The sequence below is a fragment of the Microbulbifer mixtoriginis (SeqCode) genome (assembly GCF_052466865.1).
The window spans coordinates 2,509,474-2,567,144 of the sequence record NZ_CP174293.1; the positions used below are offsets into that span (position 1 = coordinate 2,509,474).

The 57,671-nt window shown below is 48.0% G+C and carries 45 protein-coding genes and 3 tRNA genes (1 of these 48 running past the window's edge); 21 read left to right on the top strand and 27 right to left on the bottom strand.

The features are described from left to right. The 12 genes from ACJJJA_RS11450 to ACJJJA_RS11505 all read right to left on the bottom strand — a co-directional run. Nucleotides 1–2,382, bottom strand: partial view of an alpha-2-macroglobulin family protein gene (locus ACJJJA_RS11450; RefSeq protein WP_444904669.1) — the start only. The gene continues 2,745 nt to the left of window position 1, outside the view; the window shows 2,382 of its 5,127 coding nt (coding positions 1–2,382); the start codon lies at nucleotides 2,380–2,382; its stop codon lies off the left edge, out of view. A gap of 269 nt (nucleotides 2,383–2,651) precedes the next feature. Beyond that, nucleotides 2,652–2,810, bottom strand: a complete 159-nt coding sequence (locus tag ACJJJA_RS11455; RefSeq protein WP_444885062.1) for a hypothetical protein — start codon at nucleotides 2,808–2,810, stop codon at nucleotides 2,652–2,654. A 581-nt stretch (nucleotides 2,811–3,391) separates the two neighbouring features. After that, nucleotides 3,392–3,850 carry a nuclear transport factor 2 family protein gene (locus ACJJJA_RS11460; RefSeq protein WP_444904670.1) on the bottom strand — a complete coding sequence of 153 codons (459 nt, stop codon included), beginning with the start codon at nucleotides 3,848–3,850 and terminating at the stop codon, nucleotides 3,392–3,394. A gap of 47 nt (nucleotides 3,851–3,897) precedes the next feature. Beyond that, the gene (locus ACJJJA_RS11465) at nucleotides 3,898–4,776 is read right to left on the bottom strand and encodes a S1 family peptidase (RefSeq protein ID WP_444904671.1); all 879 of its coding nucleotides are present in this window, start codon (nucleotides 4,774–4,776) and stop codon (nucleotides 3,898–3,900) included. 243 nt (nucleotides 4,777–5,019) lie between these two features. Then, entirely contained in the window at nucleotides 5,020–5,337 is a 318-nt protein-coding gene (locus ACJJJA_RS11470) for a heavy metal-binding domain-containing protein (protein WP_444904672.1), read from the bottom strand. A gap of 190 nt (nucleotides 5,338–5,527) precedes the next feature. Then, a complete protein-coding gene (locus tag ACJJJA_RS11475; protein WP_444904673.1) occupies nucleotides 5,528–6,424 on the bottom strand; it encodes an alpha/beta fold hydrolase in 897 nt (298 codons plus the stop codon). Nucleotides 6,425–6,513: 89 nt separating this feature from the next. After that, nucleotides 6,514–8,949: an ABC transporter permease gene (locus tag ACJJJA_RS11480; RefSeq protein WP_444904674.1), complete on the bottom strand. Its 2,436-nt coding sequence runs from the start codon at nucleotides 8,947–8,949 to the stop codon at nucleotides 6,514–6,516. After that, a complete protein-coding gene (locus ACJJJA_RS11485; RefSeq protein ID WP_444900848.1) occupies nucleotides 8,946–9,662 on the bottom strand; it encodes an ABC transporter ATP-binding protein in 717 nt (238 codons plus the stop codon). The genes ACJJJA_RS11480 and ACJJJA_RS11485 overlap by 4 nt, the downstream gene beginning before the upstream one ends. A gap of 35 nt (nucleotides 9,663–9,697) precedes the next feature. Further along, nucleotides 9,698–10,948 (bottom strand): efflux RND transporter periplasmic adaptor subunit, encoded by a 1,251-nt coding sequence (locus ACJJJA_RS11490; protein ID WP_444904675.1) that lies wholly within the window; start codon nucleotides 10,946–10,948, stop codon nucleotides 9,698–9,700. A gap of 499 nt (nucleotides 10,949–11,447) precedes the next feature. After that, a complete protein-coding gene (gene trhP, locus ACJJJA_RS11495; RefSeq protein ID WP_444904676.1) occupies nucleotides 11,448–12,746 on the bottom strand; it encodes a prephenate-dependent tRNA uridine(34) hydroxylase TrhP in 1,299 nt (432 codons plus the stop codon). 239 nt (nucleotides 12,747–12,985) lie between these two features. Next, nucleotides 12,986–13,546: a cytochrome P460 family protein gene (locus tag ACJJJA_RS11500; protein ID WP_444904677.1), complete on the bottom strand. Its 561-nt coding sequence runs from the start codon at nucleotides 13,544–13,546 to the stop codon at nucleotides 12,986–12,988. A gap of 117 nt (nucleotides 13,547–13,663) precedes the next feature. Continuing rightward, nucleotides 13,664–14,281: a Crp/Fnr family transcriptional regulator gene (locus ACJJJA_RS11505; RefSeq protein WP_444886101.1), complete on the bottom strand. Its 618-nt coding sequence runs from the start codon at nucleotides 14,279–14,281 to the stop codon at nucleotides 13,664–13,666. Between the two features lie 230 nt (nucleotides 14,282–14,511). Between ACJJJA_RS11505 and ACJJJA_RS11510 the strand changes: the two genes are divergently transcribed. Then, nucleotides 14,512–15,996 (top strand): bifunctional 2-methylcitrate dehydratase/aconitate hydratase, encoded by a 1,485-nt coding sequence (locus ACJJJA_RS11510; RefSeq protein WP_444904678.1) that lies wholly within the window; start codon nucleotides 14,512–14,514, stop codon nucleotides 15,994–15,996. Nucleotides 15,997–16,126: 130 nt separating this feature from the next. Here the strand turns inward: ACJJJA_RS11510 and ACJJJA_RS11515 are convergent, their stop codons facing one another. Next, complete coding sequence (locus tag ACJJJA_RS11515) at nucleotides 16,127–17,104, bottom strand: porin (protein ID WP_444885053.1); 978 nt, start codon at nucleotides 17,102–17,104, stop codon at nucleotides 16,127–16,129. A 285-nt stretch (nucleotides 17,105–17,389) separates the two neighbouring features. Here ACJJJA_RS11515 and ACJJJA_RS11520 point away from each other — a divergent pair, with 285 nt between their 5' ends. The 12 genes from ACJJJA_RS11520 (at nucleotide 17,390) to ACJJJA_RS11575 (ending at nucleotide 32,506) form a co-directional block, all read left to right on the top strand. Continuing rightward, nucleotides 17,390–19,966, top strand: coding sequence for a DNA internalization-related competence protein ComEC/Rec2 (locus ACJJJA_RS11520; RefSeq protein WP_444904679.1), 2,577 nt, complete (start codon nucleotides 17,390–17,392; stop codon nucleotides 19,964–19,966). Nucleotides 19,967–20,039: 73 nt separating this feature from the next. Beyond that, on the top strand, nucleotides 20,040–20,663 hold the full coding sequence (locus ACJJJA_RS11525) for a MotA/TolQ/ExbB proton channel family protein (RefSeq protein ID WP_252085810.1): 624 nt from the start codon (nucleotides 20,040–20,042) through the stop codon (nucleotides 20,661–20,663). Nucleotides 20,664–20,678: 15 nt separating this feature from the next. Next, nucleotides 20,679–21,098 (top strand): ExbD/TolR family protein, encoded by a 420-nt coding sequence (locus ACJJJA_RS11530; protein WP_252085811.1) that lies wholly within the window; start codon nucleotides 20,679–20,681, stop codon nucleotides 21,096–21,098. A 116-nt stretch (nucleotides 21,099–21,214) separates the two neighbouring features. Further along, nucleotides 21,215–23,029, top strand: coding sequence for a lipid A export permease/ATP-binding protein MsbA (gene msbA, locus ACJJJA_RS11535; RefSeq protein ID WP_252085812.1), 1,815 nt, complete (start codon nucleotides 21,215–21,217; stop codon nucleotides 23,027–23,029). Between the two features lie 8 nt (nucleotides 23,030–23,037). Further along, on the top strand, nucleotides 23,038–24,072 hold the full coding sequence (lpxK, locus tag ACJJJA_RS11540) for a tetraacyldisaccharide 4'-kinase (RefSeq protein ID WP_444886104.1): 1,035 nt from the start codon (nucleotides 23,038–23,040) through the stop codon (nucleotides 24,070–24,072). Then, nucleotides 24,062–24,829, top strand: a complete 768-nt coding sequence (gene kdsB, locus ACJJJA_RS11545) for a 3-deoxy-manno-octulosonate cytidylyltransferase (protein ID WP_444904680.1) — start codon at nucleotides 24,062–24,064, stop codon at nucleotides 24,827–24,829. The genes lpxK and kdsB overlap by 11 nt, the downstream gene beginning before the upstream one ends. 10 nt (nucleotides 24,830–24,839) lie before the next feature. Further along, nucleotides 24,840–25,856 (top strand): UDP-N-acetylmuramate dehydrogenase, encoded by a 1,017-nt coding sequence (murB, locus tag ACJJJA_RS11550; protein ID WP_444885048.1) that lies wholly within the window; start codon nucleotides 24,840–24,842, stop codon nucleotides 25,854–25,856. A gap of 482 nt (nucleotides 25,857–26,338) precedes the next feature. Further along, on the top strand, nucleotides 26,339–26,992 hold the full coding sequence (locus tag ACJJJA_RS11555; RefSeq protein WP_252085817.1) for a response regulator: 654 nt from the start codon (nucleotides 26,339–26,341) through the stop codon (nucleotides 26,990–26,992). A 39-nt stretch (nucleotides 26,993–27,031) separates the two neighbouring features. Beyond that, a complete protein-coding gene (gene uvrC, locus ACJJJA_RS11560; RefSeq protein WP_444904681.1) occupies nucleotides 27,032–28,846 on the top strand; it encodes an excinuclease ABC subunit UvrC in 1,815 nt (604 codons plus the stop codon). Nucleotides 28,847–28,952: 106 nt separating this feature from the next. Next, the gene (pgsA, locus tag ACJJJA_RS11565) at nucleotides 28,953–29,519 is read left to right on the top strand and encodes a CDP-diacylglycerol--glycerol-3-phosphate 3-phosphatidyltransferase (protein ID WP_252085819.1); all 567 of its coding nucleotides are present in this window, start codon (nucleotides 28,953–28,955) and stop codon (nucleotides 29,517–29,519) included. Nucleotides 29,520–29,783: 264 nt separating this feature from the next. Then, nucleotides 29,784–31,493 (top strand): sulfatase-like hydrolase/transferase, encoded by a 1,710-nt coding sequence (locus ACJJJA_RS11570; RefSeq protein WP_444904682.1) that lies wholly within the window; start codon nucleotides 29,784–29,786, stop codon nucleotides 31,491–31,493. Nucleotides 31,494–31,549: 56 nt separating this feature from the next. Next, nucleotides 31,550–32,506: a lipid A-modifier LpxR family protein gene (locus ACJJJA_RS11575; RefSeq protein ID WP_444904683.1), complete on the top strand. Its 957-nt coding sequence runs from the start codon at nucleotides 31,550–31,552 to the stop codon at nucleotides 32,504–32,506. Between the two features lie 71 nt (nucleotides 32,507–32,577). Here the strand turns inward: ACJJJA_RS11575 and ACJJJA_RS11580 are convergent, their stop codons facing one another. After that, on the bottom strand, nucleotides 32,578–33,051 hold the full coding sequence (locus tag ACJJJA_RS11580) for an LEA/WHy family protein (RefSeq protein ID WP_444904684.1): 474 nt from the start codon (nucleotides 33,049–33,051) through the stop codon (nucleotides 32,578–32,580). A 189-nt stretch (nucleotides 33,052–33,240) separates the two neighbouring features. Here ACJJJA_RS11580 and ACJJJA_RS11585 point away from each other — a divergent pair, with 189 nt between their 5' ends. Then, entirely contained in the window at nucleotides 33,241–34,413 is a 1,173-nt protein-coding gene (locus ACJJJA_RS11585) for a dipeptidase (protein ID WP_444885043.1), read from the top strand. Between the two features lie 393 nt (nucleotides 34,414–34,806). Here the strand turns inward: ACJJJA_RS11585 and ACJJJA_RS11590 are convergent, their stop codons facing one another. From ACJJJA_RS11590 to ACJJJA_RS11600, 3 genes are all read right to left on the bottom strand, one after another. Beyond that, nucleotides 34,807–35,508, bottom strand: coding sequence for a glutathione S-transferase family protein (locus tag ACJJJA_RS11590; protein WP_444885042.1), 702 nt, complete (start codon nucleotides 35,506–35,508; stop codon nucleotides 34,807–34,809). A gap of 63 nt (nucleotides 35,509–35,571) precedes the next feature. Then, entirely contained in the window at nucleotides 35,572–36,117 is a 546-nt protein-coding gene (sigZ, locus tag ACJJJA_RS11595) for an RNA polymerase sigma factor SigZ (protein ID WP_444904685.1), read from the bottom strand. A gap of 367 nt (nucleotides 36,118–36,484) precedes the next feature. After that, a complete protein-coding gene (locus ACJJJA_RS11600; protein ID WP_444885040.1) occupies nucleotides 36,485–37,315 on the bottom strand; it encodes a TauD/TfdA dioxygenase family protein in 831 nt (276 codons plus the stop codon). A 691-nt stretch (nucleotides 37,316–38,006) separates the two neighbouring features. Between ACJJJA_RS11600 and ACJJJA_RS11605 the strand changes: the two genes are divergently transcribed. After that, entirely contained in the window at nucleotides 38,007–38,066 is a 60-nt protein-coding gene (locus ACJJJA_RS11605; protein ID WP_444885913.1) for a hypothetical protein, read from the top strand. A gap of 93 nt (nucleotides 38,067–38,159) precedes the next feature. On the opposite strand, the gene ACJJJA_RS11610 is transcribed toward ACJJJA_RS11605, so the two are convergent. The 8 genes from ACJJJA_RS11610 to ACJJJA_RS11645 all read right to left on the bottom strand — a co-directional run bounded on the left by ACJJJA_RS11610 (nucleotide 38,160) and on the right by ACJJJA_RS11645 (nucleotide 46,440). Then, the gene (locus ACJJJA_RS11610; protein ID WP_444885039.1) at nucleotides 38,160–38,762 is read right to left on the bottom strand and encodes a hypothetical protein; all 603 of its coding nucleotides are present in this window, start codon (nucleotides 38,760–38,762) and stop codon (nucleotides 38,160–38,162) included. A 476-nt stretch (nucleotides 38,763–39,238) separates the two neighbouring features. Further along, on the bottom strand, nucleotides 39,239–39,778 hold the full coding sequence (locus ACJJJA_RS11615) for a cysteine hydrolase family protein (RefSeq protein ID WP_444885038.1): 540 nt from the start codon (nucleotides 39,776–39,778) through the stop codon (nucleotides 39,239–39,241). A gap of 1,164 nt (nucleotides 39,779–40,942) precedes the next feature. Next, nucleotides 40,943–41,029, bottom strand: a tRNA-Leu gene (locus ACJJJA_RS11620). Nucleotides 41,030–41,123: 94 nt separating this feature from the next. After that, nucleotides 41,124–41,197 (bottom strand) — tRNA-Cys (locus ACJJJA_RS11625). A 423-nt stretch (nucleotides 41,198–41,620) separates the two neighbouring features. Beyond that, a complete protein-coding gene (locus tag ACJJJA_RS11630) occupies nucleotides 41,621–42,985 on the bottom strand; it encodes a hypothetical protein (RefSeq protein WP_444904686.1) in 1,365 nt (454 codons plus the stop codon). Nucleotides 42,986–43,300: 315 nt separating this feature from the next. After that, on the bottom strand, nucleotides 43,301–45,205 hold the full coding sequence (locus tag ACJJJA_RS11635; RefSeq protein WP_444904687.1) for a S8 family serine peptidase: 1,905 nt from the start codon (nucleotides 45,203–45,205) through the stop codon (nucleotides 43,301–43,303). An 86-nt stretch (nucleotides 45,206–45,291) separates the two neighbouring features. After that, a complete protein-coding gene (locus ACJJJA_RS11640) occupies nucleotides 45,292–45,525 on the bottom strand; it encodes a hypothetical protein (protein WP_444900827.1) in 234 nt (77 codons plus the stop codon). Between the two features lie 93 nt (nucleotides 45,526–45,618). Next, nucleotides 45,619–46,440 (bottom strand): hypothetical protein, encoded by an 822-nt coding sequence (locus tag ACJJJA_RS11645; protein WP_444904688.1) that lies wholly within the window; start codon nucleotides 46,438–46,440, stop codon nucleotides 45,619–45,621. A 797-nt stretch (nucleotides 46,441–47,237) separates the two neighbouring features. Between ACJJJA_RS11645 and ACJJJA_RS11650 the strand changes: the two genes are divergently transcribed. Both ACJJJA_RS11650 and ACJJJA_RS11655 read left to right on the top strand, forming a co-directional pair. Beyond that, on the top strand, nucleotides 47,238–47,378 hold the full coding sequence (locus ACJJJA_RS11650) for a hypothetical protein (protein WP_444904689.1): 141 nt from the start codon (nucleotides 47,238–47,240) through the stop codon (nucleotides 47,376–47,378). 241 nt (nucleotides 47,379–47,619) lie between these two features. Next, nucleotides 47,620–47,696, top strand: a tRNA-Pro gene (locus ACJJJA_RS11655). 496 nt (nucleotides 47,697–48,192) lie between these two features. Here the strand turns inward: ACJJJA_RS11655 and ACJJJA_RS11660 are convergent. Next, the gene (locus tag ACJJJA_RS11660) at nucleotides 48,193–49,041 is read right to left on the bottom strand and encodes an acyl-CoA thioesterase (protein WP_252085833.1); all 849 of its coding nucleotides are present in this window, start codon (nucleotides 49,039–49,041) and stop codon (nucleotides 48,193–48,195) included. A 385-nt stretch (nucleotides 49,042–49,426) separates the two neighbouring features. On the opposite strand from ACJJJA_RS11660, the gene ACJJJA_RS11665 reads away from it, so the two are divergent. The 4 genes from ACJJJA_RS11665 to ACJJJA_RS11680 all read left to right on the top strand — a co-directional run bounded on the left by ACJJJA_RS11665 (nucleotide 49,427) and on the right by ACJJJA_RS11680 (nucleotide 55,628). After that, the gene (locus ACJJJA_RS11665) at nucleotides 49,427–50,104 is read left to right on the top strand and encodes a TetR/AcrR family transcriptional regulator (RefSeq protein ID WP_252085834.1); all 678 of its coding nucleotides are present in this window, start codon (nucleotides 49,427–49,429) and stop codon (nucleotides 50,102–50,104) included. Further along, a complete protein-coding gene (locus ACJJJA_RS11670; protein WP_444886117.1) occupies nucleotides 50,097–50,660 on the top strand; it encodes a DUF1285 domain-containing protein in 564 nt (187 codons plus the stop codon). Before ACJJJA_RS11665 ends, ACJJJA_RS11670 begins: the two co-directional genes overlap by 8 nt. A 467-nt stretch (nucleotides 50,661–51,127) precedes the next feature. Beyond that, on the top strand, nucleotides 51,128–52,777 hold the full coding sequence (locus ACJJJA_RS11675; protein ID WP_444904690.1) for a beta-helix domain-containing protein: 1,650 nt from the start codon (nucleotides 51,128–51,130) through the stop codon (nucleotides 52,775–52,777). Nucleotides 52,778–52,898: 121 nt separating this feature from the next. After that, complete coding sequence (locus ACJJJA_RS11680; RefSeq protein WP_444904691.1) at nucleotides 52,899–55,628, top strand: TonB-dependent receptor domain-containing protein; 2,730 nt, start codon at nucleotides 52,899–52,901, stop codon at nucleotides 55,626–55,628. A gap of 130 nt (nucleotides 55,629–55,758) precedes the next feature. Here ACJJJA_RS11680 and ACJJJA_RS11685 read toward each other — a convergent pair whose 3' ends face one another. Continuing rightward, nucleotides 55,759–57,396, bottom strand: coding sequence for an electron transfer flavoprotein-ubiquinone oxidoreductase (locus ACJJJA_RS11685; RefSeq protein WP_444884977.1), 1,638 nt, complete (start codon nucleotides 57,394–57,396; stop codon nucleotides 55,759–55,761). Between the last annotated feature and the right edge of the window lie 275 nt (nucleotides 57,397–57,671).

A 57,671-nucleotide genomic window follows, 5' to 3' on the forward strand; every position in this document is an offset into this window, starting at 1 on the left:
GTCCTTACGCCACCAGTAATACCAGTCGCGCCCAGCATGGAAGCGCAGGCTGCTGGTGGCTCCGCTATTAGTATCGGTAATTTCCAGACGGTAGTGGCCATATTCCACTGGTACCGTGAGCTTTAGGGGAGTCTCTTCATTAAAATGCAGTTGGCGGCTGAAAGATTCGAACTCGGCAGTGGAGTATTCATAGTGCCAACCCTGGTTAGCGGAGTACTCCCAAAAATATTGACGATCCTCTGAGATTAATACCGCATTGAGGTTGCGACCTATGACGGGTTCACCCAGTGCATCGGCTACAACAATTTCGAATTCCGGTCGGCTATTGGCCGAGGGATTCTCCTTGCCAAAGTTAGGGCGAATGCCGACTACTGGATGCTCGGGCCAAACCAGAACGGGATGTTGCCGAGTTACGGGGCGGCCGCCGGACTCGAACAGGCTCGAAACCAGATTAATTTTCAGCGGGCTCTTCGCGTGATTCCAACGGGATCGCAGCGGTAATTTGCCAAGCCCTTCAGCATCCAGCTCAATGGTGGATGCATTAAACTGGCGCGCGGGCAATCGCTCAGTGGCGTCCCCAAACAAAAACCCTTCCCATTGAGGGAAGGGTTCCCGGTAGTGGCTGACTTGTACCAGAGTTTCCAAGCGGTTGTTGGCGGCCGGAGCACCGTACAGATAGCTACCTTCAACTTCCAGTTCCAAGGCTTTATCGTGCCCCTGAACCAGGCTGCGCTCTTCACCATCCTGTAGTACCAGCTTCATACGTTCCGGTAGAAACTCCTCCACCTTGAACGGGTAGCGCACTTTGCGTCCATCAGCCAACTCGGCTTCCAGGCGCCAGTCACCCGTCGGAGCATTTTGAGGTAGGGGAAGCAGCTTCTCGTAGTATCCCGGCGCGCTGGCGTGCCAGGTGAATGAGCGGGCACTGGTGTTATCGGGTTTAATCAATTGCGCCTTGATTGGCAGGTCTTTTAAATAGCGCCCATCGTAATTGCGTAGCAGGCCGCTAACCTGGATAGATTCTGTGGGACGATACAAGTCCCGGGAACCATAGATAAAGAATTCCATCGGCCGGGAAGGGCGTTGGCCTAATTGAAAGTCCGACAGGTCCAGCGCCGGTTCGCGCAAGTCCAACAGAGAGAAATGGCCTGTATCTGGGTCTCGCGCAACAAAGAAGCGCTGGGAGTCCTCCTGCTCCTGGCTGAGCATAAAACGAACATGCCCTTCTTTGGAGGTCGTCTGCTGCTTGATCAGTCCTCCTTTGTTATCCAGTAGCTCCACCTGGATGCCTTTCAATGCTTGACCCTCATCCAGAGAGGAAACATAGAGGTCAATGTTTTCCGGGTAGTAACGGGCATGTAAGCCCAAGTTGGAAATAGAAAAGTGGGTGACATCGAAAAGATTGGTGTTGTATACACCGGCCGGCTGCATGACAGCAACATAAATGCCTGGCTGCTTTAATGGTTCAATATGGCCTATGGAGAGATCGAAGTCTCGCTGAACATATTTTTCTTGGGTTAGATCAAAATGTGCACTGTAGACTAACTCAGCAACATTGTTCAGAGCCCTTAACTGGTAGTAGTACTTCAGAGACTGATTGTTGACCAGACTAAGGAAGGCGGAATAGTGTTCAGGCTTCACTCTGTGAAAATGGATTTGCACCGCTTCAATGCTGACGGCAGTCACTGGCAAGCCAGGTGTTACCGTAACTGGAAATATACTGCCGTTACTGGAGAAGCTGATACTGGGTTCGATACGCCGGGTGTGAACAGTTTCCTTCTTTAACTTTCGTAACTCGAATCCATCCTTACTGGGCAGGCCGGGGTGTATCGCTACACTGTAGCGTGTATTCGGCTCGATATTGGTGAAGTAAAGGATCTTCTGGTTGTCAGATAAAACCCAGCCCCCATCGACATCTTCACCATTTTCCTGGGTGAGGGTTAGGTAAGAACCAAAATGGGCATTCCCCAGCAGTGGCTCAGAAAAGATCACCGCAATAGCTCGCGCATCTTTGTAGACCCGCTCACCTATATGGAGCACCGTAAGAGCACTTTCCGTTGAATCCGCAACCAGCGGCATCGTGTCGTTGTTGGAAGTAGAAGCCTGCGAAGGAGCTTCTTCACTGGACTTGCTTAGGGGTTTGGTATCGGAAGTTGTTGATCCAGTCTCACTACTAGCCTCTTTAACACTAGCCTTTGGGGCAGAGACTAATGGGGGTGTTTCTTCCTTTGAATTTTCATCACCGCTTTTGAGTGCCCCATGGGTAGATGCCTTTTTAGTAGAGGGCTCGCTCAGCTTTTCTGGCTTCTCAGGCGTGCAGGCTATAGCAACAAGACAGAGAAGAATGACCGCAATCCAACGCGGTAAGCGGTGAGGGAACATGGATATTTCCTAGTTGGTAAAGAAAGTGGCGGACAATTTAGTTGGTCTTGAACGTTGTCTCAAGCTTTCGTATTGCTCAATGTGAGTTAGTAAGGGTATTGAGCTTGGTAATGAGTATTAGCGAAGGTGGGATAAGGAGCCAAGGAGATATCGGCAATAGGAGAATATGGTTCGTTATTGCTAAAAGAAGTCGCGCAAGTAGGGTCGCTTAGGCTCGACTAAACTGTGAACACGTCTTTGACTAGGTAGAAATAACAAGATATTAATTATTAGGCTGACTTTCTCTTGCGTTTGAACAGTTTTACCCAAAAGATCCCCTCAAAAACAACACCCAAAGCGAGAAAAAAGGCCCCGCCAACAGGCACACCAAATACATAGCAGGCAATGGCTGCTAGTAAGAATAGTAGGGCGACGGTGATCCTCTTCAATTTGGTGCTCCTTTTTGTGTTGTGTGTGGGCACAGGCTCAAGCTTGGCACACTTCAAAGACTATACTGAATGCCAGACCGAAACCCAACATAAATAATGCTTAGGCATAGAACTACAGAGCAGAATGCTAAAGGTAGATAGAGTTTGTAGGAACCATGTTTGATTCTATTAACCGTGGCCAATACAAATGAGCCTAAGGCCAGGAGAGTCGATAGACACAGCGCCATGAAGATGACTCGAACTTCTGTAATACCGCCATTGCCAGCAACCAAAGTCGGCTCTGGATAAATTAGGTTGCTCTGCCCGACAGATACCATAGCTGAAACACTTCTGGCTAGAAACAACTCGCTACCATCTAGGCCTAGCCAGTATTCCATAGTGGCAATAAGAATTGATATTGAGCTTGCTATAAGACAAAGACAGATTTTTGAAATAGTCATCATTTTTTATGGTATTCGCTGCTACTTTTTCTAGCACTTATCCATATTAAACTTATGGGGATATTTTTTTATGAATAAGAACTTCTTAAGAAGTATTATCTATTTGTGTGGGAAGCCTACAAAGTATTTTTAATATCTAGTTCATTTCTTGTTAATATGTCTTTTCGTATCATGGTACTGCCAGAGAACGTTAATAATCTTCCAGTCATTTTTTTCATTCTTATATAAGTGCATATAATCAATCCAATCATCGACTGTAAGCTTTACCGAGGCTACACGGTTATCAATATCAAGTATGTTGATATCAACCCTGGGGGACTCTGTAAATTTATCGCCTTCCTTATTGTAGTTTTCGGCCAACCAAACCATGATTTCATAGTCTGTCTCCATGATGAATTCTGAGCCGTCCTTGGATTTCCAGTAGGTTCGCTTGGCTAGTTTCGTATCTAAACCTCTTTCCATTAGGCTTGGTTCAACTTTTTGTTGTGATTCAATGTAATCGAGTACGGCCCTGCGTATTTTGGTGTTGTCCTCGGCGGAATTGGCATATACATATGAAGTTAAAAAAGTTAATAGGATTAAAGGTATAAATTTGTACATAATATTTTCTTGGGTAACTTTTATTGTGGGGTTTGTAGAATAACGGTTTATTGGTTAGTTGATGAGCTTTCAGATTCTGCTTTGACAGATTGCTGAGTAGATGAATCATTAGAAATCATTGCGTCAATCCAGCTTGCATAATGACTTAAGCGAATGGAATAGGAAGTCTGGCCATAGGTGCCAGGGCGGAAGGTTCGTATATCAACGTTTTCCGCGTGCTTCCAGGATGTGAGTCCTGCGAGTAACCACTGGCCATCAATTTCAATTAGTACTGGGCCGCCACTGTCGCCATTTGTAGACATACCTTCAAGTGGCAACGCACTTGGGGCCTGATCAAAGTCATAGCCAAGCCAACGATTTTGAGTTGATGAGATTATGTTAAATGCTCTACGGAGTTCTGTTCGATTGGGGCCTTTGGGGTCATGGCCGAGGTCAGCTGTACCCGTTGCTCCTTTTCCGATCAGCTTTACTATTTTTCCTTGCTCATCACTTTCACGGTAAATTCCTACCGGATTAACATCAATGATAGGCTGAGAGAGTTTAATTAAGGCAATATCATCGGATGTGGCCAATAATGCTTCAATTTCACTGGCATCTCCCGTTTCTAGTGCCTCATCAATCATCCTTTGAGGTATCTTCTTGTAGCCGGGGTGTATCACCAGCTTATCGATACTTCTGGAAGTGCCTTTAATGATGACCTCTTCAATACAGTGTTGCCAAGTAACGGCATGCGCAGCTGTCGCAATCCACTCTGGGGAGATAAGTACACCGTGTCCTTCTCCCGGTAAATCTACAAGTGCGGGGAGTTCAGAGGCATCGATACGGTATCTTGATTCACTCACATCATCGCGAATGGTTATTGCTGTTACCACAGGTGTTAATACTAATTGGAAGGAAAGAAAAAGATATTTAGTTGTGCGTATCATGAGCGATCTTTCTGTAAGTAATTGGTTATATAGATCATTGATGTCTGAAAAAATTAGATCTGACGTAGAGGCCTTAGCCTAGTTGCCACTAGTGAATCCTATCGCCAGATATTGGGCTGTAAATTAGAGGCTCCATTGAATTTAATTTCGGAACCTCGTATCCCTGAATTGAAGCTAACTAGCAGTAAAAGCTATATTTTACGGAATCTTTCAAAATAGGCACTAATTGTAGGTTAGGGGATGTCACTTCCTTAGTTTGACGGCAGTCCCAAAGACCATCATTTCACAAGACCCTTCCATAATGGCACTTGTTGAAAATCGGATACCTACTACGGCATCGGCTCCTTTCTGCTGGGCACTATCAATCAACCGTTGAAGGGCCTTATTTCTGGCTTCGGATAGCATTTCTGTATAGCCTCTTATCTCACCGCCAACGATACTCTTTAAGCCCGCCATAACATCACGACCAATATGCTTGGATTGAACAACGTTACCGGTAACCACTCCGAGTATCTCTTTAATTTCATGTCCTGGTACGATTTCAGTGGTTGAGTAGATCATAATACGTTCTTAATGTTGCTTGGTATGGTTCTTACTATGATTGCATGGGACATGCCTTGAAAAGAAGAAAGTATTACATTTTGATGAAACTAAAAATACGCCTTATTATTGGGGATGCTTGGAATTAGACTTGGATTTTGATATCCAGCTTCTTGCCATCGTGATCGCAATAGAGAACTATCTAGGATATTCAAGAAAGCATTAAATGCTCTTTTTTCTCCGTCTCTACGAAATTTAAGTACGCGCTTACCACATGATCAGGCGCCTCCCATTGCGGATAGTGCCCAATTTTTTCCAGTTCAATAATGTCTGCTGCCCGATCTATCAATTGACGAAATCGATCCACCATATGTTTCCCTGAAACTGGGTCCAATGAGCCATTGATTAGCAGTAGGGGGCCAGGGTATTGGTTTAGCGCGTCGATCCAACGCTGACGATGTTTGCGCCTGTCGTACATGTAGGTGATCAGTTTATAGAGGAGCCGGTTGCCATTCTTATATTGGAGAATTTGCCACAAGTCTCGCAATTCTCTGTCGGAGGGTTTTGTCTCTGGTCCGAAAATGGCACTGAAGCTGCGGCAAAACTGCTGGTAGCGCATTAGTTTATTGATTAGAGAGCCAATAGGAGAAAGCAGGAGTTTCTGCACGAGGCGAGCTTGATGAGTTTCTGGGAATAGACCGCCATTCAGCAGGCATACCGAGATATACCCTGTAGTGCCGCCGTTGTTGGCTCTGGCGAGTAACTCCTGTGCTACGGAATCCCCATAGTCATGCGCCAACAGGTGGACCTTGTTGATGTTTAAATGTTGCAGAAGAGCTTCATGTAAATCAGCTTGCTGGTGGATACTGTAGTTATGTTGTTTGGGTTTGTCTGAATAGCCAAAGCCCAGCATATCCATAGCAATACAGCGATAGTGCTCTGTCAGTTGGGTCCATACCTTTTGCCAGTCATAACTACTGGTTGGAAAACCGTGAATCAAAAGCAGTACTGGTTTATGTCGACAGCTTGGGTTGCTATCGACATAGAAGAGTTGGTGGTTTTGATAATCAAATATCTTTCCATTTGATAACCATTGCTGAGGTTGCATTGGCTGCTCCATTTCTTATTGTTGTACTTGCTGTAAAGATTGCACGATGAGCGCGCAACCTCAAGCAGCGGCTATCAGATGGAAAGTATTTATCTTGTTCCTTGCAATGCGTAAATCGCGGGCTTGTTGATTATTTTCCATACAGAAAGCAGGGTAACCGAGGCGGTCAGGCCGATAATAAGCAGTGGTGGCAGCAGCCAGCCCCAGAGGCTGGTTTCAATGCTGAACTCGCTTTGCTCAAGCCAAAGTGCCAGTGGGACCACTACCAAAGTCGTTACAGCGATACCGATAACTACGGGAATCAGGCTATCGATCAGGGTGTGATAGAAAATCGTCGCTGGGCGGGCGCCGATTGCCATGCGCACGCCAAGCTCAGTGCGCCGCAGTTGTACACTGTAACTGAGCACTCCAAAGATACCGATGGCAGCGAGGCTGAGTGCCAGTAATGTTAGGGCGGTGGTTACCCAAACTGAGACTCGGTCATTGCTTAGGAGTAGGTCTCGCGCCTGCTCCAGGGAGAATAGCTCGGAAACTTTGTACTGCCTGTTTACTACGGCAAATTCCCGATTGATTTCTGTGGTGCTGAGCGGTTGGTGAGGCTTATGTCTGAGTACGAGTAGGGGATAGCTCACGTTGATACCGCGCACAAATAAGCGGGCGGGTTCCTTTTTGCCTGGCAGGCTTGCGTTACGCACTACACCGACCACTTGGTAGGGCAAATCACCTCGCCAGTAGTAGCGCTTGCCTAATACTTCTCCATCGGGTTCCAGCTGCTGGGCCAGGGTTTCGTTAACGAGCATCATGCGATTGTTATCGGAAAACTCAGCCGCATTGATATGGCGGCCAGCTACCAGTGGCATACGCAAAATGGAAAGGTAGTTTTCGTCGACTACTGTGGTCTTGGCCATCACCGGGTTTTGTCGGCTGGCATCATGACTCAGGGATGTGGTCCAGAGTGGCCGGCTGATAGAGATAGGAGTGTTTAAGCTCAGGCTGGCATTTTGTACTTTAGGGTGCTCCAGCAATCTCTGCCTGATGGCCTTCAGGTAACTCTCTCGTTCGGTAGTGGGGGCGCTCCTAAGATTGCCGATATTCAGAGTCATCACTTGAACGTTGTCCAAGGGGAAGCCAAAGGGCTGGTTAATCAGTCGGTTAGCTTGCAGGAAAATCTGCAAGCTGGCGACGATAAGTAAGCTAGTCATCGCCACTTGGCTGCTGATGAGGACTTTGCGGATCAGTGGTGAAATTTGTACACCGGAGCCTTTGCCGCTGCTCTGCAGCATTTGATTCAGTGCGCGGTAATTAACCTGGCGACTGACTATGGCTGAGAAGAATAGGGCGAGCAGTAAGGCACACAACAGTGCAAAAACCAGTGTCTGCCAGTTTAAGGTGAGCTCTTGAATGCGAGGAATTTGTTCCGTAGCCATCACCTTTAATACTTCCGTCGATCCCAGGGCTAAAAGTAGAGAAAGTAATGCTGCCCCTAACATTAGTAGGCCGATTTCACACAGCAGGGCCAAAAAGATATGTTTTTTGTGTGCGCCCAACGCGACCTGTATCGCCATATTGCGTTGTTGTTTGGCAGCGCGAGAAAGAATCAGATTGGTAACATTGGCGCAGGCAATTAACAGGAGCACCAGTGTACCGCCCATAACCATTAGGGTTCGTGTGGCGCTGTCGCCAAGTATTTTATTAGCGAAGGGGGTGAGTCGGTATTCAACGGACCTCTCTACCGAAGAGGATCTTCCCGCTAGGGCAGCTTGATACTGGGCATCCATTAATGTGCTCAATTCATGCCCTGCGCTGGTGGGGTCAATGCCCGGCTTCAACTTCCCTGTGAGCATGCGGAAAGGCAAGAAGCCTCTCCAATTATTTCTGCGCTCTACTTGTGTATCGTTAAAGTCCCAGGGTAGCCAGACCGCCGTTTGTCGGCCCTGTTTATAGATCTGGGGTTCAATGAAGTCTTTGGCAGTGACGCCGACAATGCGAAAGTCCACCTCCCCAAATTGCAGGCTTTGCTCCAAGACATTTGGGTTGCGCCGGAACATCTGCTCCCAGGTTTGATAGCTGATAACCGCCACAGGGACTCGGTTGTCGAGCCCTTCATCGGCATTAAATTGTCTGCCCAGGGCCAGGGGTGCTCCAGCCAGCTGGAGATATTCTGGAGAGACATAGGAAACATTAACCCGTGGTGATCCGGATAAATTGCGGACCACATCTTCCCAGAAGTACACCAGGGCGCTGGACTCGAAGAAACTGTCGTTTTTATAGATTTCAACCAGGGCGGGGTATTGGCTGTTGTTTTCCAGCCGCAGCTGCTTGTTCTGGTAGAGATTACCATTCACGACATACAGCCGATCTTCGTCCGGGTAGGGTAGGGGTGCGGCTAACAGTTGGTAATTGAGATTAAATAGTGTTACCAGGGCGCCGAGGGTGATACCCAGGGTTAAAATAATAGTGGTGGCGTAGCTCCGCGCCCGATTGAGGGACTGGAGGGCAATGGACAGGTCCTTTGTGGTGATCATAGGGCCATCTCATGGGGCTCTTTTATGGGCTGCGGCGTTGAGATTTTTCCATCCAGCAGATGCAATTGGCGGCTGGCCATGTCAGCGTAACGAGGATCATGGGTCACCATACACAGGGTGGTCCCTTCATTGTTGAGCTGCCGCAGCATTTCCATTACCGCATCGCCATTGTGGGAATCCAGGTTGCCGGTGGGCTCGTCCACCAGTAGCAGGGATGGATTGCCAACTAGCGCCCGGGCTATGGCGATTCGCTGCTGTTGGCCACCCGATAACTGATTAGGTTTGTGAGAGGCCCGGTGACTCATCCCCACCTTCTCCAGGCAGTGTTTCACTTTTTTGTCGGCTTCAGACTTGGGAATGGGATTGCGTCGGTATCGCAGGGGCAGGGCGATATTGTCGTAGACAGAAAGCTCGTCAATCAGGTTAAAGGACTGGAAGATAAAGCCTACTTTCTCGTTACGAATTGTCGCCGCCTCACTTAGCGTCAATTGAGCGACTTCAGTGCCTTCAATCTGGTAGCTGCCACTGGTGGGGAGATCCAGCAGGCCGAGAATCGAGAGAAGTGTGGATTTACCGCAACCCGAGGGGCCGCAGATAGAAACAAATTCCCCCGAGTAAATACTCAGGTCAACGCCCCGCAGGGCGTGAGTTTCCATTTCTTCGGTGCTGAACACCTTAGTGATCCCGGCCATATGAAGGATTGGCTTGGACATAGCGAACTCCCTGTTCTCGCTTTGGGTTTCAGGCTTTAGTCAACAATCTGGATATGCTCAGCTTCATTAAAATTGGCCATATCCGAGAGGATGATGCGGTCCGCTTCATTGAGGCCTTGGGTGATCTGGATATATCGACCTGACTCCTCGCCGAAGCTGATGGGTTGGAGTGCCGCTTCCTCCCCGTTTTCGTTAATCAGGAAGAGATTGGCCTCACTGTGCCTCTGCACATTGATAGGTCTCTCGACGAACAGTGTATCTTCCATAGTGGCGGTGAAGATCCGGGCATCGACGTTGAGTTGTGGCCTGGCAGACTCCGGAGCGCCTGCGCTAAAAGCAATTTCCACTTCAATATTGCCGTCCCGAACCTCAGGAGTAATACGGGTTACCACACCTTCGACTTTTTCCCTGCGGGTATCAATTTCAGCGGGCTGGCCAACCTCCAGTTGTTCTGCTTTAGATTGTGGGACTTGAACCAAGGCGAGTAGATCTGTCTCGCTGCCGATCAGAGCCAGTTCCTGGCCGGGGTCGACACCTTGCCCTAGCTCTACTGGTAGTCGTTGTAGTATGCCGTCCAGGCCGGCGCGTACTGTGAGGCGATCTGTCCGCTGTTGGATGCTCTGCAGTTGGGTCTGGGCTTGGTTGATTTGCTCGCGCTGGATTAACTCTGATTCGACGGCGACTTTGCGCAGGTGGTTGATACGCTGTTTTTGCAGGTCCACACGTTTTTTCATCTGCTCTTGGCGTAAGACGGTGGTTTGGTAGGTGAGCTGGGAAACCACTCCACTTTTTACCAGTTCGTCCTCAGCTTCGCGGCGCAACTTGATCACTTGGTAATTGGAATTCAGTTCCGCGAGTATGGCTTCCTCCGCGAGCACATCGCGCTGGTTGTTCAGAACAAGCCGGCGCAAATTAGCTTCCTCTTGTTCCAGGGAGGTTTCGGCTGCATCCAGATCGCGCATTAACTCTGGATTGCTCAGTTGCATAATGACGCTATCACTTTGTACTTCTGCACCGGGACGCAACATGATTTTTTCAACATTCGCTGCGGTTAGGGCGGTAATTAAAGTCTGCTTGTCTGAACGCAGCCTACCGTAGCCATCTACCACAACCTGCAGGTCTCCCCGTTGGACGGTACCTAGCATCAGCTGTTCCCGCTCAACTTTGTAGGCGCTGTCAGGAAGTAACAGGAGGGTGCTGGTAAATGCCACAAAAGCTAGGGCAGCACCACCCAGCATTAAAGGGTGCTTAATCAGGGGGCGTTTCTTAGGTTTAATAATATCCATATTGCGGCATTTCCTTGGTTAAGCAATCGTTACACGCTTTTCTGCTGTGAAACCTTGATGCGGAGGCGAGTTAGAGGTGGAAAATCATAACTATTTAAAACGGGTGTATTCCTGTTGGAACTCCGAGGGAGGGCGGGTTCTTATCTTGTAATTAGTACTGTCGAGCATATTTTTGTGATCAAAACTCAGGGCTGTATAAGGGTTTTAGGTGAGGCTGAAAATGCAGGAAAATTGGCACAAGAACCAGTTCCTTGCGGTGAATGGTGGGGAAATACAGGACGGTTTGAATATTGTGAGGCGGGCAGTCACTTGAGAAGTTTAACGATTACCCAATGAATTTTGGGGATCAACTCACAAGTTAAAAGGAAGAGATATGATGGAAATAAAGGTGTCGTGGCTTAGTGAATCCGGTGGTTTGTCTAAACCACTACACCGTTAACAAAATAGGTTTGTAAAAAGAAGGGCTTGATAAGCCTTAGTGCAAATTACAGGCCGGGGGTTATCCCAGAGCTTTGACCAATAGCGCCTGTTGAAGTTGATCGTCATCAACCCCCTCTGGTCGGGGTATCTGCACGATATGCCCGGATCCCGGAGCTACATCGATCGCTTTGCCTTCCGTATTCTCCATTTGTTCCAAGGGGAAGAACAAGCTACCGCTGGGAGTCATTAATTCCAATTGATCACCGTGTTCAAAGCGATTTTTAACATCAATCGTCAAATACTCTGGATTGCCGTCAATAAGCTCGCCGACAAACTGCTGGCCCGGAGTTGATACCAATCCCTTTTCATATTGCTGGTATTCTGCTGGTGGATGGCGGCGGTAGAAACCTTCCGTGTAGCCCCTATTCGAGAGGGTTTCCAATTCGTCCATCATCTTCATGTCGAAGTCTTTTCCTGCTGCAGCGTCGTCTATGGCGCGACGATAGATCTGAGCAGTACGAGCCACATAGTAGTGGGATTTGGTGCGACCTTCGATTTTTAAAGAGTGAACCCCCATTTCCGTGAGGCGCTTGACATGCTGTACGGCCCGCAAATCTTTGGAGTTCATGATGTAGGTACCGTGCTCATCTTCGTAGGCCGGCATATATTCGCCAGGGCGACCTTCTTCCTGTAGTAAAAAGGCCTGGGAAGTATTGTCACTGGCGGAGGTGGGTTGCTGGATGGGTTTTTGGATAGATTCCTGGTTTTGCACATGAATCAATTCGCCAACTTCATTCTCTTTGGCTTCATGAGCTTGGTATTGCCAGCGGCAGGAGTTGGTGCAGGCGCCCTGGTTGGCATCTCTATGGGTCATATAACCGGATAGCAAGCAGCGCCCGGAATAGGCGATACAGAGTGCACCGTGGACAAAGACTTCCAGCTCCATCTCAGGCACTTTCTGGCGAATTTCCTCAATCTCATCCAGGGACAGTTCTCGGGAAAGTATCACCCGAGATAACCCCTGGCGATGCCAGAACTTTACGGTCGCGTAGTTTACCGCATTGGCCTGTACGGATAGGTGGACTGGCAGATCAGGCCAACGCTCCCTTACCATCATTATCAGGCCTGGGTCGGACATAATAAGGGCGTCAGGTCCCATTTCAACAATTTCTTCCAGGTCCCGCAGGTAACTGCGAACTTTATCGTTGTGGGCGGCGATATTGGAAGCGATATAGAACTGTTTTCCTTGCTGGTGTGCTTCTTCTATACCTAGGCGCAGGGTTTCAATATTTTTAAATTCATTATTGCGCACACGCAAGCTGTAGCGGGGCTGGCCTGCATAAACGGCATCGGCACCATAGGCAAACGCATATCGCATATTTTTTAAAGTCCCTGCGGGGGACAGTAACTCAGGTTTAAACACGGAAAAACTCATAGTGGAATAGTCGGACGCGGCCGCATGTTAACGGTATTCAAGATCGCGCTAATTGATATAAATCAATTAGCGCTGGGGTGGGGGTGATAAGCTGATCTGGAGGGAATCTATGCCTGTTACTCTAGCCGAATAATAGACCTCTAACCTCTAACCTCTAACCTCTAATTTTTGCTGTGTACTTTTTAGTTCTGTAGGACCTGTTGATAGCCTTGTGTATAGACCCAGTCATTATTCTTGGCTGGTAAATGGCATCCAAAACAGTTGTTAAGCCCGCTGCCCTTCCAGGTTTTGGTTTCACTTTTTGCTACCCCTGGCTTGAATAAAGCCCATCCCCAACCTTCTGCCCAGGCCTCATTCTTGGGAAATCTCCCTTCTGTGTCCTTTACCATCATAAAGGTGAACTGGAGATCAGTAGAGTAGTAAGCCAAGCCTGTGGTTAATGGTTCTGATTTGGTGCTGTTGACATCTTTTACCAGGACTGCGCCATCCGGGAATTTTCCATTTTTGCGAAAGGCTTTAACTGCTTCAGGTTGAGTGTAAACAATGTGAGTATCCCAGCCCTTGCCACTGGATGACTTTACTCGGTAAGAGCCGAGAAATGTCCATTCTTGGCGGTAATCCTTGGGTAATGTGATGTTTCCCTGTGCGTCAACGAAATGACTGAAAGTGGACTTTAGATTCTCTTGAGCTATGGCCTGTAGGCTAAACAGTATTCCCAGTGTAACTAAGCAGATTGTGCGCATAATGCCTCTTCCTATGTTGATTCCATGGAGGTGGGGACTAGGTCTAGCCCTCATTGTTTGGAAGTATAGGGAGGAGAGGGACGATCAACTGTCAGCTAGCTGACACTAAAGCCAAATTTAGCCTTGCGCTAAGCCTTCGAGGGCGCCTTTGTTTAGTAGGCAAATATGTTGGCGTGTGTAATCAATAATGCCTTTGTGTTTCCAGGTGCTAAGTAGTTGGCTAACAGTTTGTCTACTGCCGCCGGCCATAGCCGCTAGCTCAGATTGTGAAAGCTTTACATCTAATTCATGCCCGTGAGCGCAAGGTTGCCCCCGAAAATGAAAGAGTTGGGATAATAAACTTGCCAATCTAACAGCTAGGGGCGCGGTTATATGCTGAAATATACGCTGTTGTAATAAAGACTCCCTGTTGGCTAGATGCTCTATAAGGTCTTGCTGGGTTTGTGACAGTGAATGTAACAGGCCATTGAGATTTTCTGGAAAAGCGACTTCTAGCTCACAACCTATTTTGGCAATTGCTTCTATTTCTTGTGAATTTCCGCCAAGACCTGGGCCAAACCAGGAGCCTGGCCCATACAGGTCTACAAGTCCCCGGTTGCCATTAAAGTCCACTTTATGGATAAGAACATAACCGGCATGTATAAAATAAATATTTCGGGAGGCCACTCCCTGACGAAATAACACTGTTTCTGTGGTGCAGCATACTCTTTTTGTTTTAGTCGCTATTGTTTGCAATTTAGTGTTTTCTTATTGGAGGTTGGAGTGTATAGACTAATCACAAACCCTCTTACCTTTTCAATCTTGGTCGAATATTAGTGAAATTCACAGGATGACAATATACACGAAAAAGCAAGCCATCAATGTCGTAGCGCTCAAATCTTGTTATCCATTTACAAAGTGAAAGATACAGCTAAAAAATTACTAGGCTTATTTAATTTCTTCACAGTACCATCAGGCCTTCTGTTATGCGCACCGACTCAGATCAAACTGGCCATCTAATTTATGATCAGGTAATCCAGGATATTGCCGATTACGTTCTCAATTTTGAAGTTTATTCCAATGAGGCCTGGCAAACAGCGCGCTACTGCCTGATGGATTCCTTGGGTTGTGCTTTTCTTTCACTGGGTTTTCCCGAGTGTACGAAACTATTAGGCCCTCTAGTTGAGGGGACGGTGGTGCCCAATGGGGCTCGTGTGCCGGGTACCCAATTTTGCATGGATCCGGTTAAAGCTGCCTGGGATATAGGCTGTACTATCCGCTGGCTGGATTTCAATGATACTTGGCTGGCCGAAGAGTGGGGGCATCCATCTGACAATCTGGGCGCTATCTTGGCGGTGTGCGACTTCCTTTCTCAGAAGCGGTTGAGTGCAGGGGAAGAGCCCCTGACAATGGGAAAGGTGATGGAGGCGATGATCAAGGCTTATGAGATCCAAGGTGTACTGGCATTACAAAACAGCTTTAACCGCGTCGGCTTGGACCATGTATTGTTGGTTCGCGTGGCTTCTACAGCGATTGCTACTTGGTTGATGGGGGGGGGCAGGGAAGAATTACTGGCGGCGATTTCCCAGGCCTGGGTAGATGGTAGCGCCCTGCGTACCTACAGGCACTTCCCCAATACGGGTTCGCGTAAATCTTGGGCGGCAGGAGATGCCACGGCAAGGGGAGTTCGCTTGGCGGATATGGCCATGCGTGGTGAGATGGGTATACCAACCGTACTTACGGCGAAGCAGTGGGGCTTTTATGACGTGGCTTTCAGTAAAACCAATGCTGATCAGGTAATAAAACCGTTGGAGGAGCGGCAGTTCCGTTTTCCGCGTCGATTCGGCTCCTATGTAATGGAGAATATCCTTTTCAAGATTTCCTTCCCGGCAGAATTCCATGGCCAGACGGCCTGTGAAGCCGCGATAGTTTTACATCCATTGGTAAGGGGCAGGGTGCAAGACATAGAGAGAATTGTCGTGACTACTCACGAATCCGCAATACGAATTATTAGTAAAACCGGCCCCCTCTCCAATCCGGCGGACCGCGATCACTGCCTGCAATATATCGTGGCTGTGGCTCTTTTATTTGGGGATTTGCAGGCTAGTTTTTATGAGGATGAATTCCATCAGTCCCATCCGGAAATTGATGAGCTGCGCGGGAAAATTACCGTTGTTGAGGATGGCTGCTATTCGAAGGATTATCTTGATCCGGAGAAACGTTCGATCGCAAATGGTGTGCAAATATTTTTTAGGGGGGGCAAGGCAACAGAGAATGTAGTGGTGGAATACCCCCTTGGTCATCGTCGACGCCGTAAAGAGGGGATACCGCTTTTGTTGAAGAAATTCCATTCCAATCTGGCTGCACGTTTCCCTTCAGGCCAAGCAGAGAAAATATTAGCTTTATTTGCTGATCAACAACAGTTACAGGCAATGCCAGTTCATCTTCTTATGGATAAGTTGGTTATTTAATAAGCTGCCGCATTGCGGCTTTGGAACTTCCAACAAAAAAGGCGACCATAGGTCGCCTAATTCAAGCTCTTAAATCATACGACGGTCAAACAGCGCTTCCCAATTCGGATGATCGTCGTTAAAAGCGCTCTTAGAACTTGTATTCAGCACCGATACCGGCATAGCTGCGGTCGTAATCGCCATCAGCTGTTTCATCGGTGTAGAAGCCGAATACTTTAGCGGCGCTGTTGAACTTGTAGTCAACACCCAGGCTGTAAGTTTCGCCGTCTTCTTTCTTAATGTCAGACTGACCGTACTGTGCTTTCAGAGTCCACTGCTCGATTTTGTAAGCTACAGAGCTCATCCAGCCGTCAGCGTTTTCACCGTCAGCGTTTTCCTGGTCTTCAAACAGGGCACCAACCTGTACAGGGCCGATGTTGTACTGGGCTACAAAGCGCTGAACGTCAACGTCCTGGCCTTCCACGTCTTGGTCGAAAGCGTAGGCCATGTAAACGCCGTTGTTGTCGTAAGCAATAGAAGTGGAGATGCCATTATTGCGCTTGATTTCTTTGCCTAAGATGTCACTGCCATCATCATTTTGGCCAATGATCTCGTAACCAATTACCTCATCTTTATTGCTGATATAAGCAGCAGAAGCTTTGAAGCCCGCGAAAGACGGGGTAGTGTACTGCAGAGCGTCTTCTTCGCGGTTGTCGCTGCTGGTGATCAGGCTTTTAATATCGCCTTCCAGGTCGTTGAACAGGTCAACTTTCTTCTGGGCAACTTTCAACGGGGTGTCGAACTTACCCGCGATTACCTGACCGAAGCCGCCTTCCAGTCCAGCGTAGATATTGCGTTGAGAGAAAGTGTCATCAGCGTCGCCGTCCATATCTACTTCGTATTCCATACGGTAGATACCCTTGATGCCGTCGGTCAGGGCGATCTCACCCTTAACGCCCAGGCGGGAAGCGTTGCTTTGAACATCGGTTACAGAGCCGTCACCTTCGTCAGCAGACTGGAAGGTAACATTGGCTTTGCCGTAAAAGTCGAGGACATCGCCTTCTTCTTGGGCGTTGGCCAGAGTCGGGATCATGGCAACAATGGCCAGAGAGAGAGCGGTCTTATTCATAGTCGTCTCGCACAGTTTATGGTTGTGGGTTGAGGGGAAGCCTTCCGTTCAGTCTGTTGGTTGCCCCTCGATTTGGTGCGGATTCTGCGACCTGAATATTACAAACATGTTAAACATGGCATTTTTCTTAAAAAAATATGACCAGCGGGTGCCATGTATAGCAGTTAAGGCAGTCACTATGCGGCATGGCGCGCCGGTTATAGACATGTTTTGGTTCTATGGTGCCTGTTTTGTGTGCGGTGTCAAATTTTCTGATCTATTGCTATCACGGGGCTTCGGACAAGGATGAGAACCATAAACCCTGTACAAAAAAAGTGCAGGCTGGATGTGGGTTGGGACCCTAAGACTACTCTGTGGCTATGGAGCCCTACGCTGGCCCTTTGGGTCTTCTCTCTATCAGTTGCTGCTATTGGTTTGTTGCCGTCTCTACCAGAAATAGGGGGAGTACTGTGGGTATATATTATTGCCTTCCTATTGTTGGTTTCCCTCCCTCAAACACGCGCTCTCTGCCTATTACTTGTCATCTCGTTGCTCGGTGCTCTCTGGGCTTTATCGAGCAATAAAGCCGCGCTTGAGCAGCGTTTACCTGAATCGGCTCATGGCATTGATCAACGTCTAAGGGTTGAGGTTGTATCCCTCCCCGACGAGGTCAGGAGTAATCCAGCGTTACAGAGGGGTGCTACCCGGGATATACGCTTCCAGGCGAGAATACTGGAGGCGGGGCCGGGGGAAGTTCATTCAGGTAGCCTTCTTTATCTCACCTGGTACCGCGCAGATGTTGAGGTGCAAAGGCTGCTGCGAGGTAATAGCCACTGGGATTTACCGGTGCGGTTAAAGCGTCCACGCGGTAGTGTAAATCCCCATACCTTTGACTATGAGGGCTGGCTCTTACGGCGGGGTGTTTATGCAACGGGGTATGTGCGCCCGCAAAATGGCGACCCACAGTGGTTGAGCCAGGGCATGGGGCTATCCGCCCTGCGAGATGCTTTTAGGCAGAAGCTTCAAAGGCTACCGATAAACCAAAGCGCCCTGGTTACAGCACTGTTACTAGGGGATCGCAGCGGCCTTTCCCGTGCCGACAGTGACCTGTTAAAGCAGACAGGGACGGCACACCTTTTGGCAATATCGGGCCTGCATGTGGGCATGGTGGCTGGGTTTTTACTGCTGTTGGGGCAGGTATTGGCGAGGGCTCTCGGGGTATTGATGGGGACCTGTCCCAGGTGGATTCCGATGTTGTTGGCGCTTATTGGCACTCTAACCTATACCTTGTTGGCTGGTGCTCCTCTCTCCGCCCAAAGGGCCCTGGTGATGACCTGGGTATTGCTGCTGGCTTGGCATTGGCGGCGACGGGTAGGCGCTGGCTTGGCTTTTTCTCTCGCTTTGGCATTAGTGCTAATTATCCAGCCATTGGCTTTCTTCGGAGCCGGGTTTTGGCTGTCATTCGCCGCTGTGGGTGCGCTTCTCTTGGGGTTTTCTGGGCGTAGCTCTGTTAGGCAAGAGAGGACAACGGAGAACGGTGTGGAGGGAAGTGAGGCGAGTGCTCATGTGGGGATGAAAAGGCACGTGGAAGCTTGGTTTTTACGCTGGTTCTCCACCTTTGTACAATTATTGCGCAGTCAATGGCTGGTGGCGCTGGGTTTGATTTTACCCTCGGTAGTGTATTTTTCTGGGTACAGCTCTGGCGGAATGCTGCTGAACCTGATGGCAATTCCCTGGCTTGGTTTGATAATACTGCCGGCCTTGATGCTTGGCACCTTACTGTTAGGGACTGGCCTTGGAATCTGGTGCTTTAAATTTGCCGACTGGCAACTGACTCTTCTCATGGAAATGCTGAAGTATGCCCGGGATTTTGTTCCTACCTGGCAGCCTTTGATAACGCCTCAAAGCACAACCCTGCTTGTCTTATCCGCACTGGGCGCCCTGTTATTAATCTTACCCAGGGGTGTGCCGGGACGATATCTGGGCTGCTTGTTTCTGCTTCCTTTGCTCCAATCTATGCTGCCTGTTTCGACACCAGGTCGTCAGGGGCTTACTTTCACCGCTTTGGATGTTGGCCAGGGTCTGGCTCTCTCGGTCCGCTCCCAAGAAGCGCGCCTTGTCTTTGATACCGGACCTCTCTCGCCATCGGGTTGGAGTGCTGGAGGGGCCATTGTTGCTCCTTATTTGAGTGGAGTCGGGGTGAGAGAACTCGATGTGTTGGTTGTCAGCCATGGTGACAGGGATCATGCGGGTGGGGTGGCGGCGCTATTGCAGTCACTGCCTGTCAATAATTTCTATGCTCCAGGGCAACTGGGAAAAAAACTGGTGGGGGATTTTGATATACGAGCAGACTCCTGTGTCGCGGGTGAAAGGCTTTATTTCGGTGAGCTCTCTGTACGTTGGTTATGGCCACTGCAAAAAAAAATTGATGGAGAGGAAAATGATCAAAGTTGTGTGGCTCTAATTGAATGGCAACAAGTGCGTATTTTACTTACTGGGGATATCACAAGCTCCGTAGAACGCCGTCTTGTGGAGCTTTATCCAATGGAGAAGCCAGTAGATTTATTGGTGGCGCCTCATCATGGTTCTAAGACTTCTTCATCCCAGACTTTACTGAGCTGGGCAAGGCCTGAGCGAGTGATATTCAGCGCAGGCTATCGTCATCATTTTGGCCATCCCCATGCGAATGTAGTCGCACGTTATCGTGCGATGGATACGCAAATTTTTAATACAGCACAAAGTGGAGCTGTCGAGCTTTCTTGGCAAAGAGGCACCTCGGAGCCTGTGATCAGCTGGGGTCGTTCAACGCCACGGTTTTGGTATGCGGATCACAATGGCGAGGCTGAGCCGAGTGGAAGACTTAGCCGCCGAGAGCAGCTGTGATAAAGTGCGACTCCTGCGTCTAAGATGCAGAAGAAATTCCTGAAATCCCTCTCGCTGTTTAGGGCCAAGAAAAGTGTTTGAAATAATAAAATCTGGCGGCTGGTTGATGTTGCCGATCCTGTTGTGTTCCGTTGCTGTTATTGCTATCAGCATTGAGCGTTTTTGGACGTTGAATCCCCAGCGTATTGCACCGCGCACTTTACTTGGAGAAGTGTGGGGGTGGCTAAAAAGCAACCAGGTCAATAGTGAGAAACTTAAGGAGCTGCGTGATTCCAGCCCACTCGGACGAATTTTTGCCGCAGGACTTTCCAATTCCCGCCACGGCCGTGAAGTAATGAGAGACAGTATTGAGGAAACTGCAAGCCAGGTAGTACACGAGCTGGAGCGTTTCCTCAATGCCCTCGGCACCATCGCCGCGATTGCGCCATTGATCGGTTTGCTTGGGACTGTCATCGGTATGATCCAGGTTTTCACGGCAATTATGCTGGAGGGCACCGGCAATGCGGGTATTTTGGCCGGTGGTATCAGCCAGGCTCTGATTACTACGGCGGCGGGTTTGACTGTGGCGATTCCAGCGCTAATGGCGCACAGATACTTCCAGCGCCGAGTGGATACTATTGTGGTAACCATGGAACAGGAAGCCGTGAAGCTGGTGGATGCCTTACACAGTGACCGCAAAATTGAAAAAGCGGCCTGAGTGAGGTAGCAATCGATGCAATTTCGCCGCCAAACCAAAGAGCAGGATGGGGTAAACCTTACGCCATTAATCGATGTGGTCTTTCTTCTGCTGATTTTCTTTATGGTGTCGACCACATTCACCAAAGAGAGCCATTTGAAGTTAAATTTGCCCGAGGCCGCTGGGCCTCAGGCAGAAGAGCAGCCTCGTTCTGTTGAAATTCTGATCAGTGCCGATGGTTCTTATTCGGTAAATGGCCAGGGGTTGATCAACAAAAAGTTGACCACTTTGAAATCTGCGCTGTCGGAAGTTTCTGCAGGCGAGTACAATCGCCCGCTTGTGATAACCGCCGACGCTACAGCTCACCATCAGGCTGTGGTGCGGGCAATGGATGCCGCTGGACAGCTAGGCTTTGTCAACCTAAGCATTACTACACGGCAACCAGAAGAGAACTAGCGCGCTGGGCTTTGCTTTAATGCCAGGGATGGACGATTAGCCTTGCGAGCGTACTCGCCCCACTGCCTAAGGGGTTGGGGCGAGTCCAGTCATTGGTCTGTATGAAGAAAGTAACCATGCCCCCCCGTAAACCACAGCACGGGGCGCACACCTATCGTCGTTTACTCGCGTACGCTCGGCCGCACCTAGCGATTTTTGCTGTTGCAGTGCTGGGATTTTTCCTGTTTTCCACCATGGGCGTCAGCTTAATTGCCGTTACGGAGCTGCTGTTAGATGCGGTGGGCGCTGGCATCCAAGAAAGCAGAGGTTTTCTCTCGAAATACGTAGCCTCCTATTATCCCGATGGGGTAATGCCACAGGAGACTGCGCGTTGGCTGGTACCTCTGGCCATGCTCATCATTATTCTGCTGCGTGCGATTGGTAACTTTGTTGGCAGTTATGGTCTCGCCTATGTGGGGCGCGCAATTATTCACCAGTTGCGCTCGCAGTTGTTTGAGAAGATTGGCCAGCTGCCTAGTGCCTATTTTGACCGTTACACGGGTGCCTACCTGATTTCCAAAGTCTCATACAATGTTGAGCAGGTTACCAATTCCATTACCAAGGCGGTTAAGGTTTTATTTCGCGAGACTTTTACTACCGTTGCGCTGCTGGCTTACTTGTTGTTGGTGAACTGGAAGCTGACATTGACCTTTTTCCTTTTTGCCCCCTTGATTGCTCTAATCGTGCGTACGGTGGGCAAACGATTCCGTAAACTGAGCCATCGCATCCAAAACTCCATGGGTGATGTCACTCATGTTACCCAGGAGGCGATTAATGGCTATCAAGTAGTACGGATGTATGGTGGTCAAGAATATGAGAATTCACGTTTTGAATCTGCCAGTGACAATAACCGCCGACAATTTATGAAGCTGGTGGTGGCCAACAATGCCAGCGTGTCGGTGATTCAGATTCTGGTTGGCCTATCTACTGCCACTATTGTGTGGTTTGCCCTGGCTCCGGGTATGGTGGAATCCATGACCGCGGGGGTCTTTGCCGCTTATATTGGTGCCGCAGCTTCTCTGGCCAAGCCGGTTCGCAGCCTTTCAGAAGTTTTTGCAGATATTCAGAAGGGAATTGCCGCCGCGGAAAGTATTTTTGAAGTAATGGATACCCCCAGTGAGCCAGAGGGCGGCCGCGAGGTGCTGCCCAAGCCAGTGCGTGGTGCGGTTACCTTTGAGTCTCTCGATTTTAGTTACGATGAGGCCGCTCCCCAGGTGCTGTCGAATATTAGCTTCTCGGTGGAGCCGGGCGAAACAGTTGCGCTGGTAGGGGCGTCGGGTTCCGGTAAAACAACGCTTGCCAGTCTGCTGGCGCGTTTTTACGAGCCCACTGGCGGGCGGATCCTTCTTGATGGAGTCGATATTTCAACGGTTCCCCTACAAGATTTACGCCGACATATCAGCATGGTGTCCCAAAATATCGTCCTATTTAACGACAGCGTCTATCGCAACATCGCCTATGGCGATTTGGAAGGAGCACCGAAAGAGAATGTCTTGCGGGCTATCGAGTTGGCGCATGCGGCTAACTTTATTGAGGAGCTACCTCAAGGTTTGGAAACTGTATTGGGGGACAATGCCCAGATGCTTTCCGGTGGCCAAAGACAGCGATTGTCTATTGCGCGGGCGCTATTAAAAGATGCACCGGTATTGATTCTCGATGAGGCAACTTCAGCACTGGACAATGAATCAGAGCGCCATATCCAGTCGGCTCTGACAGAAGTTATGAAAAATCGCACCACCTTTGTGATAGCCCACCGTCTCAGTACGATTGAAAGTGCGGATCGAATCCTGGTTATGGAGAAAGGGCGTATCGTAGAGAGTGGCAAGCACAGCGAACTGCTCGCCCGGGGTGGGCGCTATGCCACATTATTACAACAGCAGACAATGGGTTAGGGCACTGGATGTCACTGGAAGACTGGTTCAACAAGCGCTGGTACAAGAAGGACGGTACAAGCCCTGCCTTATCTCTGCTTACGCCTTTGGAGTTGCTCTATAGCGGAGTGAGTAATCGGCGCAGGGTGATCAGTTCCCGCACCCCACCGGAACCACTATCGGTACCTGTTATTGTTGTAGGCAATATCACCGTCGGTGGTGCTGGTAAGACGCCATTGGTGGCAGAGTTGGCTCGCTGGCTAAAAGAGCGGGGGAAAAATCCCGGGATTGTTAGCCGTGGCTATGGTGGCCGTGCAGAGCAATATCCCTACCAGGTAACTGCTCAGTCTCACCCTCTGGAATCCGGTGATGAACCGCTGATGTTGCATTTGATCACCGGGGTACCGGTGATGGTTTCCCCCAATCGCAGTGAAGCGGCGAGGGCGTTAGTTGATTACCACCAGTGTGATGTGATTCTCTCTGATGATGGTTTGCAGCATTACAGCCTCTGGCGAAGCTTTGAAATCTGCGTGGTGGATGGCAGTCGCGGTCTCGGTAATGGGCATATGCTCCCTCGTGGCCCTTTGCGGGAACCCATTAGTCGTTTACAGAGTGTCGATTTGGTGGTGAGTAATGGCGAGCCTGAAGCCAGTGTGAAACAGCAGTGCGGTGCGCTACTGGAATACCAGATGACTTTGGAGCCTGCCTGCTGGCACCAGTTTAACCTTGATCAGACCTCTACGCTGCGCCTGACCTCAGGCCCTGAGCCAGGCCCCTGCCATGGGGTGGCAGCGATAGGAAACCCCAAACGTTTTTTCCGCGCACTGCAACGTATGGGCTACAAGGTGATGGAGCAGCCCTTTGCGGATCATCACCAGTTCAGCCCCCAGGAGCTGCATTTCGATGGCGAGACACCAGTGATTATGACGATGAAAGACGCGGTGAAGTGTCGCGATTTCTGGGAGAGTCACTGGTGGGCGCTGGAAGTGCGTGCCAAGTTGCCAGATCTTTTTTATCAGAAGGTGCACCAGCACCTGCAACAGTTCTCCAAAGATGAAAAATAAACACTCATTTGATGTCATTATTCCCGCCCGCTTTGGCTCCAGTCGTTTACCGGGCAAGCCCTTGGCAGATATTGCCGGCAAACCCATGGTTCAGCATGTCTTTGAGAGGGCTTGCGAGAGTGATGCAGAGAGGGTCATCGTTGCCACCGACGACATGCGTGTAGCGGAGGCAGTTCGAGGCTTTGGCGGTGAGGTGTGTATGACCTCTGCTGATCACGCATCGGGCACTGACCGCCTACAGGAAGTCGCTGTTAACCTGGGTTTAGCCGATGACCGTATTCTGGTGAATGTACAGGGGGATGAGCCTTTAATTCCTGCTCAGGTAATTAATCAGGTAGCCGCTAACCTTGCGGAAAATACCCGCGCCGGTGTGGCTACCCTGTGCGAACCTATTCTTACGGTGGAAGATTTCCGCAACCCTAATATTGTTAAGGTGGTTGCTGCACAATCCGGGTTAGCCCGCTATTTCTCCCGTGCCCCAATACCTTGGCCGCGCGATGCCTTTGCTGCGCACGCAAATGAGTTGCCGCAGGGGTTGGAACCACGTCGTCATATCGGTATCTATGCTTATCGTGTAGCGCTGCTGCAAAGTTTTGTTACTTGGCCAGTGGCGCCGCTGGAGCAGTTTGAAGCCCTAGAGCAGCTGCGTTTTTTGTATCACGATGAGAATATTCATGTGGCTGTTGCCTGCGCGGAGGTGCCCGGTGGTGTAGACACCGAGCAGGATCTCCAGCGAATGCGTGAGTTTCTCGGTTAAAGTTACCTGCATGATAGAAACTGATATTGATCTGCAGCCCCACAACACCTTGGCAATTTCGGCTCGTAGCGCCCACTTTGCCAGGGTGCAAAACCTGGATCAGCTGCGAGAGGCATTGACCTTTGCCAGAACACAGAAACTACCAATCTTACCCTTGGGGGGTGGTAGCAATGTTGTGTTGACCGATGATTTCCCAGGTCTTGTTATCCAGGTCGACTTGCGAGGACTTTTAATAGAGCCCAATAGTCAGGGGCATACTATTGAAGCTGCGGCTGGGGAAAATTGGCACCAGCTGGTTATGGCTACTGTCAACAGTGGCATAGGTGGACTTGAAAATCTTGCACTGATTCCCGGTAAGATTGGTGCGGCACCGATCCAAAATATAGGTGCCTACGGTATCGAGTTGTGTGATCGCTTTACAAGCTTGCAGGCTATGGAAGTGGCCACAGGTGAGCTGCACGACTTTACTAAAGACGATTGTGGTTTTGCCTATCGGGATAGTGTTTTTAAAGGGCGTCTGCGCGACCAGTATATTATTACCCAGGTGAATTTGCAGTTGCCACAAGACTGGCAGCCGCGCGTTGACTACCCGGCACTGCGCCAATATATTTCGCAGCACAATTGGGATGCAAACCACCCGACACCTACTCAGATTGCTCAAGCAGTTATTGATATCCGGAGTAACAAACTGCCTTTGCCTACTGAGATCCCCAATGCTGGGAGTTTTTTCAAAAACCCGGTGGTAGATACGGATCTCTATCAGAGTCTAAAAGCAGAGCATCCCGATCTAGTTGCTTTCGCGGCCGGCGAGGATTGGAAGCTTGCCGCTGGTTGGTTAATAGATCGCGCTGGCTGGCGTGGTTTACGGCGCAGTGCGGTTGGAGTCCATGAGCGCCAGGCACTGGTGCTGATTAATCCTGGCAGGGGAGCAGGCCGTGAATTAGTACAGCTTGCTCAGGATATTGCTGCCGATATACATTCAAAATTTGGTGTTTCCCTCGAGCCGGAGCCACGCTTTTACCCTTAAAACTCAGTAAATAAACTGCCTTTCGAGTATTCGCAAAGTGCGAGCCCTAAGTCCTGTCTGGTTTTGATGACAGGACTTTATACTGGTTTCTATAAAGAATTCTGCTATAGCTGTTAGAAATATAAAATCTATTGACTATTGCAAAGTACAAAAATTTTTTTTTATTTCTTGAACTTTCGTTTCCTCAAGTCATGCGGCAAAGGCCGGCTTGAGTGCAGAATGATTAGCTGTTACGTTTCTAGGTTATAATTAATCGCTATATACAAGCCAAGATCCTGCGGCTAAACATCAGTTAAACAGCATTTGAGACGGTTGTGGCGCTTTGCAGTAGCGTTTTTGTCTGGTATGTTGCGACTGGATTCTTGGGGAGGATCTGCGCGGAGTAGTTTCTCCGTGAGTAAAAAGAAGAACGCAGTTCAAGAGCACGCGCGAGGGGATTGTACGCCGCGTAGCCACTGCACTTATCCGTAGTTGGGGATAGCTTGATCAAAGTCTTAGTGGTGGATGATCACGACCTTGTGCGAATGGGGATTTCGCGCATGTTGAGTGACGTCGAGGATATTGAAGTTGTTGGCGATGCGAATTGTGGCGAAGAAGCGCTGGAATTCGTGCGTGAGACTGCGGTTGATGTCATCTTGATGGATGTAAAAATGCCAGGAATGGGTGGCTTGGAGGCGACCCGCAAGCTGTTAAACCGCTGTCCTGAAGTCAAAGTAGTGGCTGTTAGCGCCCTGGATGACGACCTGTTTCCTGGCCGCCTAATGCAAGCCGGTGCTATGGGCTATGTGACCAAGGGGGCAGATCTTGAAGAGATGGTGCGTGCAATTCATACAGTAATGAATGGTGGAGTTTTTATCAGCAACTCCATGGCTACCAAAATGGCTCTGCGCAATGTCTCAGGTCAATCGGATAACCTTTCTCCCTTTGAAAAACTTTCTAAACGTGAGTTGCAAACTGCGGACATGATTGTGAATGGAGCCAAGGTTGCTGAGATTGCCAAGTCCCTTTCGGTCAGCCCTAAAACCGTAAATAGCTACCGTTATCGGATATTTGAAAAGCTGAATATTAACAGCGATGTGGAATTGACCTTGCTTGCCGTCAAGTACCAGATACTCGACCCCGAAGCAGCGCTCTAATATCCGTGTATTTACTGAAGCGGCAAGACCGGTTGTCAGATGTTCGATAGCAAGCGTTTTCTCTCTACAGTTACCCGTAAGCCTGGCGTCTATCAAATGTTCGATGCCAGTAACCATATACTTTATGTGGGTAAGGCGAAAAATTTACGCAATCGGCTTGCCAGTTATTTTCGCAGCTCTGGGCTCACAGCCAAGACCATGGCGCTGGTGCAGAAGATCGGCAACATCGAAGTAACTGTTACTCGTAGTGAAACCGAGGCATTAGTACTCGAACAGAGCCTGATTAAATCCCAGCGTCCGCCTTACAATGTGATGCTGAAAGATGATAAGGGCTATCCTTACATCTTTCTTTCCAGTGTTGACACTTTTCCCCGTATAGCACTCCATCGTGGAGCTAAGCGAAAGAAAGGCCGCTATTTTGGTCCTTTCCCCAACGCCTCTTCTGTACGTGATAGCCTGAATTTTTTGCAAAAGACCTTTCGTATTCGCTCCTGTGAAGACAGCGTGTTTCACAATCGATCCAGGCCCTGCCTGCAATATCAGATTGAGCGCTGTACGGCACCCTGTGTAGACTTCATCAGTCCCGAGGAGTATCGCCAGGATGTACGCCACGCAGAAATGTTTCTCACTGGCAAGAGCGATAATATTATTCGTGAACTGGCCGATGAAATGGATGAAGCCTCAAGAGCGTTGGAGTTTGAAAAGGCCGCGCGCTTCAGGGATCAAATATCCGCACTACGGCGTCTTCAAGCGGATCAAGTGGCAGAGGGTGATACAGGGGATGTTGATGTCCATGGTGTTGCCACCGAGGGTGGTAGCTGCTGTGTGCATGTACTCTTTATCCGACAGGGGAGAATTCTTGGTAGTCGCAGCTTTTTTCCCAGTGAGCGACTGGGCTTAAGCCACCCTGAATTGCTTTCGGCCTTTGTGGCTCAATTTTATCTCGGTAGTCCAAGAGAAATTCCCCGTGAAATTCTAGCCTCGGAATCTATAGAAGATGTGGTTCCGCTGCAGCAGGCACTCGGTGCTCAGGCAGGGCGAGACATTTCAGTTACCCATAAACTGCGAGGCAAGCGCGCTACCTGGGTGGAAATGGCCCAGCAGGCGGCTCAGCAGAATTTAAGTAGCCGCACTGCAGCGCAGCAGAAGTTGTTTAGTCGTTTTGAGGCCCTTCAAGAAGTGCTTGGACTGGAACAGTTGCCCGAGCGGCTGGAATGCTTTGACATCAGCCACTCCTCGGGTGAGGCCACGGTTGCTTCTTGTGTGGTTTTTGATTCAGGCGGTCCAGTTAAGTCAGATTATCGTCTCTTTAATATTGATGGCATTCAGGCTGGTGATGATTATGCTGCAATGGGGCAGGCACTTAAGCGTCGCTACACGCGCCTATCGGGAGGTGAGGGTAAGTTCCCTAATATCCTGTTAATTGACGGTGGCAAGGGGCAGGTCAGTCAGGCGGTGGATACCCTCAATGGCCTGGGCGTTGTAGGTGTTCAGATAATCGGAGTGGCCAAGGGCACTACCCGTAAAGCAGGTTTTGAGACCTTACATATCGTTTCCAGTAATCAGGAACTGGTACTTTCGGCGGACTCCCCGGCATTGCACCTGATTCAACAGGTTAGAGATGAGGCCCATCGATTTGCAATTACCGGGCACCGCGCGCGGCGTGACAAAAAACGAAGGGAGTCCCCTCTGGAGGGTATTGCTGGCGTGGGCCCCGCACGTAGACGCGCATTGCTTCGCCATTTTGGCGGTCTTCAGGAAATTAAGAAGGCTACAGTGACAGAAATTGCTAGTGTAGATGGCATCAGTCGCAAGCTTGCGCAGGATATATACTCGGCACTACATCACGAGTAAAAATGCAGGGCACAGGCGGCGGATTTTTTCTCCGGGTTTCTCATTGAGCGTTTCAATTTGCCCCACAGCTTGATAACGTACGCCCTCCGCAAGAACAGAGAAAAGTATGACACTCGCCAACCAACTTACACTGCTTCGCGTCGCACTGATACCTGTCCTGGTTTTGGTTTTCTATTTACCTTATAAATGGAGTTACATTGCTTCTGCCGTTATTTTTTCAGCTGCCGCAGTTACCGACTGGCTTGATGGCTACCTAGCAAGGAAACTTAATCAGAGCACTGCCTTTGGCGCCTTTCTTGACCCTGTTGCAGATAAGTTAATGGTAGCTACTGCGCTTGTATTGCTTGTGGGTCTGCACAAAAGTGCCTGGTTCACTGTGGCTGCAGCCATTATTATCTGCCGGGAGATCGCGGTCTCAGGTTTGCGCGAGTGGATGGCAGAACTGGGGCAGCGCAGTAGTGTTGCTGTGTCCTATGTCGGGAAGATAAAAACAACTGCACAAATGGCGGCAATCATAGTTCTTCTCGCTTTTGATGTCCGCGACTTTCCTGTAATGGAAACTCTGGGCTATCTACTGCTGTATATTGCCGCGGCTCTGACCCTTTGGACCATGGTGATGTACTTACGCGCAGCCTGGCCTGTATTGATGGCAGATAATCATAAGTCTCTGTAACCTAGACCCCTGTTATTGCCGATCTCGTTATTTTAGGTGTCCTTCTGCATGCTTTGGGGCACCTATCCCTCCATGACCTAAATCCTTTCCTTCCTGTCGGAACCACTGGGCCTTTGTAGGGCCTGGCCACTCATAAAAACTTTCTAGTTGTCGCCACTTATAGCGCTCCCATGACACCTTTCTTCTAGAGTGATGCATTGGGGTTGTAACACTGTTAATAAAAGTATTGCACTTCCAGCCACACTTACTGAGGGAGGATGGACTGTGACAGTGAGGCAAATCTTGATCGGGTTACTGGTGTTTCTGAGCTGGATGCCTGTGCAGGCACAGATAGTACATGACGCTGAATACTATGTGTTGAAAATGCAAAATGGTGAGCGTTGGCAGCAAGAAGACTCAGAAATAACCAGGCGTTTACAGGCTCTACGGGATAAATATGGGCAGCCCCCCAATATTGTTTTCCTTCTCTGGGATGACACCGCCTTTGGTGCTGTTGGATTTCCTGCATTACAAAAAAATTTCGGTTACTCAACACCCAACTTAAATAAGATGGCCGCAGAGGGTATCAACTTTACTCGCATGTACTCTGAACCTTCCTGTACTCCAACCCGCGCTGCTGTGCTTACCGGTCGCCATCCGGTGCGTTTTGGCATGGGGGCTGTGGGGATGCCCCATGAATTTTCTGGGCTTCGTGCTGAGGAGGTAACTATTGCGGAAGTGCTGTCCAGAGCTGGGTACGCCACAGGGTTCTTTGGGAAAGGCCACTTGGGAGATATTGAGGAGAGCTACTTGCACAACCAGGGGTTTGATGAGGCGTTATTTACCCCAATGAACCAGATAACCTCTCTTTTTAATCCTCAAGCTAATGCCGTAAATGCGGTGCTGGGTATGTTTCCTGAGATATACCCACCCGACCCTTATCGCCTGGATAATCCCGGTTTGGTTCCCACCGGTTGGGTAATGAATATTGAAGGTGAAAAAGGACAGCCTGGTAGGGAGTGGTGCGGCACTTCCAATGAGTGTTTCAGTAAGTTCGACCCCGAGGCAGAGCGCCGTACCATAGCATTCATTCGTAAGAACGCTGAAGCCAACAAGCCTTTCTTTGTGGCCTACTGGCCTAATTTTTTGAATTTCATGGCCGCCTTTATGCCCAAGCCATCCGTTTCTGGTTTGATGGTGGCGGATTCATTTCCCGCAGTGGATGACTTCGCCGGCCAGTTAATGGATGAGCTACAAGCGCTGGGTATCGCAGAAAACACTCTCTTTGTAGCCATGGCAGACAATGGTCCCATGGTGCACAGTCCCCCTGCGGGTTGGGGTATGCTCCCAATGTTATATCGGGGAGGCAAAGGGGATTTCACTGAAGGAGGAGTAAGAGTCCCAGCCTTTGCCTGGTGGCCAGGTATGGTTCAACCCGGCCAGGTAGTGGGAGATATTATTCATATCGCCGACCTGTACACCACATTTGCCAGGCTTGCTGGCGCCTCTGAGTATATTCCAACCGACAGAGTGGTGGATGGTTTGGATCAGACTGCACTGCTGCTAAATGGCGATACCCATAGTCGTCGGGATTATGTCTTTATCTATACCGGCAACCAACTAGGAGCTACGGTTAAAGGGCGCTATAAGCGTCACTGGATAGGCGCTGGTGAGGTTGCGTCTTCAGGAATGCCAGAGGCCTACTACGATCTTTACATGGACCCGCGTGAGGAATATCCGCAATTAGTGCCTTTGATATACACCCAAGGGCAGTTCAATCATATGGTTGCAAGGCATCGGCTCTTTAAGAAAAAGTATCCTGATGTGCCTAGCGGAAAGGGTATCCCCTACACCGGACTTGCCAATGCGCGCCCTGAGACCAAAGCCATTGGCCAACGAGTTCGAGCAGTCGTGGAAGAAATGCCATTTAGCATTGAGGAATACCTGGAGTTTCAAATCCCTGGGGCCGATAAGGTTGGGGATTGGGGGCATTAATCACCGGATTTTGATCTGGACAAACTGGTTCAATCATTCGAGAGGGCAGGTTAAGGGTGCTTATTAATAGAAAAAAACTTTCAGCTTCTATTGTCGGTTTGCTGTTTGTCTGCCACGCCTCAATGCTTTGTGCGGATGACTCACCAAAAGGGAAGTTACAGCTTGAACTAGTAAATGATGCACTTTTCCAGACGGACAGAGACTATACCGGCGGTTTCTTTGTTCGTTGGAGCCCTATAGGAAAGCCCTACACCTTGAGGTTTGGTCAGGAGATTTATACTCCAGATCATCTTGGTAGATCTGAACCCATTAATGAAGAGCACCCCTATGCAGGTTGGAGCTATTTAGGCATAAGATACAAGTATCAAATTTTAAATCAGTGGATGATTGATTTAACACTTGATGCCGGAACAGTCGGCTCTAGAGCGGGCGCTCGCCAAACACAGAAATTTATGCACTGGATTGTCTCGTCTTCTCCCCCCAAAGGATGGGATTCCCAGGTTTTCAATGAATGGGGATTGATGCCTGAGCTTAAGTTAGATTATCACTTACTCCAGAATGTCATATGGGGCACAAGCTATCGACTAGTGCCTTACCTTCGTTGGAAAACAGGTAATATCGTCAGGGACTTTGGTGCAGGGGTGCGAGTTGTATTGGGAAGCTCTTTACCCGCCTTTAGTGCCGCGTCCTCCCCCCTTGAGGGTGGGCGTTACTGGTATTTACAGGCTGGGTTAGAGCATAGAACTGTTCAAAGGAATGTATTGATGGAGGGCAATTCAAAGACTAAGGGAGGAGTAAAAATCTTCAGCTACGGTGTCACCCCTGAGAAGGAGGTGACGTTTGCGAATATCGGCGCTTTCTTTGGTCGAAACTCTTACGAATTCGGCTTGAAGATCATGTATAACACAAAAATTTATGAGTCCCAGTCCCATCCTGACGAGGGGTTCCTCAGTCATAACAGTGCACCAATGGGTAACTTTGTAATGTCCCTGATCCTTACCAAGCAAATTTAGCGGGTGAGTAATGAGGAGGGCAAGCAGGCTCGCAATCCACAGACCGACAAGTAGTAAATCAAGCGAAAGAGTTACCGATATTGGTTCAAGTGAATGACCCCACTTCTATTCACCTTAATTGAGGGAAGTAGTGATTTACGCAAGCCTATTTTTGCTTCTAGTTCATAGGGTATTGAGTGCTGATTTAAGTTAATGAGGTTTACAGCGGCAAAGATTGAGCCGACTATGCTAGCTGTTGCATCCACAGCGATATCATCCTGGCCGTAGGGGGCGATGGGCATCAGGTTATTTGAGGTTCCCATCAAAACCTTATGCCCACCTAGCCGCAGAGTGTAGAAAAGACCGGAGAGTGCCAATTCACTATTGTTTGGGTTGAAAACACGAAGGTGAATTCGAAATCTGAGATTATTGCCATCTCTTGCAGGAAGAGGTTCCACGGCGACCACTTCTACTTCAGGTTTTTGGAAGCTCGGTGAAAGTGCCGCACAGCCACTAAATAGTACTGTAATCAACAATATTAGAATAAATCGATAATAATTTGTCACTATGATTCCTTGGTTTTCCTAAATATTGACCTGGACACCAGATTAAGGTGATGTTGTGTGTGTATTTTGAGCGTATTGACTTTTAATTGATCGTTGAGTGTTTCCAAACCTAGCTGGCTCCTGACATGCCGCAACGTCTCAGGTTATAACCCCAATCGTGTACAAGACTACTGGCATCAGGAAATCATAATGAAGACTTGGCTTATAAGTTTGACAGCAGTGGCATTAATATTGTTTGCGAGCTGGAAATGGCTTTTGCTGCCAGGAATTGAGCGAAGTTTAAACAAGATTAGTGTTGGTGAGCCCCCTAAAATTCCCGAACAAGCTGAGGCTTTGCATAGATCACTCATTGTTGGTGATTTGCATGCAGATAGCTTCCTCTGGTCTCGTGATTTGTCAAAGGAGGTAAACTATGGCCATCTGGATCTACCCAGGGCACGGCGTGGTAATTTGGGAATGCAGGTTTTTACCTCTGTCACTAAGTCTCCCCGGGGCATGAACTTAAATGAAAACTCTGCTAGTGCTGGTGACAATATAACCTTACTGGCAATTGCTCAAGGTTGGCCGCCGCGAACATGGAATAGCTTGTTGGAGCGGGCACTTTTTCACTCTGAAAGGGCCACTAAGCTACAGGAATCTTCTCCCGAGAAATTTCGCATTGTGCGTAATGCGGAAGATCTGAGGCAAGTCCTCCAGGCCCGGCAACAAGGCGCTAGCACCCTCGCAGCAATTCTTGGTATTGAAGGGGCCCACCCATTAGAGGGTGAGTTATCCAATATTGACCGCCTTTATGAGGCCGGTTTTCGAGTGATGGGATTACAGCACTTTTTTGACAATGAACTGGGTGGATCTTTGCATGGGCAAAGTGGGGCTGGTTTAACAGAGTTTGGTCGGTCAGCTGTGCAGGAGATGGATAAACGTTCAATTGTTATCGACGTAGCCCACTCCTCAGAGCCTGTTGTGAGGGATGTGTTGGCTCTGACCAAAAGGCCTGTAATTATTTCTCATACTGGCCTGAAAGGTATGTGTGATTCACCGCGGAATATTAGCGATGACCTAATGAAGGAGATTGCCGATCAAGGGGGCTTGATCGGCATTGGATTTTGGGAAGAAGCGGTATGTGATAATAGCCCTCACAATATTGTTAAAACAATCCGCTATGCCATAGATCTATTAGGGGTTGATCATGTTGCCCTTGGTTCAGATTATGATGGCACTGTTGAAGTTTCTTTTGATGCTGGTGATTTGGGGATTTTGACCGCAGAAATGCTAAGTCAAGGGTTCACTGAAGAGGAAATTCGAAAGGTCATGGGTGAAAATATGCGAGACTTTTTCCTGAAGAACTTACCCCAAGGGGATTGAAATTTACTTTCTGAGGTTATTCGAGAGAGAGTTGTCATTCCAACCTGTAAGAACTGGATCAGAGTTATTGGGATGTATTCGGGAGATTGTGATTCTTGAAGGGCATGTGAATCACTATCCATTTGTTCCGAGCCTGACAATCTCCTAACAATTTAACTTCATCTAGATATTAATCCAGACATCTAGAAATATCTGATCTCGCATAACATTGTAACATCAAGGGTAAATAGGGTTGCCTTGACTTGTTGACTACTATGAGCTCCGAAGTAGTTGCAGTGAATAAAATGACAAGGACTAATGATTTATTCGAGTTATGTAGTATGTTTGTGCTGGGTAAATTGAGACGCTTTCTCTTTGTACGCCCCTCTTTCAAGGGGCGTGCGGTAGAGAAAATTAGCAGCAACTCCCATTGGCGCAAGAGTTATCTAGATTGTGGGTGCTTGCCTTGTTACCTCCAAGAAAAGTATTTTCTGATAGGTAGAAATCTGTAAAGAGCTTTTCGAAATCTTCAGGTACTGATTTTTCTGGCAATCCAGTATTCAGAATGGCAGTTTGCCATGCCTTTACTTTTGGGTAGTCGACAATGAAGTCGTACCCGGAACGTGCTTTGATAATGGCAGCTCGGTGAAGAAGTGGTAGCCAGGCAATATCGACATTACTTAGCGTCGCGCCTTTAAAATATGGCCCCTGTCCTAAAGCCTTTTCAGCTCGCTCAAAAACTTTGCTCAGTTTTTCGCTGCGCTCAGCCAGTGTTTGCTCATCTTTACTACGTTGAGCAGAGCACTGAAGCAAATAGTTCTTTGCTGCCTGGTAACTCCAGGCTCGGTCGCGCGCACGTTGTTCTGGAGTGAGCCCTGACTCTAGAGGTGGGGCTATTTCATTTAAGTACTCAACAATCGCATCGGACTCAAAGAGGGCCTCCCCAGAATCGGTGATCAGAACTGGTACCTGGCCAGTGGGCGAGATATCCAGGAACCACTGAGGTTTATCATTCAAGCTAATGTATTCAATTTCATAGGGAATCTCTTTTGCTTCAAGAAGGGCGGTTACTCGCTGAACAAAAGGGCATATTTTAAAGCTGACAACCTTGATCATAATTCGTCCTCGTCATTGGTTTGTATTTATATGACGGAGGCTTTTTGAAAAAGACGAAACTATTTAACAATTTTTATGGTGTTTTGAATTCGGCACATAATCGATCACTGTTCCATGGCTGTCGTGAGTGAAATGGCAGCAGTCCTCAAATAGTTTGCGCAGTTGGCTTCTACCTTTTTGTACTCTGGATTTTAAGGTGGAGTAGGGGATTTTATGCTCTGTCGCATAAGATTTTTGTGACTGACCTTCCAGTTCAATAGCCTTTAGTAGAGCAGCTGACTCCTGTGGGAGCGCGTTAACAAAAGGCTCTATACAGGCTGATAACCTACGCTGCGTTTCTGAATCCTCTTCAGGTAACAACAAGTTGTCTTCGAGTTCTACTTCCTTGAGCCTTCCATTTTCACGGTAGAAATCAATAACTGTCCTGTTGGCTATCTGAAATAGCCAAGATTTGATACTTTTTTGATCCCTTACTGTATGGAGATTCCTGTGAATCTTTATCAGGATCTCTTGGAGCAGATCATCAATTGCATCGGCAGATGAAACCTTTGAGCTGAGAAAAGCTCGCAGGGCTGAACGATATTCTTTCCAAACAGAATCAATAGTCATATTTTTTATCGCTCTTGCGTTATGCATTTTTTTGACCAGCTGGTTTCAGCCACTTGTTCGAAATTAGATGAGAAGAACCCTTTCGCTTTCATCTAAGTTTAGCGGCGGTGCAAGACACTAATCAAATCCAGTAGATAAGAGTCGGTTAGAGGGTAGGGCCAGGTGTGTAGAGAAATCACTAGAGGAAGGTGGAGTAACTGGATACTTCTCGGGGGTCGAGCTTTGTCTAGAAGTTGCCTTTTTTAATAGTCGCTAATGACACATACTTAACCGTTGATGATTAAAGCCCCGGCCAGTGTGAGGAGGCTACCTGGAGCGCAGCCGAACCTTTTCACTGACCGGTGAACTGCGACGCCCCAAACTCTGGTCAGACAGCTTCTAATGCTCTTCCGGCAAGAGTGATACGGTGCATTAGGCGGAACTGTCCCTGATAATCATTTTCGGCAGAATGCCAGGTAGAGCGGTTATCCCAAAATGCGACTGAGCCCGGCTCCCAATTGAAGCGGCATGTATAGCCATTAGTGAGCACGTGGGCAAATAGGAAGTTCAATAGAGGTCTACTTTCCTCAGGTGTCCATCCCTCAAAGCGCAGTGTGAACCCTGGATTTACATAGAGAATCTTGCGCCCGTTATCGGGGTGCTGGATTACCACCGGATGAATCGCTTCTCCAACTTCGTTGACGCCCCCAAGTTGTGATGACAAATCTGTTGATTGGTAGTAACCATCCTCACCATATACGTGGACATTGGAATGTACGGCCCTAAGTGTTTCCAGTGTTTGCTTTAGCCCATTGGAAAGACTTTCGTACGCCTTTTGTAGGTTGGCGAAGTGGGTATCGCCTCCGGATTTGGGTAATTCTCTGGCAACCAGAATCGAGCCGAGGGCTGGTTCCTGATCATAAGAATGATCAGTATGCCATCCACCGCCTACATTGGTTTCCTGATCTTTCTCCTTGCGTACTTCAGCGATGCCTGGATATTCCTGAGTGTGGGTAAAAAACTTATTGATGACAATTTCGCCCCAGCGGCGGGCAAAGGTCAGGTGCTCCTCAGGGGATAGAGACTGGTTGCGAAAAAATAGCACGCCATGATCAGCGAAAGCTTGGCGTAGGTCGCTTAGCTCGGTACTAGATAAATTAGCTAGCTGTATGCCTTCCACGAGCGCACCACAGCCTGTTGAGAACTGAGAGATATGCATGATAGGTGTCGCATCAAATGAATGTCATCGCATAATAAGATATTCGTAAAGAGGTTCAACCTTTTGTAATTCACTTTTCCCATTGATTTTGGCTCTATCAAAATAAAAGGAAATAAAATTAATGAGTTACAAAAATTGATATATTTTGCGTCATATTTCTATAGATCTATAGCAACTATCTCATAACGCAACTTTGATGCTAAGCAATAAAATCTCAATATTTAATAACTTGATGTACTTCCTGAGTTCCGTGCTGGTTGCACATTCATCTGGTGCGACCTTCTCTAGAAATTACTCTGAATGGCCATATCTCCCACGGAGTAATGGCTATCCTGCGGGTATTAGGTGCCAAAGTGGAGGTTTACAGTCTTACATGTATTCCTACATGCCTTACCCCATGAGCCCAATTACTACAGTCGCAGCGCCGTAGTGCAGACCCCATACTCCACCGATGCGACGGGGTGATCGTGCGGCTGGTAAGAGAAACCATTGGGGATTGATAGCCTCCCGGCTGCCGCTTTATGAAAGCAGCAGCCGGGCTAGAAGTAATAATCCCCCGTGCCCTGAGTCGGGGCAATGGGGCAGGGAAGGGGAGATCATGCAGGCGATGGACTGGATTAATGAAAAGTTTAGGCGCGGGAATTTGTTTTTAGGGGCCGAGGGTATCTAGAAAAAGTGGAAGATACGTCAGGTGTTTACATCGCCTGCCTATACGACTCTATGGGGAGATTTGCAGAGGGAAGTAACTTAAGGGGTGGTATAGCATTAGCTTTATGGATAAGTGTTTCACTAGATATTGGCTTTGAATAGCGAAGATGAAAAGATATAACCACTGGTTGTACGTTTAGCTGCCGATATTTAAAACTACATTTTTGTGCGGCGAATATACAGAAAGTGAGTCCTCTTTTTCGCCGATAGTAACTTCAATCCAATGAAATCCAGAAGATTCAATATTGATTGAGTGCTTGACTTTTTTATTGTTGAGATTCACAAATCCAGAAAGGGTGCAAGGCCTATCGAAATACACCAGCATAAGGTAATTGCCGCTTTCAGAAAGTGCACTAGCCTCCACGTTCTGTTTTGTTTTGCTGAAATAACCGTAAATACTTATTCTCGCCAATTGTGTGTCAGCAGGCTTAATACTTAAATTAGAGTTTTCGTTTGGTTTAGCGAGTTTCGCTATGAAAGGCAAAAATTCATGTTTTTCTCGTTTCGTGGGCCAGGCTACGCTTTTTGAATCATCAATTTTTACAAGCCACAGTGGACTGTTAAGAGGCTGCCCGAAAATAGCTCCAGGGATCACCCCGAATTCTATAGATAGCTCGTTTTCTAAATTTATTACAGAAGATAGCTGAGGATGGACTTTTGTGTAAACTGAAATACCTTCTATTGCATGCAATGTGGCTGGATAGAAGAAAATGAAGATGAAAAATCTTAAAAATCGCACTTTATCTCCTTGCGTATAATGCCTCGTATAGGGGTGGAAAAATAAGCGCAGCGTTTTGGCTGTCCCAGCATCCATCGGGAGCGATTGTGGCGGTTTGTTAGGCGCTAGCAGCGACCTCGCTATAGACAATTTTTAATGAGTCTGGTGATATGAGGCTTGGAGCTCGGTGATTCTCTGAATCTGGGCTACTCATGCGAACACTAAAACCGTGCTGAGACAAAATGGCGAGTTCCCGGAGTGATTCAACTCGAACGTAGTCTTTTTTAAAGCGAGACATGCTGGCAACATATCTACCGCACTTATGTTTATGCGGTTCAAGTACCGTTCCAGCTTCATTACCTCTAGACACGATGTAATTGATTGTAACTACTTCTGACATCGATATTTCCTTATGGGCCCCTAACGTCTCTAGCAATGGCAAATTACGGAGCCAAAGGCAGAGTAATTTGTCCGTTTGTCTAAATCTATTAGGCCTCTCATAGTACGATCTCATTGGCTTTGATTGCAGTTGCTCTTGCGCTATAGCTGGTAATATTCTCCCAAGTGCAGTTATGATGCTTGGATATCGTATTTGCAGGAATAATATCGTTACCTACAGTTGTGTGGCCATCCGCTATGACGGTGACAGTGTAGCCAAGCGATAGGGCACACCTTAACGTACTATCTACGCAAAACTCACTTTGCATGCCGCATATAATTAGCTCCTGAATATCTAATCTATCCAGGTGGTCTTTGAGATCGGTGTCCTTGAAAGAGTCTGAGGCCTGCTTTCTTACGTAAATATCTGAGTCTGAGTTCTCTAGCTCTTTTGGAAGTTGCCAGCTCTCTGTTTGATACCTTAAAGCATCTGACTCAGTATCATGCTGAATATAAATGACCGGGGCACCAGCCTGTCTTGCTCGCGACGCAACTAGATTGATGTTATCGATTACCCCAAGTGCATTATATGTAGCTCCTTTACCGTGACAAAGAGCGTTTTGAACATCGATAACTAAAAGGGCTTTACTTTGGGACATTAAGATTCCATATGTTGTTGGTCTGACAGTTACATTGTGACCTTATCACAACGACTATTATTTCATTTGCAAATATACGCCAACTAGCTTCTTCCTGCAGCTAAATTAATAGGCTGCAGCTACTTGGCACTGTAGAGACAAATGGAAAGTGGCCATCATGACCGCTATCAACTTTTCTAGTGATCACGTGGCTCATTGGTTAGAAGGGGGGACATTTGATTTTTAAGAGTCTCCCAGAAATAACAGCGCGATGATCGAAAATTTAATTGAGTATGATTATAAATGGCCCGGTATCAGGTCAGTCCAGGTTGATTTCTGGTGGTAATTTAAGAGGATAAAATATGTTCAAGGCTCATGACTAACTCATCGATATACACAGAATAAAATAGGCTGTTTTCTTAGGCTGCGATTTCCCAGAAAGCTAGCAACTAAGGGGCTTGAGGGCTTCTCTATTAACTACTGGTGCAGTATGTGAGTATCTCAATGGGGTAATGTTGAGCAATGATGACCGTAAGCAGGCTGGGGCGATAAGCGCGTGGTGAGAAAATGCTATTGTAAGAGTTATTCTGGCTCGCCCGTGAATGGCTTCTTCTGGTGATGGGAGGAAAGTGTCGACTGAGGTTTATTGAGCAAGAGTCAACTCAGATTCATGAATCTCTTAGGCTGAGCTCACTCCCCTATTGAAAATTTAGGCAATTACCTCTTTTCACTCTTTGTAAATCATGGGTGGAGAGACAGAGTCCGCATTTATTTCTGCTGTATACAATGCTAAGAAGTAGCGTAGCTCCCCTATTTTTTCGGGAGCAAGAGATGTCGGCTGGCAAAAAAGATGGCTGAAATCTATCAGGCAAATTATGGTAATTTGAAAATCTGGCCCATGGTTTCTTAAAGCTTACTTCAGTCAAGTGCCTTACCACCTTGTGGGATCGACGAATCATTAACCTAGGTGGTATTGATGTCCAGGGGCTTGACTATGTTACAGCTGTGGTTATAAGGGCGGGCTGAATTTAAATAGAGTGATTAGGGGAGTAGGAGTAGTTTTGAATCAAGAAAACGATTTCTACTCTCTCTGTCTTAAGTTTTGAGAAAGAGTTTAGAGATTCTGAAGAGGTGCACAAAATTTGTGCTAGGATATATTTCGCTTTTTGATCCTAACAAAATGTGTGGTGCCCGGGGCCGGACTTGAACCGGCACGGCCGTGAAGCCGGGAGATTTTAAGTCTCCTGTGTCTACCAATTCCACCACCCGGGCAGCTCCTTTGCGAGGGGGGAGTTTAGCACTTTTGCTCTTCCCTGGATCCTCACGTTCAATGCAGTTCACAGGATTCTGCAATGAAAAGGAAAAATGGAGGCTAGGGTCGGAATCGAACCGGCGTACACGGAGTTGCAGTCCGCTGCATGACCACTCTGCCACCTAGCCTTTGTTCCACATCGTGTGTGGATGAGAACGCTGCGAATTCTATCTGATAAATCTGAAAAATCCTAGCGTTTTCTTATACTTACGTGCCCTTGGCTGCGTAAGTGGGCGCTATTCTATGGACTATCAGAGATTAGTCAAGCGTTGTTTTCAACAAATTGTAAAACTTGAGGAAAAAAGTCTGGAAAGTTCACGGATGACCTTATGGCAATAGACTTAATAACTTTTAGTACGGTTGCCAATGAAGCTATTTCCATTTGTTCTTAATTTATTGGAAGGGTTGCTGGCAATCCATTGAGGGTGTTCGATACTGTCTTTATCTGGCTAACATGTCTCCCCCCAAACGTGTTATGCAATGCCGGTAGGGCACACCAGGATGGTATTTGCCCGTAGTGTAGCAAGGATGAAATCCTCCAAGTTTCACTCCTAATGGTCTTGGCCCTGACGCTCTCCCCCCCCGTCGTCAGGGCTTTTTTTTATCTGTTGTATGATGTCCTTAGAATTTTTCTCGGTGAGGTTTTCTAAGGCCAGTGCTTTTACGGGTCTACCAGCTGCTTGTTCTGACAGCTTTCGAAAGCGTTCCAAAGTCACTTCGCCACGGGTACTCGCGAGTGCTTTCGCAACCTCATCAATACTGGCTTTACCGTCGCTCGCTTCACGAATCTCTTTATCGAGTTCCAGCATAACTCCCGCTGCCCGCGCTGTAACTGGCCCTGAGGAGCGTTTCACCAATAGAGTAGGGGCCTTTTTTCCCCAATTAATCAGTTTATCCATTGCCTCTTGGTAGCGGTCATCACTGATGCCACCAGTTCTTCTTAAAATTTCAAGGGAGTAAAATTCTGCAAGGCCCTCCACAATCCAGTCACTCTGGTCATCTCCATGGATACCTGTTCCGACATGTACTAGCTCGTGGATCATGCTACTGGTGCGGTTTCCACTGATCAAAGGCCGATCGGCATGCATAAATAATGAGCGCGTCCCGGATAATCCCCCTCGCCACATAGGGTCATCAGCGGTAACGATCAATAAATGGTCTGGAAATAGAGGGAAGATTTTTTTAAGTTCTGGCAGGTTCCAATTGAGAAATGCAAGAATGTCCTGTCGACGGATATTTTGCCCCTTAGGGCCGGAAATTCTGGTATCTGTGTTGGCAATCAAATCCTGGCGGCTGCCGATCTTACCAACAATCATCCATCCCTTTGGTCTGACAAAACGTCGCTTTTTGTCGGATATTTGATAGAGATTTTCTTCGATTTGAGGGTAGGGCAGAGCGGAAGACCAACCTTCAGGCATCTCTAACTTCAGGCGGGTATCCGTGGCCCGTCCTCGGCTAGTAGCAGAAATTGGCGGAATTAATTTATCGCTGCGTAGAATTGCCCAGTCTTTGGTAATGCGTGAATCATAACCACCGTTTTTCCTTTGGTTATTGATAACAAAACTATAACGGAGTTTTGCCTCGTTGCCGGCGGTGTGCCAAATAGCCTTTCCTTCCTTTTCTTCCAAAGGCTGCGCGCTCTTCAGGTCCTTATAACGGCCTGAAGCCAGGTTCAGGGTTAGCTTACTGGGTACGTCTTCACCGTTCAGAGCTACCTCAACCAAGGCCTTCTTACTTTCAGGGTCGATTTTTGCCGTGTATAAGAGCTCATATGCCCTAGAAACCGGTGAAAGGATAAGAACAATCAAAGACAAAGAGAGAAGTTGTTTACGCATCATTATCTGGCAGAAAATCCAACAAGTTCCAATTTGGACAATGAGCAAGCCTACAGGTGCCGACATGTCGCCATCAAGCAAATGAGTCACGGCACCTGGGTTTAATCATTCGTTCCGGTGCGTCTAGTTAGTGCATGTAGAAGCAGCTTTTACTATCAAGTCAGATTAAAGAATACACTTATAAAGGCGTTATCAATGTAAATGGTATATCTAAGCACAACCCAATATGTCACTAGAGGTTGTGTTATGTAGAAAAGCGCCGCCGAAAAATGTTGATAGGGGAAAGGGTGGTTGATTTTTATTCAAGCTGTGTATAGGGAAAATGGCCCATGCGCAAGCATTGAGGAATGACGTAGATACAGAGGCCACAGGTTCCCGTGGCCTCTGTGGATGTCTCTACCAATAACGAATGGAGCGTGGATCCATAAAGGGCATTCCATAGGCAAAGGCGAAGCCGTCTGGGAAAGTACCCATCACTGGTTGTTGGGGGGGCATTCCGCTAACCTCTGCCCCGTAATAGGCCGGGACAAACTGATGGCCGGACCAGTTTGCTCCAGCCCCCGCATACCCTTGCATTGGCGGCACGCTATATCCGGTATAAGGAGAAGCGTGTGGGCTTGTGGGCTGGGCGGCAGATACACCAACACCTTCGGTTTTTGCCATTTCTTTGGCTGACTCGAATAGAGAATCAATACCAAATAGCCTGGGAACACCGGCTCCTACTCTATCTGCCCCAAGATTCATTGGTGATGTTAGTGTTCGGATCAGTTGGAAGAGGCCGGTTGTACGCGAAATATCACGCTGCCTGAAAGTGGTTTTAAATAATGGGTGGTGGGCAAGTAGCAGGGCAGCCAGACCAGTGATATGAGGTGCTGCCATGGACGTGCCTGACTGTACATCAAATCCTTTATCTGGCACCGATGACACAATACCCACTCCCGGAGCCGCTACTGATACCTCTGGTCCATGGCAACTAAAGGTGGGTAAGAAAACACCATCTGCAGTAACGGTTGATGGAATAACGGTTTGAGCATCCCAGGAGTCTCTTGGAAATTCATTGAGCATTCCTATTGCCCCTACAGCCATAACATTGGGGGATCTTGCAGGATACTGAACAGGGCCGCCAGAATTGCCAGCGGCAACAACGCAGGCGATACCATGTTGCACGGCATCTTCAATTTGCTGTTCAACGGCTTCTGATGAATCTGTGCTCCCCAGGCTCATATTGATTACATCAATACCTATTTCAATGCAGTGAGCGACTGCATCAATCAGGCTACTAAATTGGCCGCCAGGGAAGACTTTAAATACATAAATTTCAGCTTCTGGTGCAAAGCCACGTATAGCATCAGTCCCAGAGGGTTGGCCGGCAATGATACCTGCGCAATGGGTTCCATGTCCGACAATGTCTTCTGCCCAGCTTTTGCTGTCGTAATTATTAGTGACATCAATGCCATTTTTTAGATGCGAGAGTATTGGATGTTGGTTATCGGCCCCCGAGTCAATGATGGCGATCTTAATACCTTTACCGGTATATTCATCGGGAAGTTGATCTAGGCCCATGTACTTTTGCCCCCAGCCATAGGGAGCGTTATTTGGAAAGCTGGGGATTGCCTCGCTTAGTGAGTGCAATTTGACCAGGTTTACTCCTGTCAGAGAAAGTGAGGGGCAACGAATATATTTATTCCAGAAATCTTTAGAGGGGCGGATAAGAAGGGATTTGATCTGGGCCCCGCCACTCTGGGCGAAAATATTGATTGCCACTTCCCCTTTGTTGTTGGTTACGCCCTCTTGTGGGAAGCCCGCACTTTCTACAATTACTTGAGCATCCCGAATCGGTTCACCCTTTGAGCCGACCACTCGGAGCCGGACTTGTTGGGCCTTAGCATGATATTCACGCAAGAGACCGGGTTGCTGGGCAAAAATTGCAGTAAAACTTGGTGCAAAATTAGCTTGCCCATAAGAAAGTAATGAATCCAGTTCAACGGCAATATTGGGAGGGGCCGTTTGGTAGAGAGTAGCGGCAGCATCAACATCCATACGCACTTTGTAGATGTTTGTTGCTTCATCTGCAGTTGAAAGTGTTTTTAGCTTTCTACCTGGCCTAATTTCGCGAAGCACTTCACAACCGGGCTGCCTGGCAATAGTTGAAATTATATTGTGCATTGAGCCAGCGTTTAATAGCTGGACTCCCATAGACTTGGCCACTTGGCTCCGGCGGGGAGAAATAAGTAACTCGACCTTCTCTGCAACCTCGACCGAAGGTTCTCCTGCGGCCTTTTCTTGTCGGGATTCAGTCATGTTTGTGTTCCTTCGCTTTCAGTGCGGTGCTGACTTTTAGCGTGTACTTAACGTCCGAAAGTAATGAATCGAGAGGGTATTCAATATTAGCCGATTGGCTGAATAGGTCTGTCTGGATCTATGATCACTTTCCCGCCTAATTTCCTTCTTAAGTTTTCAACTGCATCTGGTGTAGCTCGTAGTGTGACATTGCTTTTGCGCAAGACGACTTCTTTCACATCTGGGCAGTTTTTTGCCTCGCGTGCCAGCTCCTCCAATTCTATGGCGGTAGCTAATACCTTGCGGTTAGGGACAGCCACATACTGCTCAAATTTTTTCATTATTTTTCTCTGATAACGATCAACTTAAAGAATGCCGGGGCAAGTTATATAAAACTGGTGGCGGAAAATCCGCCACCAAGAATCAGTGTTTTATTAGTGTAAATAGGATTGCTGCTGTAGGGGTGAGTTAGGCTGCTGCATGGCCTGGAATGGGTATGGCTGGCCGATACTACTTAAATTTTGCAATCCTTGATATGGAGTCTGTGGTATTACCTGAAATGGCAATGTATGGCCGATACCAGTCATTGGGTTCATCATTTGAGCAGGGAGGGTCCCCAGCTGCTCTTGAATCTGGGGAACAGGGGTAAACTGATTTAAATAGGGCTGTGTCGTTAATTGTGGAATGAACTGAGGCATGGCCTGAAATGGCAGTAGCTGACCTAGTCGCGCAACATTGTTGAGAAGTTGGCCCTGTGGGCCACCAATGTAGTTGCCAATTACCGGCGCAGCGCGGTTTATCAGTTCTCCTAGGAAACCCTGGGGCGTATATTGTGGCGCAGCCTGGAAAGGCAGTAACTGACTGAGGTTATTCACAGCATTCACAAATTGGTTTTGGGGGGCACCCAAATAGCCCCCAAATTGTTGCGCTGCCCGGTTGATTAATTCTCCAATATATCCCTGAGGAATGAATGGCTGGGTAAGTTGAGGCTGAATTTGTGGTAATGCTTGGAAGGGAAGCAATTGACCAAGACCGCCGAGGGAATTGATCAGCTGGCCTTGAGGTCCACCAACAATACCGCTAATTAATGGCGCCGCCCGACTCACCAAATCACCCAGGAAACCTTGGGGGCTCAGTTGTGGTACAGCATGATGAGGGAATATATTGGTGAATCCTGCGACTGTGTTGATTGGAGGAATAGCGTAGTTAAGTGGCTGTCCAAAAGTCCCTTGAGCGTATGCATATGGCTGGTACATGAACGTACTCCTTGAGTAGGCCTTTATCGATATAAAAATCTATCGTCCAGGTATTTCATGGTTTCTGGGTTGAGAGTATTGAGACTTGATAAAGCCCCATTAACAATTTGACCAGCTAGAAGTAAATCAGGTGCCAATAATAGGGGGAATGCTTTAAGTGTCGGGTATCCAGCTGGCTGAGCAGAGTATAGAGAAGCTTTCGCAGTGTGCTGGAAAAGTTTAAGAATTTTTTGTGGCTAAAATCGGTTGAATATAAAGGCGTGAAAAATGTTTGTACCTTTTTAAAAATGTAACGTTTTTTAGCCGATAATTCACTCAGTTTTCTATAAGATGCAGGCCGTGTTGATTCTAAACTTATACATTGTATTGTTTGGAGGAGGCGATGTATTCATCCCCGCTCAAAAGTTTCAGGGTGTGACTTCAAGTAGGCAATCTTATTTAAATTCCTCCTAAATAATAATCATAAAGCATTTCTTCTTTTCTGAGTTGTTTTATGTGTAAGCTAAAAATTCTTCTCTATGGAATCAATGTGGGGTAGGGCGGAGGGCTTTTTTATTCTGCATGTTTCACATGGATCTTTATCAATCTATTGGCTTCGCCGGGTTTAATAGCAGCAGGTAGTGCTGAATGAAACTCTATGTGTGCTGTGAAAAATCTTGGTGCAGTTAAAAAGACGTAGTATCCAGGATCAAGGTAGAGGTCACCTGGTATCAGGCTACGAATAATGTGATGGACACCCATTAACTTGGAAGGCACTTAAATAGCGGTTAAAAGAATGCACTTATAAAGCCGTTAACATGCTGTTAGTTTCAAGCAAGTATCATCTATATCTGGTCACCAGTGTTGAGGTGAGTGGTATCTACGAAGCAGATGATGCCCTGCAATTGCAGGAGTCCATTGCTCACCAAGTGCACCGCATGCGGTATTTGCCGAAATGAAGGAGCGAAATCAGCAGGAGTACACTATTGATTGAAATATATCCAAAATAAGACTCCCGAATGGGCAAGCCGGTTATTTCAGAGGGGGCGATAACATAAAGCCAAAGATGTTCGTATAGCGGGGAGAGATAAAGCCTTCAAAAGCCATAAAGTAAGGTGGTTGAATGCAAAATGTACGAAGATGAAATTTGCGTCGAAAATACTTGACCGATAAAAAGTGGGCGCGTAGTATTCGCGACCTCGGTGAGTAGCGCAGCCTGGTAGCGCACTTCGTTCGGGACGAAGGGGTCGGAGGTTCGAATCCTCTCTCACCGACCATTATTTAAAAAGCCCGCATGCTGCGGGCTTTTTTGTGTCTGTCAGCTTGCTTCTTTTCTCCTGAGTATTTCTAGCACCAACTTTCCACATGGTTCAAAAGCCTTATTAATAAACTCCGGTTATTGTGCTTGGGAATGGTCTGTACTTTTCCATTTTTTGCTCTTATGGGGCAGGGGTTAAGAGGGTGCCGCACATGTAGATGAAGGTATTTTCGCGAGCCCCTAAAGCGAAATGACTCCATACTTCTCACACTTCAAAAATGCAGAGTGGCCTGTTACGTATCCTAAGAAGAAAACTGCCAGTTTATGTCGGCGAGATCGCCAAATTGGTAGCGATTGTCTTTGTGGATTAGAAGGGACTATTCACCCGTGGAGATCCTGAAGCTATTTATGAGATTTTCAGGTAAAAAGGTTACGCCGCTCATTCCCGGCTGGGCTATCTCTACCGATACAATGAGTGGCGCTTTCTTGTCTGGCTTTCGTTATAACCTTTCGATTTAGCTTTTAATTTGTCGAATGAGGCCTTCTTGTGCGGTAGAGGCTACCAACACGCCATCGCGGGTATAGATCTGGCCGCGGGTAAATCCACGTGCACCACCGGCAGATGGGCTATCAGTGACGTACAAAAGCCATTGATCGAGACGGAAGTTGCGATGAAACCACATGGCGTGGTCAACGCTGGCTGGCATCAGGTGTGGATCGAATAGGGAAATATCATGTGGCTGCAGAGAGGTGCCCAGTAGTCCCATATCAGAGGCATAGCAGAGTGCTGCTCGGTGCTCGATAGGGTCATCAGACATTTCGCCCTCTGCACGCAACCAGAACATACACTTGGCTTCTCGAGTTTCGGCACCAAAGTAGCTTTGTGGATCTACTGGGCGGAAGTCGATCATATAGCGGCGCTGGTCATACTGCGGGCTAACGAGGCCAGCCTCCAGAGCCAGTTCCTGAGTGTTTTTTAAGCTTTCTGGGTCAGGTATGTCCACAGCAGGCATGTCGGCCTGATGGTCGAAACCAGGCTCCTGGATCTGGAAAGAGGCCGACATGTTAAAGATCGCGCGGCCGCGCTGTTTGGCCACAACGCGGCGGGTGGTAAAGCTGCCCCCGTCACGTATTGGGTCCACCTCATAGATTACCGGTAGCTCGCTTGATCCAGGGCGTAAGAAATAGGCATGTAGGGAGTGTGGCAGGCGATCCTCGACGGTACGGGCGGCGGCCATCAGGGCTTGGCCAAGCACCTGGCCCCCAAAGAGTACTTTTCGATAATTTTCGACGTGATGGCGACTGCGAAAGAGGTGGCGATCCAGCTCTTCGACGTCGAGAAGTTTGCTCAGCTTTTCCAACATGGACGACTCTACCTGTTACCTATAAGTGATAGTCGGGTTTGCCTGGGCTGGCATTGGAGGTCTGCCCAGAAGAGCGATAATAACAGTAGATGACGTAAAGGCCATTATTAGTCATTAATTTTGCATCAAGTTTCATTGGTGGCTGATGGTTCACTTAGTTGGGCGCTTTGCGTTAGTAATGTGATGTCATTCATGGCGAAAATGATGGCTAACTTGGACCTTAAATGTCGTATTAGGACAAAATTTAGGCGGGCTGCTCTCTCTTTGGGCGTATTTTCTAGGCTAATTTCCCGATTCTCTTTTCCAAGCGACTCGAATTGCCTATCATTCATGAATGAATAGTCAATTTCAGTCCCCAACATTACGGGCAGAGAAGGTCGGAAGTATGGATAAGGCAAAAGAGAAGGTTCAGAGGTTTCGCGCGCGAGAGCAGCGCATCCTGGATGCGGCTCTGGAGCTTCTGCTGGAGCATGGTGAAGAGAAAGTCACGGTTGAGCAGATTGCTGAGCGTGTAGATATAGGCAAAGGCACCATCTACAAGCACTTTATCTCTAAAACAGAAATCTATATGCGGCTGCTGATGGACTATGAAAAGTCCCTGGCAGAGCGCCTGAAGATCGCAGTAGAGAATGCAGAGAAAGGCGACATTACCGCGCCCGCCCGTGCCTACTTTGAGTCCCGTATGGCTGATCCTGGTAAGGATCGCCTCTTTCAGCGCTTGGAAGAAAAGATTATCTCTCTCAATTTGGCGCCTGAGATGATCTCCGAATTACACGCTATCCGTAACTCCAACACCTCGGCTTTAAACCGAGTATTTGAGCGCAGGATAGAGCAGGGGATGCTGAAAAAAGTGCCTGCCTATTTCTATTACTCCACTTACTGGGCCCTAGTGCAGGGCGCAGTAGAGCTCTATCACTCCAAATCCTTTGCCGATGTGATCGAGGATCGTGAGGGATTGATGGAGTTTATTATGGATGTGGGTGTACACATTGGTGATACCTCACAGCGTAAACCCATGGAGAGCGGCCATTCTGGCGACACGGCGGGGTCCTCCTTTGGCTGAGCCACTTTTTCAGCAACTGCAAAAGTTGCAAAAGGAGTTCCACGGGCACCCACCGGTTGACCGGTGGGACCCGGATTTCTGTGGCGATATGGATATGGTGATCAAGAGTGATGGTCGCTGGATTCATGAAGGAACCGAAATCCGCCGCCAGCCACTGGTGAAGTTGTTTGCTAGCATTCTGAAGAGGGAAGGGGATGAGTACTTTCTGGTCACTCCTGTCGAAAAGCTGCGAATACAGGTTGAGGATGTCCCCTTTGTAGCTACTCAGGTTGCGCGCAGTGCCTCAGAGGGTGAGGAGCAGCGGCTATTATTCACTACGAGTGTGGGCGATGTCATCGAGCTGAATCAAGGTAGCAATTGGCAGCTTCAAGAATTCGGCACACCTGCGCAGCCAGTCCCCTACGTAGAAGCCCGAAATGGCCTAATGGCCAGGGTGTCCCGTGATGTCTTCTACCAGCTGGTAGATTGGGCAGAAGAGAGAAGGCTGGGGGAAAATGGTTCTGGGCAGCTGTTTATACGCAGTGCGGGTGGTGAATTTCTTTTGGGTTCTTATTAGCAAGCGCCCTTTTCTAAACCTGGGGTTGTTTTCTATTCCCCCAGGTTTATCTAACTATTTAGATAAGCCCCTCTTGAAATCGCCTTTAACGTAAGTTCTCCCTAGATTCATAACTTTCCATATTTTTTTGAAGTCTTTGTAGTCTTGTGCAAATTGGCAAGATTTAATGGTTTTTATATTTCTTTCATTTTTCTGAAAGCGTATGTAAATCCAAGGGAAATAAAAAATACAATTAAATGTAAAGTTCAAGTTTCTAGTGCAAAAATTACTGAAAACATATAAAAAGTTAACAAATTCGCAATACGCCGTTTCTACACTCCCCTTCGTCCTATTCGCTTAGGCGTAAAAACAAACATAGTGTTCAGGCAGTCAATTATTTGATTTCAAGTTTTTACCTGTAAGTAAAATCTGAGGTCAATATTCATAGGCTGCTCATATTTTGGATATTAATTCCTTTAGGGGGGGGTATGAAGCGTATACAAAATCGAGTTGTCCTGGCTGCTGTAATTGCGGCTTTATTGGCGGGTTGTGATGGTGGTGGTGTCAGTGTTGAGCCTAAGACCGTAGATAATTCAGTAGATAACTCTGTTGATAATTCTGGAAGTGGTTCTTCAGAAAACCCCTGTGCAATTATCGAAAGCTCGGGCGTGCAAGGTACCTACGAGAGTGGTAACTGCCGATATGGAACCGATTTTGTTTCTGCATCCAATCCTTTAATTGAAGATTTGTACCTCCCGGCGCTTTCAGAAGGTGGAGCCCATATTTTTGATGGTAGTCTTTTTGTTGGTGAAAATTTCTCTAGTGATGCCGACTTGCAGGCCGCTGGTATCACCAAGGGAGGAGATAACGTAAAGCTGGAGATACAGGCTGGGACAACCGTTGCGTTCAAGGATAACTCGGCTTTTATGGTCGTGAATCGTGGCTCGCAAGTTTTTGCCCGTGGTACTGAAACCGCACCAATTACCTTCACTTCTGAAACTGATGTTCGCGGCACTGTGACTGCTGATGCAGTATCCCAGTGGGGTGGAATGGTTATCAATGGTTTTGGTGTTACCAATAAATGTAAATATAAAGGCTCTATTGGTAGCGGAGATTTGGTCTTGGATGGAGAGTGTCATGTTGCTGCCGAGGGGTCTACTGACGATAACACTTCATACTACGGCGGCGACAACAATGCGGATAACTCTGGTGAGCTTTCCTATGTCGTCGTAAAACATACTGGAGCCTTGGTCGCTAGTGGCGATGAGCTCAATGGTATCTCATTTGATGCGGTTGGAAATGGGACTGTGGTAAACAATTTGCAGGCTTATTCCACTTTTGATGATGGGATTGAGTTCTTTGGTGGTGCGGTAGATATTAATAATTATGTTGCTCTTTATGTGCGAGATGACTCAATCGATATTGACGAGGGTTACCGCGGAAGTATCACCAATGCCCTGGTGATTCAGAGTGAAAATGATGGCAACCACTGTATTGAGGCAGATGGAATCGGTTCTTATAAAGACACGATTGATTACACCGCACTGATTAATCAAGGGCTTAACAGTCGCCCTATGATTGATGGTCTGACTTGTATCGTTTCTGCTCAAAAAGAAGGTACGCATGATCCGGGTGCTGGGTGGCGCTTGCGTGAGGGTATTTACCCAATGATTACTAACTCAATAATCGTTGCCTCATTTAAAGCTGACGAAACGGCTGATGATGGTAGCAACTACTGTTTACGTATGGAGAGTGCTCAAACCCGTAACGAAGCGACCTCCGGAAAAGAGCTAGCCCTGACCTCAAACATTTTCGCTTGTGAAGATCGCACTAAAACCGACGAAGCTTCATTCGATTTAGTGGCCTGGGCTGAAGATAACGGTAACCAGTTTGCCCCGATTTCTGGTGCGGTGAGCCCAACCATCGGTATTGATACCAATTTTATTTTGCTAGACGGAGCCCCTGCAATCTATACGGTGGCTGCTGATCAACAGCGCATCAATGATGCCGTGCCTACTGTAACTGCGTTTGAACGCGCATACTTGGGTGCCCTCGATATAAATGGCACTGACTGGACTCAAGGTTGGACTTACGGCCTTCACCAGGGCAACCGTGCACAGCCTCTCTGGTTTGAATAATTAGCTTTAGGGATTGTTAGGAGTATTTCTCCTGAACCTGCAGGGCGCCGCCTTCGCTGATGGGGTTGGCGCCCTGTTTGGTTTTGATACCCCAAAATAGGAATGATAAGAGGCCCGTGTAATGGCTAAATATGAAAATTTCCAGAGACTGCCGTTGGTAATGGCTATTACCGCGGCCTCTGCTATGGCTCCTGGTGTATTTGCCCAGGATGCGGATTTGGTGGAAGAAAGCACTGGTACAGCACAAGGGATTGAAGAAGTGGTAGTTCAGGGGCGTTTGCGGGACTCCGCAGAGGCCCTGGTCAGTGAGCGCCTGGAAGAAGAAGTGGTCACCGATATCCTTGGTGCCGAGATGATCGGTCGGGTAGGGGATTCTACAGTGGCGGCTGCGTTGCGCAGGGTGTCAGGACTGTCGCTCGTGAGTGATAAGTTCGTCTATGTACGTGGATTGGGGGAGCGTTACTCAAGTACCACGCTAAATGGTGCGATAGTGCCCTCACCGGACCTGACCCGAAATGTAATCCCCCTCGATTTATTCCCTACTTCTATAGTGGATTCCCTGGCTGTTCAGAAGAGTTACTCTGCTGATCAGGCTGCTAGCTTTGGCGGTGGCAATGTGGATATTCGCACAAAGGGAATTCCCGATGATCTGACTTATTCTGTAGAGTTAGGCACAGGAAGCAATACGGAAACCAGCGGTGAGGTTCTGAGTTATCAGGGTGGGGATGATGATATCTTCGGAACTGATGATGGTACCAGGGCACTCCCAGGAGAAATATCTGCAGCGCTAAAACGCTTTAGGGGAGGCTTGGGTATCTCCGATATCAGAAAAGTTCTGGTCGAGGAGGGAAATCAGTATGCCAGTGAGCAGGAGGCCGATGATGCAGCTCAAGCGCTAAATCGTGAACTGGCCTTAAATCTCAATCGTGATATTTCTATCGAAGAGGATTCCAGTGATTTGGATGGGGATGTGAAAGCGAGTGTAGGCAATCGTTTTTCCCTCAATGATCATTGGGAGTTGGGGTTTCTGGCTGGAGCTTCTTATAAAAATAAGTGGAGGGAGTCTGAGAGAACCCTACGCAATTTTGGTGCCCCCAAAGAGCAATTGAATAATCGTAACAAGTCAACTTATTCAGTGGATATCAGTGGGAATTTAAATTTAGGTATACGCTTTGCTGATGAGCATGTGATTGAAACTACGAGTATATTCCTGCGCAATACTGATGATGAAACTTCTATTACTGATTACTTTAATGAGAATCGACAGGTGTCGGACGGTTCTGGTTATCGTGAGTATTTGCTGAAGTATGAAGAGAGAGAGCTAGCCCTGAATCAGGTCAAGGGCAGTCACTCTCTGGGGCCTGAGACCAAAACTCTTATGCCCTTTGACCTCCTCAATTGGGTTCCGGAAGAGGTGGTTGTCGATTGGTTTTATTCGGATGCAACAGCGACCACAGATATCCCCAATCAGGTCGACGTCATTTCCGATACAGTTACTGATCCTACGACGGGTGAAGTGCTTAGCTCTAAGGTCAGTACGGGTTCTCGAAGTGCAGGTTTCCGATTTACAGAGCTTGAAGACGAAGTCAAAAATTACGGTTGGTCAGTCAACTTGCCTCTAGAATTTTCATTTTCAAGTTGGGAGTTGACGGGCGGCTTCGCGAGGATGGAGATGGGGCGCTCATACAAGCAAACTGAGCTGCGCCTAGATATCTTCAGTGTGGCTACTGAAGATGTACTCGTTGGCCCGCTGGGCGAGGTATTTGGTGATGAAAATATCACCAACAATGGAAATGACTACGTTTTCGACTTGGCGGGAAGTAACAAGCAAAGCTATTTAGCAGCTACGGCTACAGATGCAGTATTTGGTAAATTCGATTGGACATTATTTGAAACCTGGCGAATTTCGGCTGGGGCGCGCTGGGAGGATTACAGTCAAGTGGCACTTGAGTGGAATCCTTATGGCTACACCATAGATGACCCTCAAGTAATAACTGACCCGAAAGAACTGCTGGAAGCCGTATATTCTGAAGATGACATTTATCCATCTTTCTCACTGACTTATATGGGAGAGTTTTGGACGGAGACTTTTCAGCTTCGTTTTGGAGTCTCAAAGACAGCTGTACGGCCGGATCTTCGTGAAATTACCGATGCGTATTATATCGATCCTATTACTGGAGAGCAGGTCAAAGGTAACCCCAGTGTTCGTCCCTCTGAAATCCATAATTATGATCTGCGTGCCGAATGGTTCTTCGATAGTGGGGACAACTTAACGGTTTCCGCTTTTTATAAGGATGTTATTGACCCCATAGAATTTTTTGAAGCGGCTTCCAGTGATACCAATGTAGCCAGGGAAATTATTAATGCCGAGTCTGGAGAAATTACCGGTATTGAAATCGAGGGCATGAAGCAGCTCGGCTTCCTGGGTGACTCGATGGAGAGTTTCTTTGTGCAGGGCAACGTCACTTTGCAGGAGACGGAATTGGTTGCGGGGGGTGAGGCTGATGCGCCTACGAATCCTGAGCGGGAAATGACGGGGGCTTCGGAGTTTGTCGTGAATATGCTTTTGGGCTTTGATAGTCCTGATGGCAACCATTCGGCAACATTGGGGTATAACGTATTTGGTGAGAGGTTGCATCTCGCCGGCCGTAAACTCGATCCAGACTCATATGAACAACCTTTTCATTCTTTGGATTTGACTTACTCCTGGTATCCCATCGAAGAAATGACAATAAAAGCCAAGATGCAAAATTTGTTGGATGAGTCTATCGAGATTGAGCGTGATGGCGTCATCGTATTCGAAGAGAAGCTTGGCCAATTCTTTGCCTTAAGTGCTCAGTATAAATTCTGATTTTCTGCCTGCTAAATCCTGCTTCCGACTTCTGGGAGCAGGAGTTCATCTGGTTTTGCGTTCTTAGAAGAGCGCTGACTAATAACGCGGATACAAAAATGGCGCCCGAAGGCGCCAGAAAGCAAACTGCTTACATATTTGGGTAGTTGGGGCCGCCGCCACCTTCTGGAGTAACCCAGACAATATTCTGGGTTGGGTCTTTGATGTCACAGGTCTTACAGTGCACACAGTTCTGTGCATTTATCTGGAAACGTTTGCCGTTGGTATCTTCAACCACTTCATAAACGCCTGCAGGGCAGTAACGCTGAGCCGGTTCATCATAAATCGGCAGATTGTGGTTAAGCGGAATCTCCGGATCCTTCAGGGTTAGGTGACAAGGCTGGTCTTCCTCGTGGTTGGTGTTAGAAATAAACACAGAGGAGAGCTTGTCAAAGCTGAGTACGCCATCGGGCTTGGGGTAATCAATTTTTGCGCAGTCCGCAGCCGGTTTCAGTTGTGCATGGTCAGCTTTGGTGTCGCGCAGGGTCCAGGGCAGCTTGCCTTTGAAGATATTGATATCGACAAATGCGTAAGCTGAACCGAGGATGTTGCCCCACTTGTGTTGTGCCGGGCCGAAGTTGCGCTGCATATGCAGCTCTTTCCAGGCCCAGCTGTCACGATACTTGGTGGTGTAGTCGGTCAGCTCTTCACTGTTGCGCTCTGCGGCAAGGGCTTCCACTACGGACTCAGCGGCGATCATGCCGGACTTCATCGCGGTATGATTGCCCTTGATCTTGGCGAAGTTCAGGGTGCCGGCGTTGTCGCCGATCAGCAGGCCGCCAGGGAAGGTCATCTTCGGCTGAGATTGCAGTCCACCTTTAACAATGGCACGTGCACCGTAAGCGACACGCTGACCACCGTCCAAGTATTGTTTGATTACCGGATGATGTTTGTAACGCTGAAATTCGTCAAAGGGGCTTACGTGTGGATTGCTGTAAGCGAGATCGGTAATTAGGCCAACCACAACCTGGTTGTCTTCCAGGTGATAAAGGAAACCACCACCGTGGGTGCCGCTTTGCTCCAAAGGCCAGCCTGCTGTGTGAACTACCAGGCCTTGCTGGTGTTTGTCCGCAGGAACTTTCCAGATTTCCTTAACGCCAATGCCGTAATGTTGCGGATCGGCATCTGTATCCAGCTTGAAGCGCTCGATCAGTTGCTTGCCCAGATGGCCGCGACAGCCTTCGGCAAAAAGAGTGTACTTGGCGTGCAGCTCCATGCCTGGCATATAGGAGTCTTTCTGCTCACCATTTAAGCCAATACCCATATCGCCGGTGGCAATACCTTTTACAGAGCCATCTTCGTTGTACAGAACTTCTGCAGCGGCGAAGCCGGGGAAAATCTCCACCCCCAGGTTCTCTGCCTGCTCGGCCAACCAACGGCAAAGGTTACCGAGGCTGATAATGTAGTTGCCCTCATTGTGCATGGTGCTTGGCACAAACATGTTGGGCACTTTGATGGAATTCTCATCGCTGCGTAGAACGTAGATATCGTCGCCCTTGACCTCTGTGTTCAGCGGGGCGCCGCGCTCTTTCCAGTCTGGGAATAGCTCATTTAGAGCAGTTGGCTCAAAAACTGCGCCGGAGAGAATGTGGGCGCCGACCTCGGAACCTTTCTCCACAACGCATACTGAGACATCTTCATTGAGCTGGCGAATACGGCAGGCCGCTGCCAATCCGGCCGGACCGGCACCCACGATCACTACATCGTATTCCATTGATTCGCGTTCCACGGCACTCTCCTCAGCAGTTGTATTCAACTTTTTGCGGCCATTCCGGCCTTATCATTTATATAGAGGGCGGATTATATAGGCGTTTATTCAACCCTACCAATTGCATGACTATTCATTTGCTATGGCAAATGTGCTGTATTTCAACAGCTTAGGGAAGCTGAATAGATGGTCTCTATTTCCTGAAATAGATTGCATGAATGGCAGAAGTCACTTCTATTTGGCTATTGATTTTGCGGTATAGAACCGCCACCATACACGCCGTTCAAACACCTGTT

What these genes read in the sequence shown, in the direction of transcription:
- lpxK (WP_444886104.1), top strand. Translation starts at nt 23,038, where the DNA reads ATGTCACTGGAAGACTGGTTCAACAAGCGCTGGTACAAGAAGGACGGT.
- ACJJJA_RS11520 (WP_444904679.1), top strand. Translation starts at nt 17,390, where the DNA reads ATGAGAACCATAAACCCTGTACAAAAAAAGTGCAGGCTGGATGTGGGT.
- ACJJJA_RS11665 (WP_252085834.1), top strand. Translation starts at nt 49,427, where the DNA reads ATGGATAAGGCAAAAGAGAAGGTTCAGAGGTTTCGCGCGCGAGAGCAG.
- ACJJJA_RS11640 (WP_444900827.1), bottom strand. Translation starts at nt 45,525, where the DNA reads ATGAAAAAATTTGAGCAGTATGTGGCTGTCCCTAACCGCAAGGTATTA.
- pgsA (WP_252085819.1), top strand. Translation starts at nt 28,953, where the DNA reads ATGACACTCGCCAACCAACTTACACTGCTTCGCGTCGCACTGATACCT.
- ACJJJA_RS11615 (WP_444885038.1), bottom strand. Translation starts at nt 39,778, where the DNA reads ATGTCCCAAAGTAAAGCCCTTTTAGTTATCGATGTTCAAAACGCTCTT.
- ACJJJA_RS11635 (WP_444904687.1), bottom strand. Translation starts at nt 45,205, where the DNA reads ATGACTGAATCCCGACAAGAAAAGGCCGCAGGAGAACCTTCGGTCGAG.
- ACJJJA_RS11680 (WP_444904691.1), top strand. Translation starts at nt 52,899, where the DNA reads ATGGCTAAATATGAAAATTTCCAGAGACTGCCGTTGGTAATGGCTATT.
- ACJJJA_RS11590 (WP_444885042.1), bottom strand. Translation starts at nt 35,508, where the DNA reads ATGATCAAGGTTGTCAGCTTTAAAATATGCCCTTTTGTTCAGCGAGTA.
- ACJJJA_RS11585 (WP_444885043.1), top strand. Translation starts at nt 33,241, where the DNA reads ATGAAGACTTGGCTTATAAGTTTGACAGCAGTGGCATTAATATTGTTT.
- ACJJJA_RS11465 (WP_444904671.1), bottom strand. Translation starts at nt 4,776, where the DNA reads ATGATACGCACAACTAAATATCTTTTTCTTTCCTTCCAATTAGTATTA.
- ACJJJA_RS11675 (WP_444904690.1), top strand. Translation starts at nt 51,128, where the DNA reads ATGAAGCGTATACAAAATCGAGTTGTCCTGGCTGCTGTAATTGCGGCT.
- ACJJJA_RS11645 (WP_444904688.1), bottom strand. Translation starts at nt 46,440, where the DNA reads ATGTACCAGCCATATGCATACGCTCAAGGGACTTTTGGACAGCCACTT.
- ACJJJA_RS11515 (WP_444885053.1), bottom strand. Translation starts at nt 17,104, where the DNA reads ATGAATAAGACCGCTCTCTCTCTGGCCATTGTTGCCATGATCCCGACT.
- ACJJJA_RS11480 (WP_444904674.1), bottom strand. Translation starts at nt 8,949, where the DNA reads ATGATCACCACAAAGGACCTGTCCATTGCCCTCCAGTCCCTCAATCGG.
- msbA (WP_252085812.1), top strand. Translation starts at nt 21,215, where the DNA reads ATGCCCCCCCGTAAACCACAGCACGGGGCGCACACCTATCGTCGTTTA.
- uvrC (WP_444904681.1), top strand. Translation starts at nt 27,032, where the DNA reads ATGTTCGATAGCAAGCGTTTTCTCTCTACAGTTACCCGTAAGCCTGGC.
- ACJJJA_RS11475 (WP_444904673.1), bottom strand. Translation starts at nt 6,424, where the DNA reads ATGCAACCTCAGCAATGGTTATCAAATGGAAAGATATTTGATTATCAA.
- ACJJJA_RS11460 (WP_444904670.1), bottom strand. Translation starts at nt 3,850, where the DNA reads ATGTACAAATTTATACCTTTAATCCTATTAACTTTTTTAACTTCATAT.
- sigZ (WP_444904685.1), bottom strand. Translation starts at nt 36,117, where the DNA reads ATGACTATTGATTCTGTTTGGAAAGAATATCGTTCAGCCCTGCGAGCT.
- ACJJJA_RS11530 (WP_252085811.1), top strand. Translation starts at nt 20,679, where the DNA reads ATGCAATTTCGCCGCCAAACCAAAGAGCAGGATGGGGTAAACCTTACG.
- ACJJJA_RS11660 (WP_252085833.1), bottom strand. Translation starts at nt 49,041, where the DNA reads ATGTTGGAAAAGCTGAGCAAACTTCTCGACGTCGAAGAGCTGGATCGC.
- ACJJJA_RS11485 (WP_444900848.1), bottom strand. Translation starts at nt 9,662, where the DNA reads ATGTCCAAGCCAATCCTTCATATGGCCGGGATCACTAAGGTGTTCAGC.
- ACJJJA_RS11650 (WP_444904689.1), top strand. Translation starts at nt 47,238, where the DNA reads ATGCTGTTAGTTTCAAGCAAGTATCATCTATATCTGGTCACCAGTGTT.
- murB (WP_444885048.1), top strand. Translation starts at nt 24,840, where the DNA reads ATGATAGAAACTGATATTGATCTGCAGCCCCACAACACCTTGGCAATT.
- ACJJJA_RS11500 (WP_444904677.1), bottom strand. Translation starts at nt 13,546, where the DNA reads ATGCGCACAATCTGCTTAGTTACACTGGGAATACTGTTTAGCCTACAG.
- ACJJJA_RS11600 (WP_444885040.1), bottom strand. Translation starts at nt 37,315, where the DNA reads ATGCATATCTCTCAGTTCTCAACAGGCTGTGGTGCGCTCGTGGAAGGC.
- ACJJJA_RS11470 (WP_444904672.1), bottom strand. Translation starts at nt 5,337, where the DNA reads ATGATCTACTCAACCACTGAAATCGTACCAGGACATGAAATTAAAGAG.
- ACJJJA_RS11490 (WP_444904675.1), bottom strand. Translation starts at nt 10,948, where the DNA reads ATGGATATTATTAAACCTAAGAAACGCCCCCTGATTAAGCACCCTTTA.
- kdsB (WP_444904680.1), top strand. Translation starts at nt 24,062, where the DNA reads ATGAAAAATAAACACTCATTTGATGTCATTATTCCCGCCCGCTTTGGC.
- trhP (WP_444904676.1), bottom strand. Translation starts at nt 12,746, where the DNA reads ATGCGATATGCGTTTGCCTATGGTGCCGATGCCGTTTATGCAGGCCAG.
- ACJJJA_RS11510 (WP_444904678.1), top strand. Translation starts at nt 14,512, where the DNA reads ATGCGCACCGACTCAGATCAAACTGGCCATCTAATTTATGATCAGGTA.